Origin of the sequence: Sphingomonas endophytica (assembly GCF_001476895.1) — a bacterium.
Lineage (GTDB): Bacteria > Pseudomonadota > Alphaproteobacteria > Sphingomonadales > Sphingomonadaceae > Sphingomonas > Sphingomonas endophytica_A.
In genome coordinates, this window is the sequence record NZ_LDTB01000010.1 from 1 (window position 1) to 56428 (window position 56428).

Consider the following 56428-nt stretch of genomic DNA (forward strand, 5'->3'; position numbering starts at 1 on the left):
CCCCCGTCACGATCGCGCTCTTGCCCTTCAGGAACATTCCCGATCTCCGTCTCGTCCGTCTCCGCCCCCTTCCATCCGCGAGCGCGCGAACGCTTGCAACCCGCAACCGTTCGCAAGCATTCATGCCGGATCGGCAACGATCTGCGCCAGGGGAGGCGACACGCGATGCGGCTCGACGATTATGACAACGATATCAACGTCGGCGAGGCACGCGGCGGCGGCGGACTCGGGGGCGGCGGTGGCGGGGGGCTGTTGCTGGGACTGTTGCCGATGATCGGCAGCCGCTTCGGCTGCGGCGGAATCGTCGTCGTGCTGATCCTGCTGGCGGTGTTCGGCGGGCTGGGCAATCTGGGCGGGATGCTGGGCGGTGGCAGCGGCAGCGCGCCGCAGGTCGGCGCACCGCGCACCGAATCGGTGCAGCAGGTCTGCGACGCCACGCCCGCGCGCCGCGACACCTGCCGCGCGTTCAGCAACGCGCAGAATACGTGGGAGAAGATCTTCGCGCGCGAGAACCAGCGCTTCAGCCCGCCGATGCTGCAGTTCTTCAGCGGCTCCGGACAATCGGGCTGCGGCGCGGCGATGTCGGCAATGGGCCCGTTCTATTGCCCGACCGACAACGGCATCTATCTCGACACCAGCTTCTTCGATGAACTTGCGAACAAGTACAAGGCGCAGGGAGACTTCGCGCAATATTACGTGATCGCCCACGAATTCGGCCACCACATCCAGAAGCTGCTCGGCACGTCCGATCAGGTTCGGCGCGCACAGCAGCGCGCCAGCGAAACCGAGGGCAACGCCCTGTCGGTGCGGCTGGAATTGCAGGCGGATTGTTATGCCGGCGTCTGGGCGGCGGCGAACCGCGACCGGCTGGATCCGGGCGACGTGCAGGAGGGGATGACTGCCGCGCAGGCGATCGGCGACGATACACTGCAACGCGAGGCGCAGGGCCGCGTCGTCCCCGACAGCTTCACCCACGGCACCTCCGCCCAGCGCAAGGCGTGGTTGCAGCGCGGGATAGACAGCGGCGGCGATCCGGCGGTCTGCGACACCTTCTCCGGCGCGATCTGAACGACGGCACGGGCGCGGCCAGACCACGACGCCTCCGCTTCCTTCACCATCCCTTAACCGCGGCGCGACACATCACGCGGTCGAGGGATGGAGAACCAACGCATGTTCAGCGTGACGGTCGATCTGCCGCGCGGCTATTTCGAGGTCGCGACGCACGGCTTTTGGACGCTGGAGACACTGGCGGAGTTCAGCGAGGTGCTGAAACGGACCGTGCGGCGCATCCGCGCCACCGGTCGGACCCCGGTCAGCCTGTGCGACCATTCCCTCGCCATGGTGCAGAGCCAGGATGTCGTCGACGGCTTCATCAGGATGATGCGGAATCCCGCCGTCCGGTCGGGACGCGTCGCGGTCTATACGACGCGTGCGCTGCCCCGGGCGCAAGCGGCGCGGGCCAATCAGGATCATCCGGAATTTCGCTTCTTCACCGACAAGGACGCCGCGCGCGCGTGGCTTCTGGAAGCTGGTTCATCCGGTTAGGGACGGACGTAGTCGCAGCGAAGCCGGGATCGTCCGGTCACGGCGCACCGCGGAAGACGCGCGAGAACCCTACCGTCGCCGGGACGACGGATCCGGACAGTCGGATCAAACCCCGGCAGCAGTCCCGCTGACGCGCCGCGTGTGACGCGGGCATAAAAAAACCCCGGGCGCCGCCGCCCGGGGCTCCCTGCGATACAGGCTGTCCGGCTCAGTAGGTGCCGGAGAAGCTGCGGTTCAGGTTGGTGTCCTTGTCGGTGCCGCTGGTCGCACCGGTCGTGCCCCCCGTGGCGGTGGACGTGGACGAACCCGTCGTCGTGCCCAGCCCGCTCTGGCCATAGGTGCCGCGGTTCTGCCCGCTCTGGTCACCACGGTCGCCATAGCCGAACATCGCCTGATTCTGCTCTTCGTTCCGCCAGTGCTGCTTGGCCTCGTCGGCGGTCTTCGACAGCGTGACCTTCTTGTCCTCCACCGACTGGATCCAGCGCGACGGAATCGAATGGTGCTGGCCACCGGCGTCGGCGTCGTTCTTGGTCAGCAGGATGCGGTCGCCACGCACCTTGTCGACGGTGCCGACGTGGCTGCCGTCGGAGCCGACCACCTCGTCATGCTCCTTGACCTGACCAAGCGACTGGCGCTGGTTCTGGCGGCTGGTCCGCCAGGAAGAGAATTCGTTCTCGAACCGCGAACGGTTTTCCTGGCGGTATTCGTCATAGTCGCGGTCGAGCGCCGCGATCTGGCCGGAACGCCAGCTATGGTAGTCGCTGTCGCGATCGGTGTGCCCCTGCTGCGCGTAGTAGCGCTCGTCGTAGCGGCTGTCGGCCTCGCGGCGGCGCTCCGCGTCCTCGTCCCCGAACCAGCTCCGCACCTCGTCGCCGGCGCGTGCAAGGAAGCCGCGCTCGTCATAGTCATAGCCTTGCGGCTGGCGGCCGTAGCTGGCGCCGCGATCACGATGCCGACCATGGGCGCGCCGATCGTCGTCGTCATCATGGCGATGTCCGCCGACGTCGTTGAAGCGCCGACCGTCGGAGGCGTAGCTGCCGTGATACTCGCCGCCCCGGCCGTAGCGCGACTGGCCATAGGACTGGCCGCCGTACCCGCCAGCCGACCGGCCGTAGCGTTGCGCTCCGTAATTGTCCTGGCGGCCACCGTCGCGGTCCCTATAAAGATCGTCACGCTGCGCACGATAACCACCGCGATCGTCGTCGCGGTCGCGCCCGTAGAAGTCGCGTTGCCCGTAGCTCTCGCGCTGGCCGTAGCCGTCGCGCTGGCCATAGCCTCGCCGGTCTTCGTCGCGATCGCGATCCAGCGCGCCCGCCGATCGGTAATCGCGCGCGCTCGAATAGCTGCCGTAGCGACCCGATCCGTAATCCCGGCCGTAATCCTGTGTCTCGCTGCGCCCGTAATAATCGCCCTGCGGGTCGGTGCCGCGGGGATAGCGTTCGTAACCCATGATGGTTTCTCCTGCGTCAGACACGATCGCGCGCCGCTTTGCCGCGTCGCGACGGTAAGCAGGATAAGTCACGGGCGGCGCCTTCGTTCCTGTCGTTGCGGCAGGGTAACGGGCACTGGCCGCGACAGAGACACGGCCGGTCCACCACAAAAAATCGACCGATGGCAGCGGATGGAGTGTTGCGTCGCCCCGGCAAGCCGGTTAAGGGCGGCGCTCCCGGCAATGCCGGGCCTGGCGGGCGGGGCTGTAGCTCAGATGGGAGAGCGCTGCAATCGCACTGCAGAGGTCAGGGGTTCGATTCCCCTCAGCTCCACCACCCGCCCCAGGAATTCCAGAAACATCAGCCGGTCTATCGACCTTGCCGCGTGACCGCACAGCGCGCGGGCACGTTGTCGATCCGGCGATCGGGCACCGGGCCGCCTGCGAGCCAGCGGTTTCGCACGATGCGCGGCGCGCGCGTTCTGGTAAGGTCGTGTCCATGACCCGCCCCTCTCCCGCACTCAACGATGCAGATGCGATCCCCGCCGCGACGCTGGTCGTCATGCGCGACCGGTCGCCCGGCCCTCCGGACCTGCTGTTCGTGGAACGCGCCACGGCGATGGCCTTCGCGGCGGGTGCGACGGTGTTCCCCGGCGGCCGCGTCGATGCGCAGGACCGTCTGCTGGCGGAAGCGCTCGGCGGCAGCGATATCGAGGATACCGCGGCGCGGATCGCCGCGATCCGCGAAACGATCGAGGAAACCGGATTGGCGATCGGCCTGACGCCGGGTACGGATGCCGACACCGTGCGGCGGATTCGCGCCGCACTGGCCGGCGGCCTGACGCTCGCCGCGATCCTCGCCGAGGAAGGGCTGGGGATCGACCCGGACGTATTGGTGCCGTTCGCGCGCTGGCGGCCGCCGCATGGTCTGGTCCGTCGCTTCGACACGCGCTTCTTCCTGGTGCGCTGGCCCATCGATTCGCCCGCGCCGGAGGTCGACGGCACCGAGAACACGCGGCTGTTCTGGGGTGGGGCGCAATCGGTGCTGGAGGCCGCCGACGCCGGGCGGGTATCGATCATCTTTCCGACCCGGCGCAACCTCGAGCGACTTGCCCGGTTTGCCAGCTATGACGCGGCAGCGGCACACGCCCGGGCGACGCCGCAGCGGCTGGTGGAGCCATGGTCCGAATGGCGCGACGGGGAGGAGTATCTCTGCATTCCGGACGATCTCGGCTATCCGGTGACGGCGGAACGACGCGCGGACGCGCGGCGCGGATAGTGCGTCGCGCCCGCCGCCTCGTCGCCTGGGGCGTCGCGGCGGCGCTGACGGCCACTGTATTGCTGCTCGCCTGGGGCAGTCTGCGCGGCCGGCCGCAGGATCTGCCCTGGACCTCGCTCGACCTCGGGCAGCCGATCGGGCTGTTCACCGGACGGAAGCTGACCGCGCTGACCGGCGATTCGGCAAAATGTCGCGGGCTCCTGTCGCAGGCCGGCGTGCGCTTCGCCGCGCTGCCGCCGCGGGACGACGGGCAATGCGGCTATGACGATGCGGTGCGACTGGATGCGGGCGGCGCGCGGGCCGTGGCGCTGTCCCCGGCCGGGCCAGGCGTCGCCTGTCCGGTGGCGGCGGCGCTGGCGATCTGGGAATGGGATGTGCTGGCCCCCGCCGCGCGACGCCATTTCGGCGCGCGCGTGACGCGGATCGATCATTTCGGCAGCTATGCGTGCCGACGGCTCTATGGCCGCGATGCGGGGGCGTGGAGCGAACATGCCACCGCCGATGCGATCGATATCGCCGGCTTCCGCCTGTCCGACGGCAGGCGGATCAGCATCGCGCGCGACTGGAAGGCCGGCGGGCGGGACGGCGCGGCGAAGGCGGCCTTCCTGCGCGACGTGCGCGACGGCGCGTGCCAGTTGTTCGCGACCGTCCTGTCGCCCGACTATAACGCCGCACATCGCGACCACTTCCATCTCGACCAGGCGGAGCGGGGCAAGATGGGGTGGCGCGCCTGTCGCTGAGGTTAGTGCGGCAGCGCCGCCGTATCGACCTTTTCGACCCAGTGCGGAAAGAAGGCCGGCTGACGCGAGGACCAGCCGGACGCAGTCGCCGCCGCCTCGCTGATCGACTGGAGCAGCCGCCGCCGCAATTCCGGATGCAGATGCGGCATCGCCGCCGCCGCGCAGAATGCCGAGGGCAGCCACGGTCGCACCTTCGCGCCGACCAGCCGCTCGAACAGGAAACGGAACGCGGAGAAGGACGTTATCCGCCCCTGTCCCAGATCGAACGCCGCCAGCGTGATCAGCGGACCCAGGATCTGCTCCGCGGCGTCCAGCCCGCTGTCGTCCGGGATCTGCGCGCGCATGGCGGGAAGGCGACGATAATGCTGAGCCTGCGCCCGGATGCTCGCCGCCTCGACGACGTCGCGCGACCAGCGCGCCAACGCGTCGTCACGGTCCAGCCCGACGTCGAGGCTGCGGCGGATATACCGCTGCGTCGCCGCCGGGAAGGTCGCGAACTCCTTCATTTCGGCCAATGTCATCGCACCTTCGGCCGCCTTCATCCTGCCCATCGTCACACACCCCGCCGCACGAGATCCAACCAGCGGAAGAATGCGCCAAAGTGGTTAACGGCTCGCTTAACGGCGCTGTCTTCCGGCTGAAATAAATCAGCACGTCTCTCGCTGCGCCGCAACATGGATGCGACGAACGGAAAACCCGCGCAGCGACAGGGCCACGCGGGGTGTAGAACGGGCAACAATTCGGTCGCGATTACGTCATGCGTCGCGCTGTCGCTCCGCCTCCTCCGCCGCATCGAAGCCGGACGACGGTGCCGGTTCGCTGCGGCCAGGTTGCGTGATCGACACCGGATCGGACGCATCCATCGTTTCGTCCAGCCCCTCGTCGAGCCGCGCGTCGTCGCTGTCGGGATGCTTGCTGAGCCGCTTGTCAATCGACCGGTCCTGACCCGCATCCTGTCGCGCATCCCTGCCACCGCCGGCGTCGCCCGCGTCGGGCGCTACCGACAGGCTGTCGAGCGCACGGTCGTCGATCGGGCTCGCTTCGGTCATGTCACTCTCCTGATCCGGCAATGTTCGCTTACACGTCAACGCCGGATCGCGCGCGGCGTTCCTAGGTGAGCCGGTTGACCCGCACCTCCTGCGCCCAGAGGTTCGCGGTACCGAAGATCGTCATGAAGGCGATGTCGGTCGCGTCCCGACCGATCCCGACCCGTGCGATCTCATCGGGACGCGCCATGCCGGTCGCGTCGAGCAGGTGCCAACTGCCGTCGAGCCACACCTCCGCCACGGCGTGGAAATCGGGCGGATCGACGCCCGGTGCGTAGACGGAGGCGCAGCGCGCGGGGATTTCGGCGGCGCGCGCCAATGCGACGAGTAGATGCGCATAGTCGCGGCACACCCCGCGCCGCTCCGCGAAGGTATGCAGCGCGCCGCCGCCCGGCGGTGCGGGCGCGTAATCGAGATTGTCGTGCACCCATTCCGCCAACGCGGTCGCCATCGCGCCACCCGACAGGCCCGCAAAGGTCCGGCGCACGAAATGGTCGAGCCGGTCGGATTCGCAGTACCGGCTGGGCAACAGATACGGGATGGTGGCGGGCGGCAGCAGTGCCGCCGGCGTCCCCGGCAGCAGATCGAGTTGCAGCAGCGGCCGGTCGATCGTGACGGTAGCGGCGTAGCGGACCACCAGTCGCCGCTCCGCGCGCGCCCAGCAGCGTTGCCCCACCCCCTCCTCGCCAATCACGGCGCGGATCGGGTGATCCGACTCGACGATCAACGACTGCGCCTCCAGCCGCTGGTCGGGCTGCGCGGCAACCTCGATCTGCAACAGCACATCGGCGGGGGCGGGAAAGCCGTAGTCGAGAAAGGCTTCGATCGAGAGGCGCATCACCGCGCTCCTTCGCGCAAGAGAAAGGGGCCCGGCGGTCGCCCGCCGAGCCCCGTGTCGTTCGTCCAATGCGCGAGCGTCAGTCGCGGTTGCCGCCGAACAGGCGCAGGATGAACAGGAACATGTTGATGAAGTCGAGGTACAGGCTGAGCGCCGACATCACGACCGCCTTGCCGACCATCTCCGGGCCGTAACCGGCGACCTGGAAATACAGGCTCTTGGTACGCTGCGTGTCATAAGCCGTCAGACCCGCGAACAGCAGCACGCCGACCAGCGAAATCATCAGGCCCAGCGGACCCGAATTCACGAACAGGTTGATGAGGCTGGCGACGATCAGGCCGACGAGGCCGATGATGAGGAACGTGCCGAACGCCGACAGATCCCGCTTCGTCGTATAGCCGTACAGGCTGAGCGCCGCGAAGCCCGCCGCGGTGGCGGCGAACGCCTGCGCGATGGCGAGCGGCGAATAGACGAAGAAGATCGAGGACAGCGACAGACCCATCGCGACCGCGAAGCCCCAGAACATCGCCTTCAGCGTCGAGGTCGAGAACTTGCCCTGCCCGAAGCTCATCGCGAAGACGAACGCCAGCGGGGCGAGCGCCACGACCCAGCGCAGCGGCGTGCCGAACACCGCCTGCGCATAGCCCGACAGGGCGAAGCCGAGCGCGACGATGCCGGTCAACAGCACGCCCGAGGCCATGTAGTTGTAGACGGACAGCATGTACGACCGCAGCCCGGCGTCGCGCGCCTCGGTGCGGGTGCCCGAAGCGGTCCCGCCGAACGGGGCAGCGGTGGGCCGGGGATCGGACCAGTTGGCCATTGTCTCTTTGCTCCTTCATCCGAACGATGGGGTCGGATAGGGCGAATATCGCGCGTCACCGTCCGCTTTTCAAGCGAGCCGCCTGCCGCATCCCGACCAGCAAAGGTTCGTTACAGGACACATGCACCGCTTGTTCGTCGCGCTTCGTCCTCCCCCCGCGATCCGGAGCCTGCTGCTCGCCGCGACCGGCGTCGGCATGCCGGGGATACGCTGGCAGGACGACGAGCAGTTGCACCTCACGTTGCGCTTCGTCGGCGCGGTCGAGCGGCAGCAGGCGGAGGACGTGGCGGCGGCGCTTTCCGGCATCGTCGCGCCGATGCCGGAAGTGCGTGTCGACGGCGTCGGATCGTTCGAAAAGCGCGGGCGGACCGACACGTTATGGGCGCGGATCGTACCCGCCGATACGCTGACGGCACTGCATCGCAAGGTTGACCAAGCGCTCGGCCGGGCCGGGATCGCGCCCGATCCGCGCCGCTACCTGCCCCACGTCACGCTGGCGCGCGTCGCACGCGGCGGCGGGGATCCGGTCGCGATCGGGCGTTGGCTCGCGGATCACGCCGCGCTGTCGACACCGCCCTTCGCGCTGGCCCATGTCGTGCTGTACGAGAGCCACCTCGGTGCGGAAGGCGCGCGCTACGAAGCGGTCGCGCGCTGGCCGCTGGGGTGACAGTCAATCAGCGAAGAGCCAGGCGCGCGCCTCCTCCTCGGTATCGAACAAGGCGCAGCGGTCATCCATAAGCCGCTTGACCTGAAGCCGGTGCAGCGCGCCCGAGGCGAGGATCGCAACGCGCCGTGACGGCGAATCCTTGTGCAGGATACGCGCGAATTCATTGGCGACGACCTGCGGCACGACCCCCTTGCGCCGCATGTCGAGCAGGGTCCGCAACTGCCCGTGCGCCATACCGCCACTCATCATCCCGCGCAGCGTTGCCATGACCTCCGCCGCGAAGCGTGCGGTGATCGCGGCGTCCCAATCGCCGACCAACGTCAATTTCAGGAATTGCGCGCGTGCATCCGCATCGATCGCGAAGGAGGGTTCTGCCATGCGAGGCGATTAGCAACAAAAGTTTACCGAAGTACTTCCGGCATGACGCGCGCCCTCTCCGCATGATTGCGCGATCCGGGTCTCCCACGCGGAAAGCGCAGCGGCCGCCCTTCCCTTACCACCGCACTCTGATACGCTTGGCGCAACAGCGAGAGGATGCATGACCGAGAGCGATGACGCCCGCGCGAGCGGTTATGCCTGGTACGTGCTGGGAATCCTGTTCCTGGTGTATGTCCTCAACTTCGTCGACCGACAGATCCTTTCGATCCTGGCGGAGGATATCAAGCGCGACCTGAACCTGCGCGACGAGGATCTCGGCTTTCTGTACGGCACCGCGTTCGGCGTGTTCTATGCGCTGTTCGGCATCCCGCTGGGGCGGCTGGCGGACAATTGGCACCGGGTGCGACTGATGACTGCCGGGCTGTCGCTTTGGTCGGCGATGACGGCGCTGTCGGGACTGGCGGGCAGCGGCGGGCAGCTGGCGGCGGCGCGGATCGGGGTCGGCGTCGGCGAGGCGACCGCCTCGCCATCGGCTTACTCGCTGATCTCCGACCATTTTCCGAAGAAGCTGCGCGCGACCGCGCTGTCGATCTATTCCGCCGGCCTGTATGTCGGCGGCGGATGTTCGCTGTTCATCGGCGGATTGATCGTCCAGAACTGGAACCGGGCCTGGCCCGGCGGCGGGCCGCTGGGGCTGGTCGGGTGGCAAGCGGCGTTCATGGTGGTCGGCGTCCCGGGCCTGCTGCTCGCGGTCGTGATCGCGACCTTGCGCGAGCCGGTACGCGGCGCGGTCGAGGGGTTGCCCGCTCCCGCCCCGCATCCCGCGCCGTTCCGCGCCTTTCTCGACGAGCTGGTGACGATCCTGCCGCCGCTGACCCTGATCGGCGCGGCGCGCTTCGGACGGCGGGCGTTGGCGATGAATGTCGCGGGGCTGGCGACGGTGGTCGCGGCGGTCGGCGTGTTGCGGGCGCTCGGCGAACCGCTGCCGCAATGGAGCGCGGTGGGCATCGGCGCCTACGCGATCTTTTCCTGGGCATGCGCGCTGCGGCGGCGCGATCCGGCGACTTTCGCGCTGATCGTCGCGACGCCCGCCTTCGTCTGCACGGTCGTCGCATATGGTCTCAACGCCTTCATCGCCTATGCGGTCAGCTTCTGGGCCGCGCCCTATGCGATCCGCGTCGCCGGGATCGCCCCCGCCGAGGCCGGGCTGTTCATCGGCGGCGCCGGCGCGGCGGCGGGGTTCATCGGGGTCACCACCGGCGGGCTGATCGCCGACCGGCTGCGGCGCCGCAACCCGGCCGGGCGGCTGGTGCCGGTGCTGGCCAGCGCGGTGCTGCCCGCGCCATTCCTGATCGTGGGGTTCACGACCACCAACCCGCCGCTGCTCTATGGCTGCATCTTCTGCGCGCAGGTGTTCGCGGCCTGGGGGCTGGGATCGTCGGCGGCGGCGACGCAGGATCTGGTGCTGCCCCGGATGCGCGGGACGGCGACCGCGACCTTCTTCATCGGGACCACGCTGATCGGGCTGGCGCTCGGCCCCTATCTCGCGGGGCGGGTCTCGACGCTGACCGGCAGTCTGTCGACCGGCATCCTGTCGCTGCTGCTGACGGTGCCGGTGACGGTCGCGGCGGCCTGGGCCGCCTATCGCCAGTTCCCCGCCGCCGAGCGCACGCGCGAGGCGCGCGCCCGGGCGGCGGGCGGACCGACCTAGGCGGGCTGGAACACGCCGCAGGCGATCCGGCCGCCCGAATTGCCGCTGGGGTCGGTCATCAGATCGTCGGGGTTGGCATGGACCACCATCGCCGCGCCATCCGCATCCATCAGCGCCGCCCATGTCGCCGCCGGGATGGTCGCGCCGATCGTGCCGCGCCCGTCGGTGCCGATCACCAGATTGGGCAGGTCGCCTTCGTGCGGGCCCTGCGGGTTCATCGTACCGTGCTTCTTCTGGGTCGGGTTCCAATGTCCGCCGGCCGACGCGAAGTCCGGCGCGTCACAGCGGCCGATCATGTGAACGTGTGCGCCGTGCGTGCCCGCCGGCATCCCCGTGGCGTCGATCGTGAAGCGGACGCCGCCGGCCACCTCCGTCGCGGTCGCGCGGCCGACCGGCGCGCCGGTGGCGGTCATCAGCATCGCGGTCGCGCGCTGCCCACCCGCGACGGGCGTGCCGGTTTCCATCTTGTCCTGATCGTTACATGCCGCGAGCGACAGCGCCGCCGCGCCGATTCCCGCCATCATCGCCAAGTGTCGCATCGCTTGCTCCTCTATATATCCCATTTGCTCCGCCAACCCGTCGCCGGACCGGCGGTTCCTCAACGATGGCCGTGCGCGATCTGCGCGGCGATCCGCTTTCCCAGATACGCCGCCTGCATGATCGCGAGCACCAGCGCGACGTTCAGCACCACGATCTCGATCAGGAAGAACCACAAGGGCGTGCCCGCGATCATGCTCAACCCCAGCAGGATCGTGCGCGGGTTGGCCCCCAGCGCGGCGAGCAGCGGCAGCGCGCGCGATCCGGTGCGCCGCGCGATGTCGGCGATCCGCCGCCGCTCGGGCGGATCCGCCTCGGCGCTGGCGACCAGCGCGTTCACGACCTGCGTCGGGCGCGACAGCGCGTGCCAGACACCCAGATACAGGTTCGACAGCGCGATACCGATCCCCCGCCCCTCCGCGCGCGCATTCTGAAGCCATGGCGTGTTATACGCCCACCATTGATAGGTGCGCCGCTGGCTTTCCGCGAACACCGACTGCACCGCACGGCTTATCCCGGCGAACACCGCGATCGGCCACGCGATCCAGCCGATATGATCGTCGAGCGCGCCGGCCAGCAGAAGATACAGCACGCCGTGTCCCGCATAATCGCACAGCCCGTCGACGATCTCGCCTGAGGGCGAGGCCCGGCCCGACATTCGCGCCAGCGCGCCGTCCGCGCCGTCGACGACATGCCAGGCGCAGTGCAGGAAGAAGCCCACCGCGATCGCCCAGGGCGTCGCGACGCGGGCATAGAGCACGGCGGTGATCATCACCATCACCGCGCCCGCGATCGACACCATGTTGGGCGTGACCGGCGTCGGCACCAGCGCCCGCGCCAGCACGTGCGCCAGCGGGTGGTAGATGGTGCGGTTCAGGAAACCCTGCAGCTCCCGCGGCTTTCCTGCCACGGTCGGACCCGATTCGTTCACACGTTCCTCGTGAGATTGCCCCGCCGCGCCTATACAGCGCATCGCTTCGCTTGACAGATGCCACGTATCTGTCACCAAGCGGCAATGTATTGTCTTTCGCCGGCTAACCGTCGGCAAGTGGGGTAGAATGGCGACGATCAAGGTTGCGGTTATCGGTGTCGGCAACTGCGCAAGCAGCCTAATTCAGGGCAAATATCACTATGCCGGCAGCAACACCGCAGCGGGCCTGATCCATGAGGACATCGGCGGCTACAAGGTCGGCGACCTGGAATTCGTCGCCGCGTTCGACGTCGACTCGCGCAAGGTCGGACTTGATCTGGGTGAAGCCATCTTCGCCAAGCCGAACTGCACGAAGGTGTTCCACGCCGATGTGCCGAAGACCGGCACGATCGTGAAGATGGGCGCCAAGCTGGACGGCGTCGCGCCGCACATGCTGACCGCCGCCAACGATCGCGGGTTCGAGATCAACGACACCCGCGATGCGGAGAAGGCGGAGATCATCGCCGAGCTGAAGCGCTCCGGCGCGGAGATCCTGGTCAACTTCCTGCCGGTCGGCAGCCAGGAGGCGACCGAATTCTACATGGAATGCGCGCTGGAGGCGGGCCTCGGCGTCGTCAACTGCATGCCGGTGTTCATCGCGTCGCGCCCGGAATGGGAAAAGAAGTTCGCCGACGCGAATCTGCCGATCGTCGGTGACGACGTGAAGGCGCAGGTCGGCGCGACGATCGTCCACCGCGTGCTGTCGAACCTGTTCGGGCAGCGCGGCGTGACGATCGATCACACCTATCAGCTCAACACCGGCGGCAACACCGATTTCATGAACATGCTCGACCGCAACCGGTTGGCGAGCAAGAAGGAATCGAAGACCGAGGCGGTGCAGGCGGTGATCGCCGAGCGGCTGGCGGACGAGAACATCCACGTCGGTCCGTCCGACTACATTCCGTGGCTGGGCGACAACAAGCTGTGCTTCCTGCGTCTGGAAGGCGACCTGTTCGGCGGCGTGCCGATGAACCTGGAACTGCGCCTGTCGGTGGAAGATTCGCCGAATTCGGCGGCCGTCGTCGTCGATGCGATCCGTTGCGTGAAGCTGGGCCTGGATCGTGGCATCGGCGGCGCGCTGGAAGGCCCGTCGGCGTTCTTCTGCAAGCACCCGCCGCAGCAGGTGACGGACGATGTCGCGGCCGCGATGACCAATGAGTTCATTCACGCCGACGCGCGCCTCGCCGCCGAATAAGGACACCCTGCGTTGCACGCGCTGATCGTCGCGGCCGGCTATGGCAGCCGGCTGCGCGCGGTATCCCCGTCGAAGCCGTTGACGCTGGTCAACGGCGTGCCGCTGATCGAGCGCGTGCTGCGCGCCGCCCGCGAGGGCGGCGTGACCGAGGTGACGGTCGTCACCGGCCATGAGGGCGAGCGGCTCGAACGGCATCTCGCGCTCGCCACGGCGACGCTGGGATTGCCGGTGCAATGCGTGCGTACCGACGACTGGTCGTTGCCCAACGGTCATTCGGTGCTGACCGGCGCGGCGGTGATCGGCGCGCATCGTCACCTGTTGATGATGGCCGACCATCTGATCGAGCCGGCGCTGATCGCCCACGTCGCCGCCGCGCCCGACGCGGCGCTGACGCTGGGCGTCGATCGCCGCCTCGACAATCCGCTGGTCGACCTCGACGACGTGACGCGCGTCCGCACCGATGGCGACCGGATCGTCGCGATCGGCAAGCATCTGCCCGAATACGACTGTTTCGACACGGGCGTCTTTGCCGTCGACGGCCGCTTCCACGATGCACTCCGCGCCTCGATCGCGGCGGGCGGCAACGGCTCGATCTCCGCAGGCGTCGAGGCACTTGCCGCCGGAGGCGACGCACGGGTGATCGATATCGGGGATGCCTGGTGGCTGGACGTCGACGATCCGCGCGCGCTGACGCAGGCGGAGGCCGCGCTCGCCGACCACGACGCTCATCCGCGCGCCGCCTGACAGCAACAATTCCTCACTGCGCAGCCCGGAACACGCCCGCAACATCGGTTATTGGAACCGGCATCGTCGACATGCCGGAGACAAGATCCATGAACCACGACCATCGTACCGTCGCACGTCACAGCATCGCCGGCTGGCCCGCCCTGCTGGCGATCTGCGCGCTGATCGTCGGCGTGCTGTATCTCACGCTGGGTCGCCACGAACGTGCCGCACAGGTAAAACCGGCGACGGGCAGCGCACAGGCGATGGCACTGGCGGCAAACCAGCCTGACGCCACCCGCCGCTGACGCGGGATCGGCGGCGCACCCTCACGCGTTGTGCCGCCATGACCGACCCCGTAGATCCGCACCACCGCCGCAGGACCGCGTTCGACAAGGACGACGGCAAGACCGGCCAGGGCTACACGCTCGACGACGAGCGCCGCATGGCGTCCGACATGCCGGCCGGCTCCGTCGCCCCGAAGCCGTCCGTGCTGCCGCCCGATCACGGCGACAGCGGCCGCCGCGCCTCCTTCGACCCGGTCACGGGCGAGGTGCGCGGCAGCGGATCGGGCGCGGGCGGCGGCCATGACGGTGAAGACCCGGACAGCGACAGCGCCGGGGGCGACGGACCGCCGCGGACCGGCGCTGACGTACCGGGAAATGGATGAGGCGTCATGGCGCGCGACTTCGACATCATCGTCTTCGGCGCCAGCGGCTTCACCGGCAAGCTGGTGGCCGAGTACCTTTCCGGCGGCGCGGCGCGTGACATCCGCTGGGCAATCGCCGGTCGTTCGCAAGCCAAGCTGGAGACGGTTCGCGAGTCGCTGAACGCCGACGTGCCGATCGTGACCGCCGACAGCGACGATGCGCCCGCCTTGCGATCGATGTGCGAGCGAGCGGAGGTCATCATCAGCACGGTGGGACCGTATCAGCTGCACGGCAGCGCGCTGATCGCGGCCTGCGCGGCGACCGGGACGGCTTATGTCGATCTCTGCGGCGAGCCGGGATGGATGCGCGCGATGATCGACGCGCACCATGCCGAGGCGCAGCGTAGCGGCGCGCGGATCGTCTTCTCCTGCGGGTTCGACTCGATCCCGTTCGACTTGGGCGTGCTGACGCTTCAGGAAGCGGCGAAGGCGCGGTTCGGCGCGTCGGTGCCGCGCGTGAAGGCGCGCGTGCGGAGAATGAAGGGCGGCTTCTCCGGCGGTACCGCCGCCAGCCTGAAGGCGACGCTGGCGGCCGCCGCGCGACAGCCGTCGCTGGTGGCGCTGCTCACCGATCCCTTCGCGCTGACGCCCGGTCATGCCGGGCCACACCAGCCCGCCGGGCTGCTCCCCGAATACGACCCGACGCTCCAGGCGTGGGTCGCGCCGTTCATCATGGCGCCGATCAACACCAAGAACGTCCACCGCACCAACTTCCTGTTGGGCCAGCCATGGGGCGATCTGGTCTATGACGAGATGGTCGTCGCGGGACTTGGCGATCTGGGCAAGGTGGCGGCGGAGGCACTGGCGAAGCTCAATCCGTTCGCCGGCGACAAGGGACCGAAGCCGGGCGAAGGCCCGTCCGCCGAAGAGCGTGCCGCCGGGCATTTCGACATTTTGTTCGCCGGCCTGATGCCGGACGGCGAGCGGATCGACGCGGTCGTGACCGGCGACACCGATCCCGGTTACGGCTGTACGTCGAAGATGCTGGCGGAGAGCGCGCTGTGCCTGCTGCACGACGTGCGCGGCGATGGCGGCGTCTGGACGCCGGGCGCGCTGATGGGCGTTCGCTTGCGGGAACGCTTGATCGCGCACGCCGGAATGACCTTCACCGCCGGCTGAAAGCGCAGCTTGCCGTCGCCGGAGAAATTCGCGACCTTTTCCATTCCGCCCGGCCGCCCACATGCGACGGTACGATGCGATCAGGAGTGACACGGATGGCGGACGACCAGGGCGCAAACAATCTGCCGACGGGCTACGTCCCCCCGGCGGTGTGGACGTGGAACCGCGACAACGGCGGCAAGTTCGCCAGCGTCAACCGTCCGGTTTCCGGCGCGACCCACGACCGCGCGCTGCAGTTCGGCGAACATCCGTTGCAGCTTTATTCGATGGGCACGCCGAACGGGCAGAAGGTGACGATCATGCTCGAGGAACTGATCGCCGCCGGTCATGCGGAGGCGGAATATGATGCCTGGGCGATCGACATCGGCAAGGGTGATCAGTTCGGCAGCGGCTTCGTCGCGGTCAACCCGAATTCCAAGATCCCGGCGCTGGTCGACCGATCGACCAACCCGCCCACCTCGCTGTTCGAGAGCGGGTCGATCCTGCTGTATCTGGCCGAGAAGTTCGGCGCGTTTCTGCCCGCCGACGGGCCGGCGCGCGTCGAGACGATCAACTGGCTGATGTGGCAGATGGGATCGGCGCCGTTCGTCGGCGGCGGGTTCGGGCATTTCTACTTCTACGCGCCGATCAAGATTCAATATGCGATCGATCGCTACGCGCTGGAAACCAAGCGCCAGCTTCACGTGCTCGACACGCATCTGGCGAACCGCGACTATCTGGCCGGCGATGCCTATTCGATCGCCGATATCGCGGTATGGCCATGGTATGGCGCGCTGCTGAACGGCGCCTATGACGCGCAGACCTTCCTGTCGGTCACGGAGTATCCCCATCTGGCGCGCTGGGCGGAGCGGATCGGCGCGCGCGAGGCGGTGAAGCGCGGGCGGATCGTCAACCGGCTGTCGGGCGCGCCCGGCACGTTCGTCGCGGAACGGCACAGCGCCGCGGATATCGACCACGCGCTCACCGCAACGGGCTGATCCGGCGGAACGAAAGCCGGGCCATGCTTCTTCTCCCGGCAAAGGAGGCGCATGGCCATGTCGAAGGACGATTACGAACACGATCTGGAACAGGCGCAGCTCGCGCTGGTCGAGGCGCAGCGCGCCGCCGCCGCGTCGGGCGAGCGCGTCGTCATCGTGCTGGAGGGGCGTGACAGCGCGGGCAAGGACGGCGCGATCAAGCGGATCGTCGAGCATCTGTCGGTGCGCTATACGCGCGTCGTCGCGCTGCCCAAGCCATCGGACCGCGAACGCTCGCAATGGTATTTCCAGCGCTATGTCGCGCATCTGCCGGCGGCGGGCGAGATCGTGATCTTCAACCGCTCCTGGTACAATCGCGCCGGGGTCGAGGTGGTGATGGGCTTTTCGACCGAAGCGGAGCAGGCCGAGTTCCTGCGCGACGCCCCCGATTTCGAGCGGATGCTGGTCGAAAGCGGCATCCGGCTCATCAAGCTGTGGCTCGACATCGGCAAGGACGAACAGGCCGAGCGGCTGGAGGCGCGGCGCACCGATCCGCTCAAGCAACTCAAGGTGTCCGACATGGATGCGGTGGCGCAGGATCGCTGGGACGCCTATTCGGCCGCGCGCGACACGATGCTGGTCCGCACGCATACGCCGCTGGCACCATGGCATTGCGTTCGCGCCGATCGCAAGAAACCGGCGCGGATCGCGATCCTGCGCCATCTGGTCCATCGCATCGCGCCGGCGACGATCGCCGCCGAGGTGCCGCCAGCCAATCCGGACATTCTCTTCTCGTTCGAGGCGGATGCGCTCAAGGACGGACGGCTCGCCCCCTGATGCCCGGGGCATGATCGTCGCCCGTGCAAATGCTTGCCTTGGTGCGCAACCTCGGCAAGCATGCGCGCAAAAGGGGATGAGCGATGATCAAGGGGCTTCTGTTCGGGCTGGTGGCGGCCATCGCACCGGCAGCGATCGCGACGGCGCAGACCGCGCCGGGCGCGATCACCTATATCCAGGCGGGCACCCTGCTCGATCAGCCCGGCAGAACGCCGCGCGGCCCCACCACGATCATCGTTCGCGACGGGAAGGTCGCCGAGTTGCGCGATGGCTTCGTCGCGCCCGAGGCGGGCGCAACGCTGGTCGACCTGCGTGACGCGTTCGTGCTGCCGGGAATGGTCGACATGCACGTCCACCTCTGGGGCATCGGCGGCGATCCGATGAAGGCGCGACTGGGTGCGCTGAACCGCGACCGGTTCGACGACGAGATGACGGCGGTGGCGAACGCGCGCACCACGCTGAACGCCGGCTTCACTTCGGTGCGCGATCTGGGCGGCGACCCGCGCGGCATCCGTGCGCTGCGCGACGCGATCGACGCCGGGACGGTCGAGGGGCCGACGATCACCAATGCCGGGGAGATGATCTCGGTCACGGGCGGGCATGGCGATGCCGGCAACGGTCTGGCGGAAACGTTCGCCGATGCGGTCCACGCGCATGACGTGAACGTGTGCGACGGCCCCGACGATTGTCGCCGCGCGGTGCGCGCGCAGGTCGGGCTGGGTGCGAAGGTCATCAAGTTCGCGGCGACCGGCGGCGTGTTGTCGAACGTCAGCGGTGGCCTCGGCCGTGCGATGACGCCCGAGGAGATGCGCGCGATCATCGATACCGCGCACGCGCTGGGCCGGAAGGTCGCCGCACACAGCCATGCGGCGGAGGGGACGAAGGCCGCGCTGGAAGCGGGCGTCGATTCGATCGAGCACGGCACGTTCCTGGATGACGAAACGATCCGGCTGTTCAAGGCGAAGGGCGCGTATCTGGTTCCGACCGAGATCGCCCCGGTCGCCGCGCTGGCGCAGGCGCGCGGCGGCGCGCTGCCGCCCGCGACGATCGTCAAGGCCGAACAGGCCGCCGCCGCGATGGCGGCCAATCATCGCCGCGCCTATGCCGCCGGGGTGAAGGTGGCGTTCGGCACCGACACCGGCGTGTCGAAGCATGGCGACAATGCCAGCGAGTTCGCGCTGCTGGTGCAGAACGGCCTGACCCCGGCGCAGGCGATCGCCGCCGCCACCGTCGGCGCCGCCGACCTGCTGGGGCGTGACGATATCGGGACGCTCGCGCCCGGCAAGACCGCCGACATCATCGCGGTCGCGGGCTCCCCGCTTCAGGACGTCACGCGGCTCCAGCACGTCGATTTCGTCATGCATCGCGGAGTGGTCGCGAAGATGAAGCCCGGCAGCCTCTGATCGCACCTCGCCCCCTGCCCTCCAGCCAAGGAACCACTTCGTGCGTCTTGCCCTGATCGTCGCCCTGCTCGCCTCCACCGCCGCGCCCGCACTTGCGCAACAGCAACCGAACGCCGCTCCCGCCGACGCGCCGACCCGCGCCTTTACCGGCAGCGACCTGTTCGGCCTGTCGATCGCCGCCGATCCGCAGATCAGCCCCGATGGACGGACGATCGTCTATGTCCGCCGCAGCGCCGACATCATGACCGATCGCATGGCATCGTCGCTCTGGCTGATCGATGTGGCGACGGGCCGCCAGTCACCGTTCGCGGCGCAGGGATCCAGCCCGCGCTGGTCCCCGGACGGGACGCGGGTCGCCTATGTCGCCGCGGACGGCAACGGATCGCAGCTCTTCGTCCGCTGGCTGGCGACCGGTGCCAGCGCGCGCGTCACCGGCTTTCCCGGCGATCCGCAGGCGCTGGCCTGGTCGCCGGACGGAACGCGGTTGGCCTATGTCGCGACCGTCGCGGGCGACCCGACGACGCTGGGCAAGGCGCCGCCCAAGCCGGAGGGCGCGAAATGGGCCGAGCCACTGACGGTCATCGACCGGATCACCTATCGCAACGACGGCCCCGGCTACGTCAAGCCGGGGCGCGACCACCTGTTCGTCGTGGCGGCGGACGGCGGGGCGGCGCGGCAGCTGACCTTCGGCGACTTCGACGACGGCGGGCCGCTGTCGTGGACGCCGGACGGGCGCGAGATCGTGTTCGCGGCGATCCGTGGGCCCGGCGCGGACCGGCAGATCCTGAATTCCGACGTGCTGGCGGTCGATGTCGCCAGCGCGACTCTGCGGCAACTCACGACGCGTGACGGGCCGGATGCGCAGCCGGTCTTCTCACCGGACGGCACGAAGATCGCTTGGCTCGGCTTCGACGACAAGCGCCGCAGCTATGAGAATACCCAGCTCTACGTCGGCGACCGCAACGCCGGCACGCCGCGCTCGCTGACCGCGCCGCTCGACCGCGCAATCGAGGAAGCGGTGTGGGCCAGCGACGGGCGAAGCCTGTACGCCAGCTACGACGACCACGGGCAACGCAAGGTCGCGCGGATCGCGCTCGACGGGCGGGTTACGCCGCTGATCGACAATGTCGAGGGCAGTGGGCTGGATCGTCCGTACACGGGCGGCGACTTCTCCGTCTCCCGGGCCGGGACGATCGCCTATACCGGGGGCGATGCCGGCGCACCGGCGGATGTGTGGGTATGGAACGGCGGGAAGGCGCGACGCCTGACGCAGCTCAACGCGGTGATGACCGCCACCAAGTCGCTCGCCCCGGTCCGCAAGATCACCGTCACCGCACCGGACGGTCGTCCGATCGACGCCTGGCTGGCGACGCCGCCGGGGCGTCCGGCCGGCGCGCGCGTGCCGCTGATCCTGGAGATCCATGGCGGGCCGAACAGCGCCTATGGCCCCAGCTTCGCAACCGACGTGCAATTGTATGCCGCTGCCGGCTACGCGGTGCTCTGGACCAACCCGCGCGGATCGACCTCCTATGGCGCGGAGTTCGCGAACCTGATCGACAAGAAATATCCGGCCGATGATTACGGCGACCTGATCGCCGCCGTCGATGCCGCGATCGCAGACGGGACGGCGGACCCCGACAATCTGTTCGTCACCGGCGGATCGGGCGGCGGCGTGCTGACCGCGTGGATCGTCGGCAAGACCGATCGTTTCAAGGCCGCCGCGACGCAGAAGCCGGTCATCAACTGGACCAGCGAGGCGTTGACGATGGACGCCACGCTGTTCACGTCGCGCTACTGGTTCACCAAGCTGCCGTGGGAGGATCCCATGGATTACTGGAAGCGATCGCCGCTCAGCCTGGTCGGCAACGTCAAGACGCCGACATTGGTGGTCGTCGGGAGCGAGGATTATCGCACCCCGGTATCGGAATCGGAGCAATATTATGCGGCGCTCCAGATTCGCGGCGTGCCGACCGCGCTGGTCAAGGTGCCGGGCGCCAGCCACGGCGGCTTCACCGCGCGCCCGTCGCAATCGGCGGCCAAGGCGTCGGCGATCATCGCCTGGTTCGACCGTTACCGGAAGGCGCCGGCAAAATGATCGTTCGGCCCGCTGGCAGGATGCGCCCCTAGAACCTGATCCGCCCGATCGGAACAGGGGGCGTTGCCGTGCTGCCGGCGGGCGGCCATCGCCCGGCATGGGCGCAACGGCCCGCAGATTGCCACCCTTCTATCGTCAGCAAGCATCTGAAATATAATATCATTTAGCGCCGAAGCACAAAACGCGCATAAGCGGGGGCGATAAAGAGGAGAGGGTTGCGATGACGAAGCGGCTGATCTTGCTGGCGACGGCCATGGCGATGACCGCGCTGCCCGCCGCGGCGCGCCCGCGCTGGACCGAGGCGCAGGCCAACGACTGGTATCGCGCGCAACCGTGGCTGGTGGGCGCGAACTACACGCCCGCCTCCGCGATCAACCAACTGGAAATGTGGCAGGCGGCGACCTGGGATCCGCAGCGTATCGACCGCGAACTGGGCTGGGCGCAGGAAATTGGGATGAACACGATGCGCGTGTTCCTGCACGATCAGCTCTGGCTGCAGGATCCCGCCGGCTTTCGCCGCCGTATCGACGAATTCCTGACGATCGCCGCGCGCCATCGCATCAAGCCGCTGTTCGTGCTGTTCGACAGTTGCTGGGATCCGGACCCGAGACCTGGGCCGCAGCATCCGCCGGTGCCCGGGGTCCACAATTCCGGCTGGGTACAGGGACCGGGGATGGCGGGGCTGCGCGACACGCGGCGCTATCCCCGCTACAAGGCGTATGTACAAGGGGTCATCGGCGCGTTCCGGGACGATCGGCGCATCCTCGGCTGGGACGTGTGGAACGAGCCGGACAATGGCGCCGACCAGTATCGGGGCCAGGACGGCAAGGAGCCGCTGGTCCGCGCGCTGCTGGCGCAGGTGTTCGTCTGGGCACGCGATGCCGATCCGACGCAACCGATCACCTCGGGCGTCTGGCAGCACGACGACTGGACGCCCGCCGGCGGCAAGCTGACCGCGATGGAAACGCTGCAATTGCGCCAGTCCGACGTGATCTCGTTCCACGATTACAGCTGGCCGGAAACGTTCGAACGCCGCGTCAGGCAGTTGCTGCCCTACAACCGGCCGATCCTGTGCACAGAGTATATGGCGCGCGGCAACGGATCGACGTTCGATGGCTCGCTGCCGATCGGCAAACGCTACAATGTCGCGATGATGAACTGGGGGCTCGTCAACGGGAAGACGCAGACGCGACTGCCGTGGGACAGCTGGAAGAAGCCCTATGTCCTGGAGGAACCGACGATCTGGTTCCACGAAGTGTTCCGCAGCGACGGCACGCCGTACCGCCGCGCGGAAACCGACCTGATCCGGCGGCTGACCGTCACGCCGACGGGCGCGTCATCGGCGACGCCCCCGACCGGCTGACGGGATCGCGCGGAGAGGCTTACTCCCCGCCTTCGTGCGCCAGCGACCGTTCGCCCGTGCGGTCGTGGAGGATCGCCAGCACGTCGCGCGCGCCATAAGGCTTGGCGAGCAGATGCGCCGAGGGCAGCACCTCGCGCACCATGCCGACATCGCCGCTGGCCACCACGATCCGGATGCCCGGCCGCAGCTCGGCGGCGCGGGCGGCGAGTTCTAGCCCCGACGATCCGGGCAGATGCACGTCCGTCACCAGCACGTCGATCGGCGCGGTCTGCAACGCGGCCATCGCTTCCTCGGCACTTGCGGCATCGACCACGACATGGCCCGCCTCCTGCAACACTTCGGCCGTCGCGCTGCGGATCATGGGATCATCCTCGACCAGCAGCACGTTGCGCCGCATCGGTGCCGGTCCCGCGACCGGCGGGACGGCCCGTGGTGCCTGCAGCTCGCGACGCTGCCCCTGATTGGCGAGCACATGGCGGATCTTCCGCGCCAGCGCCTCGCGCGAGTAGGGCTTGGACAGCAGTTCCAGTCCGGCATCAAGCCGTCCGCCATGGACGATCGAGTTTTCCGTGTAGCCCGACGTGAACAGCACCGCGATGTCGGGCAACCGCTCGCGCGCCTTGCGCGCCAGTTCGGGGCTCTTCAACGTCCCCGGCATCACGACGTCGGTGAACAGCAGGTCGATCGCGATCCCGCTCTCGACCACGTTCAACGCGCTCTGCGCATCGACCGCCTTGAGCACGCGATAGCCCAGGTCGCCGAGCATCTCGACCACGGTCGCGCGCACCTCGTCATCATCCTCGACGACCAGCACCGTCTCGGTCCCGCCGGTGATCGGGCCGTTGTCCACCGCGACCTCGACGTCCTCGCTCTCCATCGCACGGGGCAGGTATAGCTTGATCGTCGTGCCATGGCCCGGCTCGGAATAGATGTTCACATGGCCGCCGGACTGCTTGACGAAGCCATAGACCATCGAAAGCCCCAGCCCCGAACCCTTGCCCTCCGCCTTGGTGGAGAAGAACGGCTCGAACACCTTGCCCACGACATCGTCCGACATGCCGCAGCCGGTATCGGTGACCGCCAGCATCACATACTGGCCCGGCGTGACCTCATCATGGCGGCGCGCATATTCGTCGTCGAGGTGCGCGTTGACCAGCTCGATGGTCAGCTTGCCCTGCCCCTCCATCGCGTCGCGGGCGTTGATGGCCAGGTTCAGCAGCGCATTCTCGATCTGACCGGGATCGATGAAGGTGTTCCAAAGGCCGCCGCCGAAGATCGTCTCCACCTCGATCCCCTCGCCGATCGCGCGGCGCAGCATGTCGTCCATCCCACTGACGAAGCGGGTAACGTTGACGACCTTCGGCTCCAGCGCCTGCCGTCGTCCGAACGCCAGCAATTGCGCCGCGAGCCGCGACCCGCGCGAGACGCCTGCCAGTGCGTTGGCGACACGCGCCTCCGCACGCGCATTGCCCGCGATGTCCTTCTGCAACAACTGGAGGTTGCCGGAGACGACCTGTAGCAGGTTGTTGAAATCGTGCGCGACGCCGCCGGTCAGCTTGCCGACCGTCTCCATTTTCTGCGCCTGCGCCAGCCTGCGCTCCGCCTCGTGCCGCGACGCGATCTCCGCGATCACGCGCGTCTCCAGCGTCTCGTTCAGGTGGCGGAGCTGCTCCTCGGCACGTTCGCGATGGCGTATCTGTCGCTCGAGCTGTTCGGCATGGTCGCGCAGCGCCGCCTCGGCCGCGCGTTGGTGCGTGATGTCGGTGTGGACGCCGACCCATTCCGCCACCTCGCCATGCGCGTCGAGGCGCGGCACCGCGCGCACCGCGAAGGTCCGCCACGCCCCGCAGTGCCGCCGGACGCGATGTTCGAAGATGAAGGTCGATTTGCTCTCCACCGCCTCACGCCATGCGGCCACCGACGCCTCAGCATCGTCGGGATGGACGGCATCGGCCCAGCCATAGCCCTGATATTGTTCGGGGGTCTGCCCGGTGAGCATCGCCCAGCCGATCTGTTCGCCGACCATCCGCCCTTCGGCATCATTGGTCCACAATACCCCGTGCATGGCCTCCATCGCGGCACGGAAGCGGGCGTTGCTGGCGTTCAGCGCCTCCTCGCGCAGCACGCGCTCCTCGACGTCCATGACGATGACCTGGAAGCCGGAAACCGCGCCATCGGCATCGCGACGCGGCAGATAGCGGATATCGGTACGCCGCCACGAACCGTCGCTACGGCGGATGACCGCGTCCTCGACGATCGTCTCGCCCGCCAGCGCACGCTCCATCAGCGGGCGACGACGGGCGAAATTCTCCTCGCCGATCACATCGCGCGTATGACGCCCGACCACATCGGCCAACTCGATCCCGAACCATTCGTAATAATGCTGGTTGGCGTAGCGATAGACGTAATCGCGGTCGATGAACGACACCAGCAGCGGCAGCGCGTCCGTGACGGCGCGCAGTTCCGCCTCGCTGGCCGCCAGCCGCCGCTCCAGCGTCAGGCGGGCGGTATTGTCGAGCACCGTGCAGAGCACGCCCCCCACCGATCCGTCGGCCTCGAACACGGGAGTGTAGAACAGGTCGAAGAACAATTCCGCCGGCCGCCCGTCGCGCATCAGCGTCAGCGGCTGATCGCGGTAGCTCACCACCTCGCCCGCGAAGCCGCGTTCCAGGATCGAGCGATTCCAGTCCCAGATCTCGGGGAAGACCACGGCGGCGCTCTTGCCCAGCGCGAAGGGATGATGCGCGCCCGCGATCTCCCGATAGGCGTCATTGTAGAGCATGATGCCGTCGCGACCCCACATCAGCACCTTGGGCACCGGCGAGTTCACGACGTTCGCGACCGTGACGCGCAACGCCGCCGACCACCCGTCGATCGCACCGAGCGGATGGCGCGCCCAGTCATGGGCGCGGATCAGCGCCCCGGTCTCGCCCCCGGCGGCGGGCCATTCGCGCATCGTCTCGCGCGCCGGGCGATCCCGAAGCATCTTCAGCGCAGTGCGCACCACTTCGCTGGCGTTGCCATAGTCGCCGGTCGAGAGACTGTCGGTGATGAACGACTCGAGTTCGGAGGTCAGCGAGACGTTGCGGGAATGCCGTTGAGCCATCACGATATTGTTGGGCGTCGCTTCGCCTGTGTCAATGAGTGACACAGGTAATTCTGTCTTGAATCAATGCGTTTTCTATCCGCCCAGCCATGCCGTGCGGAAGCTGCGCTGTCGCACCGTCAGCTTGCCGCCGGTCGCCTCGACCCGCTCGACTGTCAGGCGCGGATCGGCAATGGCGCGGATCACGCTCGCCCGTTCGCGGCCGGACGCGATGTAACGCACCTCGACCGTCGCCCCCGGACCGACGCGCGCCAGCGCCGCGTCCCATTGTGCGAGCGTCGTGATCGGCGTGCCGCCCAGCGCCACGATGCGCGCGCCGCTGTCGACGCCGGCGCCGTCGAGCGGCGATCCCGGCGCCGGCGCGGACGCCAGCCACACCCCGTCCGCATCGGCGACCACGCGGCCCGCTCCGATCCAGCCCCGGCCGGGCGCGGCGGGACGCAGCACCAGGCCGGCCTGCGCCAGCAGCGGGGCCATGTCGGGCAGCGTACTGCCCGCGACGGAGGCGGCGAAGAACGCGTCGGCGAACGCCGCGTCGCCCGTTACCGCCGCCAGGGCGCGACGCAGGTCGTCGGGGGCGTAGGGCCGCTCGGTCCGTCCATGGGTCCGCCAGAGGTAGCGCATGTAGTCGTCGAGCGAGAGCGTCGGGAATCGCTGGCGGATCGACAGATCCAGCGCCAGCGCGACCACGGCGCCATACGGATAATAGGACAGGTAGATGTCCGGCCCGACGGGATCGTTCGCGGTCGCCGCATCGGCAAAGGGCGCGCGCAGGCTCATCTCCTGCGGCGATCCGTTGCGGCGGGCGGGCGACAGCAGGACGGTGTTGAGCAACCGCGCCAGGTTCCGCGTCCAGGCATCGTCGTCCGACAGCCCGGCACGCCGGATCAGCAGCGGGCCGTAATAGGAGGTGAAGCCCTCAGCGAACCACAGGGACGGCGTTGGATTGGCGCGGCTGAAGTCGAAAGGCTCCAGTTCGCGCGGGCGCAATCGCTCGACGTTCCAGGCGTGGACGAATTCGTGCGCCACGGTGCCGAGCTGATCCTCGTTCCGTCCGTCGAGCGGCGTCGGGCCGCTGACGACGGTGGAGTTGCGATGCTCCATCCCGTCACCGCTGACCTGCGGCATATAGTCGGCCAGGAAGGTGTAGCTGCCATGGTCGAAGCGCGGCCACTCGCCGAACAGTTTGCGATGTTGCGGCAGCAGGCGGCGAACCTGTGCGGCGAAAAGGTCGACATCCGCCGGCGTGCCGGGGTGATGGACCGCCAACCGGATCGTGTAGCGGGCCTTGCCCTCCGCCACCGGCCACTCGCGCACGTCATGGACGCCGATCTCGATCGGGCTGTCCATCAGATATTGCAGGTCGGGCGCGCTGTACGTGCCCGCCGCGCCGGGCACCGGCGGCAGTTGCGTCGCCACCGTCCATGTCCGGTCGGGCGGCACGATCCGCACCGTCACCGGCGCGGCGTCATAACCCGTCGCCCACATCAGCGCGGCGGGCGGGTTCAGGTGCGCATGGGTCGGATCGATCTGCGCATAGGTGCCGTCGCCGCGATTGCCGAACAGCGTGTAGGTCACGATCACGGTGCCATCGTGCCCAGCGACGCTCCACCCATAGGGATCCGTGCGGCTCAGCGGCAGCGGACGACCCGTGCCGTCGGTCGCGGTCACCGCATAGACGTTCTTCGCGAATTCATGCAGCGCGTAGCGGCCCGGTGACGAGCGCGCCATCTGGACGCGGAGCGGGCCGGTCGGCACCCCGCGCCACGTCGCGACGATCCGCGCCTGATGGTGGGCCGCGTCCGGGAAGGACAGGTCATATCGTACCTGCCGCATCTCCGGCGCCGTCGCCGCCACCGGCGCGGCGATCGCTCCGAGCCCCGTCATCCACATCGCCATCCGCATCGCCGTCTCCCCGCTTGCGCGCACCTGAGCACGGACGTGCCGGACGGGCAATCGCCTGATCCGCATCAGCCCCATGCGATCCCGCCTGAACCGAACCGCGCCGACCGGGTTATCGCAGCGACGGTCGAAGGGCTGGATGTGCGATCACCAACACGGGGGATAATGTGATGACGCCGATGCTCAAGCCTTTGGCCGAGCAGGTGATCCTGATCACCGGGGCCAGTTCCGGGATCGGGCTGGCGACCGCGCGGATGGCGGCGCGGCGCGGCGCGCGCGTGATGCTGGTGGCGCGCGATGGCGAGACGCTGGCGCGGATCGCGCGCGAGATCGAAGCGACCGGCGGCAAGGCCGATTTCGCGACCGCCGACGTCGGCGACCTGCGCGACGTACAGCGCGCCGCGACCAAGACGGTCGAGCGGTTCGGACGGATCGATACCTGGGTGAACAATGCCGGCGTCGCGATCTACGCCAAGCTGGTCGACACGCCGATGGACGAGCATGAGCGGCTGATACGGACCAACTATCTGGGCACGGTCCACGGCTGCCTGACCGCGGTAGAGCATTTGCAACGCGAAGGTGGCGCGCTGATCACGATCGGATCGATCGTGTCCGATATCGCGACGCCGGGCATGGGGGCCTATGCCGCCAGCAAACACGCGGTGAAGGGCTATGTCGACTCGTTGCGGATCGAAATCCAGGGTGATCGGCTGCCGATCTCGGTAACGCTCATCAAGCCATCGGGGATCGACACACCGGTCGGCGAACATGCTGCCAACCATCTGGAGGGCGAGGCGCTGATCCCCCCGCCGGTCTATGCGCCCGATCTGGTCGCCGAGGCGATCCTGGACGCCGCGCAGCATCGCCGCCGCGACGTGACGGTCGGCGGGACCGGACGTGCGCAGGTGCTGGCCGCCCAGCACTTTCCCGGTCTGCTCGATCGTCTCGGGCACCGGCTGTTGCCGTGGTTGCACGATCCGGCGCAGCCGCGCACCGCCCGCGACAATCTCGCCGCGCCGTTCGGCGACGGGCGGGAGCATTCTCGGCTCCAGCACGGCCGATCCGTCAGCCTCTACGAAAGCGCCGGACGGCATCGCTTCGTCACCGCCACCGCGATCGGCAGCGGGCTCGGACTGGCTGCGCTTGCGTTCATGCAACGACGCGGAAAAGAGATTTAAAATTGCCTAAAAACAACAGTCTCGCTGACTGGAACATGCAGCCGCATGAACCGTTCGCCTTGCCTCATCGATGCATGTCGGCAGCATGACTCAGCCCTCAGGAAGCACCGTATTGATCGTCGAAGACGAATTGTTCGTCCGGATGATCGGTGCCGATGCGCTGGCGGAAGCCGGCTATAGCGTGCTGGAAGCGAGTTCCGCTGACGAGGCGCTCAACATCCTCGAAACCGCCGGCGAAGTGCAGGTGCTGTTCACGGACATCCGGATGCCGGGTTCGATGGACGGCCTGCAGCTCGCGGAAGTGGTCCACGAACGCTGGCCGCGCATCAGGATCCTGCTGACCTCCGGCGATATCCGCCCAAGCCGCGACGCCATTCCCGATGACGGGAGATTTCTGGCCAAGCCCTATCGCTTCGACAGCCTGTCGCGCGAGCTGAACTCATTGCTGGCAGGTCAATAGCCCAGAAGTTTGTCCACCACGCGGGTGTAGATCGCCGCGATCCGGCCCTGCCCGCCATCCGCGCCCTCGGTCGGATGCAGCCCGTCCTTGAAGAGCGTCTTGTCGCACGCCGCCGCGTCCGGGCCCATCACCGGATCGGCGGCGAGATCGTATACCGCGTCGATCTTCGTGCCGACGGCCGCGCGGATCGCCGCGTTCACCACCGGCCGCCGCGTCTTGTGACGGTTGTCGTAGTCGGGCATCGACGGCATGCAGATCGGCAGGATCGTGCCCACCGCCACCTTTGCGCCCGTCGCCTTCACCGCCGCGACATAGCTCCACAGCGCATCCAGCCACGCCTGCGTCGACGGATATTGTCCGTCGCCCAGGTCGTTGGCGCCGATCAGCAACGTCACCACGGTCGGCTTCTCCCCGACCAGCGTCGGCAGCCGCTGCACCAGTCCGTTGCCACCGCCGGTGTCGCTGATCCGCGCCCCGCCACGCGCATTGCCATAATAGGTCACCGACGGGTGCGCCGCCGCATAGAGGCCGGTGTGCGCGCCGGCCCACATCAGCGAGATCGAATCGCCCTCCGACACGACCGTCAGCGGTCCCGGACCGGCGGAGATCGGCGCGACGGACGTCGGGCTGGGCGTCGGGGCGGCGGTCTGCTCGGGCGCCGCCGACACGGGCGACGGCGTGGGGCTGGGTGTCGGTGTGGGGACCGGCGTGGACGCCGCCGGAACGACCGTCACCGGCGCCGCGGTCGTGGCCGGGCCGCCGCCCCCTCCGCCGCCGCACGCGCAAAGGGCCAGCAACAACATCGACACGCCGGTCATCTTCGCCCCCTGGCGACCATAAGGGAACCGCACGTGTACCGCATTCGCGGCTTCCTGCCCATGACGCATGTGATCGCCTTCTTCCGGTGGCGCCCGGGTTGTGGGAAACACATCTTCCCGCCGGGATCGGTGAGCCATCGGAATAGCCGCGCCGCATTTACGGATCGGTGAGCTAACGTGGCTAACGATTGTAAAGCTTTGGCGGGACGGAAACGGGGATCTGAAATGGACAGCGCGACGACACGGATGCCGCACCTGCCGGTGCTGGACGGGATGCGCGCCGCCGCGATCCTGATCGTGATGCTGGCCCATGCCGGGCTGGGGAAGATCGTGCCCGGCGGGTTCGGCGTAACGATCTTCTTCTTTCTCAGCGGCTTCCTGATTACCTCGCTGCTCCGGATCGAGGCGGCGGAGACCGGCCGAATCGATCTGCGCGATTTCTACTGGCGGCGGACGATCCGCATCTTCCCGCCGCTTTACATCACGATGGCGCTGACGCTGGCCGCCTGCGCGATCGGGCTGCTGCCGATGCAGGTCAGTGCGCGGTCGGTCGTGCTCGACGCGCTGTTCCTCACCAATTACGCGCATCTGTTCGGCCCGGAACAGGGCGTGCCGGTGCCGCTATGGTCGCTGGATGTCGAGGAGCATTTCTACCTGCTGTTCTCCACCGCCTTCGCGCTGGCGTTCGTGCGGATGCCGGCCGCGCGCGCGGCACGCTGGTGCCTGATCGCGTGCGGCGTCGTGCTGGCGATCCGCATCGCCAATGCGGCGCTGCTCAGCGACTATGCCCGCAATTATTACTGGTCGCACACGCGGCTCGATTCGATCCTGTTCGGCTGCTGCCTCGCGCTGTGGAACAGCCCGGCGCTCGATCGCGACGCGTGGCGGCCGCGGCTGACGCATGTCGCGGGGGCCGTGCTGGTGCTGCTCGCCTGCCTCGCGATCCGCGCCGGGCTGTTCCGCGAAACCTTGCGCTATTCGCTGCAAGGGCTGGCGCTGTTCGTCGTCTTCAGCGCCGCGCTCCAGTCGACGGGGCTCGTCGCACGCCTGTTGTCGAGCGCGCCGCTGCGGCTCGTCGCGTTGGTCTCCTACACGCTCTATCTCGCGCACATGCCGATGGCGGTGGCGGTCGAACACGGCCTGGGCATCCACCAGCCGCTGCTGCGCGAGCTGCTGGGGGCGGTGTTGTCGTTCGGTTATGCCGGGGCGATGTACCTGCTGGTCGAGCGTCCGCTCGCGCGCTGGCGCCGTCGTCGCGATGCCCGGCGGCGCGCGCCGATCGCTCCGGCGCTGGCCGCCGAACCGCGCTGATCTTGCGCCGCGACACGGCGGCGCTTATGTGGATGGCGCTACGGCGCCGGTCAGGCGCCGTTAGGCGCGCGCCTTTCCTTTTTCCGTCATCCCGGCTAAGGCCGCGCGCACTCAACGCGAAAGAGACACCGTTTGGCGAAAGAAGAACTCCTCGAGATGCGCGGGCAGGTGGTGGAACTGCTGCCCAACGCCATGTTCCGCGTCCGGCTCGAGAACGACCACGAAATCCTTGGCCACACCGCCGGCAAGATGCGCAAGAACCGCATTCGCGTGCTGGTGGGCGACGAAGTGCTGGTCGAACTCACCCCTTACGATCTGACCAAGGGGCGGATCACGTATCGCTTCATGCCGGGTCGCGGCGGCCCCGGGCCGTCCTGAGCGACGGGCGCGCCGTCGCGTGACGGCGCTTTCCATGACCCGCCTCGTCCTCGCCTCCTCCTCGCCGCGTCGCCGCGACCTGCTTGCGCGGATCGGTGCGACGCCTGACCGCATCGAGTCGCCCGACATCGACGAGACGCCGCTGCCGCGCGAGTTGCCGCGCGTCTACGCGCTCCGGCTGGCCGAGCAGAAGGCACGCGCGGTCCCGCGCGGCGACGACGAGGTCGTGCTGGCCGGCGACACGACGATCGCGGTTGGACGCCGGATCCTGCCTCCCGCCACGACCGAAGACATTCAGCGCGAGCTGCTCCGCGCGCTGTCCGGGCGGCGGCACCATGCGCTGTCGGCGGTCTGCACGATCGGCACCGACGGGCGGGCGCGCACCCGGCTCGCCGACACGATCGTCGCCTTCAAACCGCTCTCCACCGCCGAGATCGACGACTATGTCGCGTGCGGCGAAGGATTGGGCAAGGCCGGCGGCTATGCGATCCAGGGGCGCGCCGAGGCGTTCGTCCGCTTCCTTCACGGCAGCCACTCCGGTGTGATCGGTTTGCCGCTGTTCGAGACCCGCGCGCTGCTCGCGGCATCGGGCGTGTCGCTTGGCTGAATGGCTGTACGAAGACGGGATCGGCGAGGCGCGTGCCGCGCTGGTCGCCGACGACGCCATCCTTGCCGCGCGCATCGAACTCCCGGACACGCTGCGCGTCGGCACGGTCGCCCGCGCTCGGCTGACCGAGCGGACGGTCGCCACGCTGGACGACGGACGCGAGGTGCTGCTCGACCGCGCACCGGCCGGCGTGACGCTCGGCGCGACGCTGACGGTCGAGGTGGTGCGTGAGGCGATCCCCGAGCCCGGCCGCGCGAAGCGGGCGCGGGGCCGGGCCAGCGACGCCGCGCCGACCACCGGCCTCGACCTGCTGGCGCGCATTACCGCCTCCCCTCACCCGGTCCGCATCCTGCGCGCTCACGAAGCCGATGCGCTGGAGGCGGCGGGCTGGTCCGAGGTGCTGGAAGAAGCGCGTACCGGCGAGATCGCCTTTCCGGGTGGCGCGCTGCGCCTGTCCCCCACCCCTGCAATGACGCTGTTCGACGTCGACGGCGAGGGTGCGATCGAGCAACTCGCGATTCGCGCCGCGACCGCCGTGGCGTTGGCGATCCGCCGCCATGGCATTGGCGGCTCGATCGGTGTCGACTTTCCGAGCGTGACCGGCAAGGCGCTGCGCCAGGAGGTGGCGGCGGCGCTCGACGCCGCGCTGCCCGCCCCGTTCGAGCGGACGGCGGTCAACGGCTTCGGCTTTCTCCAGATCGTCCGCCCCCGCCCCCGTGCCTCGCTGCCCGAGCGTGTTCGCGACGATCCCGTCGGCGCCGCCGCTCGCGCCGCGCTGCGTTTGATCGAGCGCACCCCGCCGACCGCGCCGAATCGCTTTCGCCTGCCCGATGCCGTGCGCGACCACATCGAATCGCGCGGCGACTGGATCGAGGCGCTGGTGCGTCGCGCCGGCCGCGCCCCCATATTCGACCGATGACCGTACCCCGCTGCCCGATCTGCGCCGCCCCCACCGCGCCCGCCCACACGCCGTTTTGCAGCCGTGGCTGCAAGGATCGCGACCTGCTGCGCTGGCTGGGCGAAGGATATCGCATCCCCGGACCATTCGTCGACACAGAATCGCTGGACAGCCGCTCCGACACCGATTAGGGGACGCGCCTCACCGCTGATCGGCGGTGCGCCCAAGTAGCTCAGTTGGTAGAGCATGCGACTGAAAATCGCAGTGTCGGTGGTTCGATCCCGCCCTTGGGCACCATTTCCCTTTCTTCGTTGATCCCGCTTCGACCTTGGGCCACGGCGTCTTTTCGCGACCGGGGAGTGAGGGACGAATGATCGAACGGCTGATCGATATCATGGCGCGGCTGCGCGGGCCGGACGGGTGCGAATGGGACCGGGCGCAGACGTTCGCGTCCATCGCTCCCTATACGATCGAGGAAGCCTATGAGGTCGCCGATGCGATCGAGCGCGGCGACCTGTCGGAACTGAAGGACGAACTGGGCGATCTGCTGCTGCAAGTCGTGTTCCACAGCCGCATCGCCGAGGAGGCGGGCGCGTTCGCCTTCGACGATGTCGTAACGGCGATCAGCGACAAGATGGAACGCCGCCACCCGCATATCTTCGGCGACACGGCCGAGGGTGGCCATCACCTCTGGGAAGAAGTGAAGGCCGCCGAGCGCGCCGCCAAGGGCGAGAGCAGCACGCTGGACGGCGTGGCGCGGGGGTTGCCGGCGTTGCTGCGGGCGGAAAAGCTGCAGAAGCGCGCCGGGCGGGTCGGATTCGACTGGCCGGACGCCGGCGGGTCGCGGGCCAAGATCGATGAGGAACTGGCGGAGGTCGAGGCGGCCGAGACGCCCGAGCATGTGGCCGAGGAGATCGGCGACCTGCTGTTCGCCGTGGTCAACTGGGCGCGGCATCAGGGGGTCGATCCGGAGGCGGCGCTTCGGGCAGCCAATGCCAAGTTCGAGCGCCGGTTCCGTGGGATGGAGGCGGCGGCCGGGGAGGCGTTCGCCGAACTGCCGCTGGAAGAGAAGGAGGCGTTGTGGGTGGCGGTGAAGGCGGGGGAATAGCCGTCGCCCACACCGTCGCCCCTGAGCAGGCAGGAGCCCGTCGATGTCCAGGGTCGATGAAGTCCCGACACACAGTCCGCTCGTGTGTCCGGTTTCTTCTGCGAGACTAGACAGACATGGGCCCCCGCCTGCGCAGGGGCGACGGGCTACGCTCCCCGGGTCAGGAAGCGTTCGTGGTCGGCGGGGGACATGCGGACCTCGTAGACGATACGATCGTCCTCCACCTCGCTGTCCAGCACCTCGCCATGTGCGTGGAGCCACGCCGCCGCCGCACCATCGGCTGCGTCGAGCGTCAGCGTATATCGGACATGGCCCTGCGTCAGCAGGTCGCCGATGTGGCGGACGAGTGTCTCCACCCCCTCCCCGGTCAACGCCGACAGCGCGACGACATCGGCGCGGCGCTGCGCCTCGACCAGCAGGTCGTCGCGCGCTTCTCCGTCGAGCAGGTCGAGCTTGTTCCACGCCTCGATCACCGGCGTGCCCTCGGCGACGCCGACCTCGGCCAGTACCGCCTCGACATCGGCCTTTTGCGCGGCGCTGTCGGGATGGGCGACATCGCGGACGTGGATCAGCACGTCGGCGGAGACGACCTCCTCCAGCGTCGCCTTGAACGCCGCGACCAGCTGCGTCGGCAGTTCGGAAACGAAGCCCACGGTGTCGGACAGGATCGCCTTGTCGACGCCCGGCAACGACACCTGCCGCAACGTCGGGTCGAGGGTCGCGAACAGCAGATCCTCGGCCATCACGTGCGCGCCGGTCAGCCGGTTGAACAGCGTCGACTTGCCCGCATTGGTATAGCCGACCAGCGCGACGACCGGCCACGGCGCGCGTTGCCGCCGCTCGCGGTGGAGGCCGCGCGTGCGCGTGACCTGATCGAGTTCGCGCCGCAGCCGCGCCATGCGGTCGCGGATCAGGCGGCGATCGGCCTCGATCTGCGTCTCGCCGGGGCCGCCGAGGAAGCCGAAGCCGCCGCGCTGGCGTTCGAGGTGGGTCCAGCTGCGCACCAGCCGCCCCGACTGGTAATCGAGGTGCGCCAGTTCGACCTGCAACCGCCCCTCGGCGGTCGCGGCGCGCTCGCCGAAGATTTCGAGGATCAGGCCCGTGCGGTCGATGACCTTGGCCTCCAGAGCGGTTTCGAGATTGCGCTGCTGGATCGGGGTCAGGCTGCCGTCGACGACGATCAGCGCCGCCTCCTCCATCCGCGCGCGGGTGGCGAGTTCCTCGATCTGGCCCGAGCCGATCAGGGTCGCCGCGCGCGGGGTGCGGACGCGGAGCGCCACGCGATCGACGACGACGACGCCGATCGCCTCCGCCAGCCCCGCCGTCTCCTCCAGCCGTGCATCGGCATCGCGGCTCGATCCGCCGAGGTCAGGATAGACGACGATCGCGCGCGCGCCGCGCGTCACGTCGTCGTCGCGGTCACGCTCGAAACCGGTGCTCACCAAAGCGATCTCAATCCTCTCCGTCGTCGTCGTCTTCGTCGTCGCCCGAGCCGTCGGACAGGTTCAGCGGCCGCGACGGCTGGATCGTCGACACCGCGTGCTTATAGACGAGCTGCGCCATGCCGTCGCGCTGGAGCAGCATGCAGAACAGGTCGAAGCCCGCGATCGCGCCCTGCAGCATCACGCCGTTGACGAGGAACATCGTCACCGGATCCTCGGACTTGCGGACGGCGGACAGGAAGATGTCCTGCAACAGCGGCTGCTTGCGGGTGTTCTCGGTCATCTGCCCGACGATCCCGGCGACGTCGATCGGGCCGGCGGGCATGATCGTCGAGATCGCGTGCTTGTAGATCAGCTGCGACTGACCGTCGCGGCGGAGCAGCACCGAGAAATTGTCGAACCAGGTGACGATGCCCTGAAGCTTGACCCCCTTGACGAGGAACATGGTGACGGGCGTCTTCGACTTGCGCAGCGCGTTGAGGAACAGGTCCTGGAGCGAGGTCTGCTTGTCGGCCATGAGGTGTTCATTCCTTTGTTCTTGGCGGGAGGTTCCCCGCTTGGAGCGCCGTTCGCGGCGTCGGTTCGTCGCCGTTGGGGCAACGTTGGCAAAATAGGGGGCGGGCGGGCGATCGTCCAGATGCGCGGGTGTTGCGGCGCGGAAGTTCACAAAGTTCACACTACGTCCGGGGTGGAAGCGGAGCGATGCGGGAATTGTTTGGTCGGGTGTGGCTTTGTGGGATGGATCGGGCGCGGGTGGGCATTGGCGGCGGGATACATCGGCCGGGGGCGTGTAGGACAGCGGATTCCCCGGCTCCCGTCATTCCGGCCCCCTACGTCATTCCTGCCCCCCCTACGTCATTCCCGCGGAGGCGGGAATCCAGACACGCAGGTCTTCGCAGGGGCCGAGACGTCAGAGGTTCTGGATTCCCGCCTTCGCGGGAATGACGTAGGGCGGCATATATACGCCCCCCCAGCCACGCATGGAGTCCGGTGACGGGCGCTTTGCGACGTGCGCCGCGTGTCGTCAGGTCGGCCTTCCCAACCGGGTCCCGGCCTTCGCCGGGGCGACGGGGGAGGGCTATTCGTCGCGGGTTTCGGTGATGCCGAGCAGCTTGAGTTTGCGGTGGAGCGCGGAGCGCTCCATGCCGATGAAGCTGGCGGTGCGCGAGATGTTGCCGGAGAAGCGGCGGATCTGCACGCGGAGATATTCGCGCTCGAACGTCTCGCGCGCCTCGCGGAGCGGCGCGCCCATGATCGCGCTGGCACCGGTTCCGGCGTCCTGCGTGCCCAGTACCTCGGCCGGAAGCAGGTCGAGGTCGATGCGGCCGATCCGGTCGCCCGGCGCGAGGATGATGGTGCGCTCCACGACGTTGCGCAACTCACGGACATTGCCGGGCCATTCGTAGGATTGGAGGGCGACCAGCGCGTCGGTCGCAATTTCGGGCGGTGGCACGCGGCGCTCGGCGGCGTAATGCGCGACGAAATGCTCGACCAGCGCCGGGATATCCTCGCGGCGTTCGGCGAGCGGCGGGATCGTCACGGGAACGACGTTGAGGCGGTAATAGAGATCCTCGCGGAAGCGGCCCTCGGCGATCTCCATCGCGAGGTCGCGCGCGGTGGCGGAGACGACGCGCACGTCGACCTTCACGACGCGGGTGCCGCCGACGCGGGTGAAGCTCTGGTCGGTCAGCACGCGCAGGATCCGCGCCTGCGTCGCCGACGGCATGTCGGCGATTTCGTCGAGGAACAATGTCCCGCCATGCGCCTGTTCGAGCAGGCCGGTGCGGACGAGATCGCCGCCGTCCTCGACCCCGAACAATTCCTCCTCGATCCGCTCCGGATTCATGCCCGCGGTGCTGGCGATCACGAAATTGGCGTGTGCGCGCTGGCTCCAGCCGTGGAGCAGCCGTGCGGCGACCTCCTTGCCCACCCCCGCCGGACCCATGATGAGCACGCGGCTGCCGGTCGCGGCCACCCGCTTCAGGGTCGCGCGGACGGCGTTGATCGCGGTCGAACTGCCGGTCAGGTCGGTGCCGCGCCCGGTGGCGGCGCGCAAGCTGGCGACCTCGGCGCGCAGCCGCTCGGTCTCGGTCGCGCGCTCGACCATCAGGAGCAGGCGTTCGGCCTGGAACGGCTTCTCGATGAAGTCGGCGGCGCCCTTGCGGATCGCGGCGACGGCGGTGTCGAGCGTGCCGTGGCCGGAGATGACCAGTACCGGGATCGACGGATCGCGGCGCTTGATCTCCTCCAGCAGGTCGAGCCCGTCGAGCCGCGAGCCCTGCAGCCACACGTCAAGCAGGACGAGGCTGGGGCGGCGCGTCGCGATCGCCTCCAGCGCCGCGTCGCTGTCGCCGGCCATGCGCGTGTCATAGCCCTCGTCTTCGAGGACGCCGGCCACGAGTTCGCGGATGTCGCGTTCGTCGTCGACGACGAGGATGTCGATCGCCATGGGTCTAGATCCGGTTTCTGGTCAGGGCGGCGATCGTGCGATCGTCGTCCTGGGAGGGCGAATGGTCATCGCTGGCGAGGGCCGCCAGCGGCGCGGTGTCGAACGAGAGCGTGACGATCGTGCCGCCACCGGGCCGGTCGGCAAAGGTCATCGTGCCGAAATGTTCCTCGACGATTTTCTTCACGATGGCGAGGCCGAGGCCCGTGCCGCGCGCGCGGGTGGTCATGTACGGCTCGACGATCCGGTCGCGTTCCAGCGGAAGGCCGATGCCCGTGTCGGCGACCGCGATCGTCACACGGCCGTCGCTTTCGGACAGCGTCATCGTGATGCTGCCCTCGCTCGCGTCGGCTTCCTCGACCGCCTCGACCGCGTTCTTGACGATATTGGTCAGCGCCTGCCCCAGTTGGCGACGGTCACAGACCAGCGACGGCGCGGGATCGTCATGGTCGAGCGCGAAGCGGATTCCAGGGTGCGCGACCTCGTGCAGGAACATCGTCTGGCGTGCGATATCGACCAGCGATTCCTCGCGGAACACCGGCTTGGGCATCCGCGCGAAGGACGAGAATTCGTCGACCATCCGCCGCAGGTCGCCGACCTGCCGCACGATCGTGTCGGTCAGCCGAGCGAACGTGGTGTCGGCGGGGTCGATCTTGCTGCCGTAGCGGCGCTGGAGCCGTTCGGCGGCGAGCTGGATCGGGGTGAGCGGGTTCTTGATCTCGTGCGCGATGCGGCGCGCGACATCGGCCCAGGCGGCGCGGCGCTGATCGGTGAGCTGCTGGGTGATATCGTCGAAGGTGATGATCGGACCGCTGCCGTCGCGCGCGATGCGGACGGCGAAGGTGCGCATCTCGCCCTGTACCGCGATCTGCACCGTCGCCTCGCGCCCCGGCTGGTCGAGGAGCGCGTCGAGTTCGGGGGCGACATCGTGGAGCGCGCGCCCGACCGGCGGCTCGGCCAGTCCCATCAATTGCTGGGCCGAGCTGTTGATGAGGCGGATCGTGCGATCCTCCGCACCGATCGAGATGACCCCCGCCGACACGCCCGACATCACCGCCTCGATCAGCGCGCGACGATTGTCGAGCGCGCTGTTCTGCGCCACCAGCCGCGCGGTCATGCTGTTGAAGGCGTTGGACAGCGTGCCGATCTCGTCGCGCTCCAGCGTCTCGGGCACGCGCGCGGAGAAGTCGCCGCCCTCGACACGGCGCGCGGCATCGACCAGCTCGCCGACCGGGCGGACGAGGCGATCCGCGACGGTCAGCGCGATCCACACCGCGACCCCGACGATCAGCAACGAGACGATCAGCAACGCCGCGTTGAAGCGCAGTTGCAGTGCCCGCGCGCGCGCGATCAGTTGCCGGTAATCGGCCAGCACCGCCCCGCCGCGATTGATCTGCGCCTCCAGTTGCTGGTCGAAGACGCGCGCGGAATAGAGATAGGTATGCGGCTGATAGTCGAGCGTGGTCAGCGCGCCGACGCGGTCGCGGCTGGGGATCACCACCGCGCGCTCGCCCTTGTCGAGCCGCTGGGTCATGTCCGTCGTCACCACCCGGTCGAGCGGGCGGTCATAGGGATTGACCAGCGCCAGCGTGCGCAGCTCGCCGTCCGCGCCGCGCTGTACCACCAGCGCCTCCGACAGGTTGCGCAGATAGAGCTGGTAGAACAGCCCCTCGGTGAAGCGTTTGCTGTCGATCGCATTGTCGCGCAGATAGCTGGCGAGGTCGCCGGCCATCGTGACCGTCTCGTTGGCGATCCGGTCCTGTTCCTTATTATAGCTTTCCTGCGCGATCGAGGCGGCGTTCTCGAACATGCCGCGCGCGCGGTCCGAATACCAGAATTGCACGCCATACTGGAACAGCAGCGAGGCGAAGATCGTCACCAGCAGCGCCGGCACCGCCGCCACCAGCGAGAAGAGCAGCACCAGCCGGACGTGCAGCCGCCCGCCCGCCCCGACCGGCGAGCGCGCGGCGCGGCTGAGCGCGATGCGGCGGCCGAGCAGCATCATCAGCGCGATGCCGGTGACGAGATTGGCGACGAGCAGGAAAGCGACCAGCGGCGGCGCGAGCAGCCGACCCGGATCGCCCTCGCCCCGCAGCGTGAAGTAGCTGGCGATCGCGACACCGACCGCGGTGGCCAGCACCATCAGTTCGACCGCCGGGGTCACGCCGACCCGCCGCGCGGGCGGCGGCGAAGCAGAAGAGGAGGCCGTCACGCCTGCGTACATCGCACTCCCGGTACAACATCGGTGTTGCACAGAGAACACATATTTCGCCGTGACGTGTCATATGCGGGTCACGATGGCGCGAATCCCGCCTTCCTTGCAAAGCGGCGGAGGTCAGTTGTCGGTGTCGCCCCCGCGCGCGCCCACGTCGATACCCAGAACGTCCAGCCGCTTGCGGAGCGTATTGCGGTTCAGGCCGATCGCGCGTGCGGCGCGGAGCTGGTTGCCGCCATGGCGCGCCAGCATCGCCTCGATCAGCGGACGCTCCACCTCGCCGATGATCCGGGCGTAGAGCGATCCGTCGTCGAGCGCGCGCGGCTCCTGCCGTGCCAGCCGCTCGATCATCGCGCGCACCGCCGCCTCGATGCCCGGATCGGGCGCGGCCTCGGCCGCCGGCGCCGCGCCGATCGTCGCGCCGACCTCCGCCGCGCCGATCCGGTCGTCGCGCGACAGGGCCGCGAGGCGGCGCATGACGTTCTCCAGCTCGCGGACGTTGCCGGGCCAGTCGTGCGCCTCCAGCACCGCGACCGCCGCGGCGTCCAGCGTCTTGCGCGGCAACCCCTCCGCCGCCGCGCGGTCGAGAAAGTGGCGCGCCAGCTCCGCGACATCGCCGCGCCGCTCGCGCAACGCCGGCAGCGAGACGGGGACGACGTTGAGGCGGTAGTAGAGATCCTCCCGGAACTGCCCGGCGGCGACCGCCTGTTGCAGGTCGCGGTTGGTGGCCGCGACGATGCGGACATCGGCGCGGATCGTGCGCGCGCCGCCGACGGTGGTGAATTCGCCCGATTGCAGCACGCGCAACAGCCGCGTCTGCGCCTCGATCGGCATGTCGCCGATCTCGTCGAGGAACAGCGTGCCGCCCGCCGCCTGCTCGAACCGTCCCGCGCTGCGCTGCGCCGCGCCGGTGAAGGCGCCGCGTTCATGTCCGAACAACTCCGCCTCGATCAGGTCGCGCGGGATCGCGGCCATGTTGATCGGTACGAAGGGCGCCGCGCGGCGCGCACCCAGGTCGTGGATCGCGCGCGCGACCAGCTCCTTGCCGGTGCCCGATTCGCCCGACACCAGCACGGTCAGGTCATTGGAGACGACCCGCGCGATCACCCGGTACACGTCCTGCATCGCGGGCGAGCGCCCGATCAGCGGCAGCGACGGATCATGGTCCGCCGCTTCCCCCGCCGCTACGCCGCCGCGCCGGGCCAGCGCCGCCGCGACGGTGCGGGTCAGCGTATCGAGGTCGAAGGGCTTGGGCAGATAGTCGTAGGCGCCGGCCTCGGTCGCGCGGACGGCGGTGGTCAGCGTGTTGCGCGCCGACAGCACGATCACCGGCAGGTCGGGCCGCGCGGACAGCACGGCGCCGGCATGGTCGATCCCGTCGCCGTCGGGCAGCACCACATCGGTCAGCAGCACGTCGGGCGGATGGCTGCGCAGCTCGCGCTCCAGCTCCGACAGGCTGGCGGCGGTCCGCACTTCATGCCCGGCACGGCGCAGCGCATGGGCGACGACGGTGCGGATCGCATCGTCGTCATCGACCAGCAGCACGCGCCCGACCGCGCTCCCCGCGCCGGTCATGCTTTCGCCCGTGGCAGGAGGATGCGGAAGACGGTCTGGTGCGGCATGCCCTCGCGCGAATATTGCACGATCCCGCCCATGTCGCGCACCAGCTTGTCGACCAGCGCGAGACCGAGCCCCTTGCCCTCCGGCCGGCTGGACACGAACGGGTCGAATAGATGGTCGGCGATGTCAGCCGGCGCCCCCGGCCCGGTATCGATCACGCAGATCTCGATCGGCAGCGGCGTGCGCCCGCGCCCCCGGCCCGCCGCGACCGTCACGCCGTGGCGATAGGCGGTGGCCAGCGTGATCGTGCGCTCGCCGCGCTCACCCAGCGCGGCGGCGGCGTTCTTCAGCAGGTTGAGGATCACCTGGAGCAGCGAATCGCTGTTGCCCAGCGCCTGCGGCAGCGACGGATCATAGCGTTCCTCGATCGCGATTCCGCGCGCGAAGCCGGCCAGCGCCACGCCGCGCGCATGCGCCAGCAGCGGATAGATGTTCATCGGCGCAACCTCGCGCGGGCGCGTGTCGGTGAAATCCTCCATATGGTCGATCAGCGCGGCGACGCGATCGACCTCGGCGATCATCAGCCGCGTCAGTTCGTCCGCATCCGCGCCGTCCGCGATCAGCTGCGCCGCGCCACGGATGCTGGACAGCGGGTTCTTGATCTCATGCGCCAGCATCGCCGCCGCGCCGACCGCCGAGCGCGCCGCCGCCGCGCGATCCGCCGACACGCCCAGCCGCCGCGACGCCGCCGCGTTGTGGAGCGTGATCGTCCGCCAGCCGGGATGATCGACCACCGCCGCCTCAATCAGATCGACGCGCAGCTTCACGCCGCGCAGCGTCTGAACATCGGCGTCGAAGATCGCGAAGGCATGGCCGTCCCGCCGCGATCCGGCGTCGGGAAAGGACAGGACCGCGCCGAGCGGCTGGCCCACCATCGCGCGTTCGGACAGGTTGAGCAGCGTCTCGCACTCGGCATTGACGCGCGCGATGCGATCCTCGGCATCGACGACCAGCAAGGCGACCGGCAGCGCGGCGAGCAGCTCCGCCGCGTCGGGGCCGCGCTGCGACAGCATCACGCCGCCTGCCCCAGCCGCTCCGGCGCATAGAAGTCGGCGAGCATCGCCTTCACGCGATCGGCGTCGGGCTCCTGGTTGACGCGGTTGCGGAACTCGGCCGATCCGTTCAGCCCCTTGGTATACCAGCCGATATGTTTGCGCGCCATGTTGACGCCGGTGAAGGTGCCGTAATGCGAGAGCATCGCGTCATAATGTTCGGCGATGAGGTCGTATTGCTCCGCCAGCGTCGGATCGGGCATCCGCTCCCCGGTGCGGAACCAGTGCATCACCTGCGCCAGCAACCACGGGCGCCCATAAGCGCCGCGCCCGATCATGATCCCGTCCGCGCCCGATTGCGCCAGCGCCGCCTCGGCATCCTCGATCGAACAGATGTCGCCATTGGCGATCACCGGGATCGACACCGCGTCCTTGACCGAGCGGATGAAGCGCCAGTTGGCGCTCCCCTTGTACATCTGGTTGCGGGTGCGGCCGTGGACCGTCACCATCTTCACGCCCAGATCCTCGGCGATGCGCGCCAGTTCGGGCGCGTTCAGGCTGTCGTGGCACCAGCCCATCCGCATCTTCAGCGTCACCGGCGCGTCGACCGCCTTCACGATCGCCTCGATCAACTGCGTCGCCAGGTTCAGGTCGCGCATCAGTGCCGACCCGGCGTCGCCGTTCGTCACCTTGCGGACCGGGCAGCCCATGTTGATGTCGATGATCGCCGCGCCCTTGTCGCGCGCCAGCTTCGCCGCCTCCGCCATCTCATAGGGGGTGCAGCCGACGAGCTGCATCGACACCGGCTCTTCGGAAAGGTGCCAGGCGGCCTTCTGGATCGACTGGCGCGTCTCGCGGATCGCGGCCTGGCTGGCGATCATCTCGGTGACGTTCAGCCCCGAGCCGAAGCGGCGGACGAGCGTGCGGAACGGCTGATCGGTCACACCGGTCATCGGCGCGAGCACGACGGGTTCGTCGATGCGGACGTCACCGATCTGAATGGGTCGGAGCATAAGGGGTTTCGGAAGCTGCCTGAAAAATGGGCAGGTAGGCGATGGGGACGATTCGGGCAAGGTTGGGCGGCGGAGGGGCCGGCCGTCATCCCTTATTTCTCGTCACCCCGGCGGAGGCCGGGGTCCAGTGGCGAGCGACTCGTGGAATGCGGAAGCGGCCCCCAACTGGACCCCGGGCTCCGCCGGGGCGACGATCTGGGGGAAGCAATGCCGCCTGCTACCCCGCCCTCCGCGCGGGGTGACGGGCGTCGCGCGAGCGGCTAGGGCGCCCCCATGACCACGGTTGCCCTGATCGTCGCCGCCGGCACCGGCACCCGCAGCGGGAGCGCGCTGCCCAAGCAGTTCGCCCCCCTCGGTGGCCGCGCGATGCTGGCGTGGAGCCATGACGCGCTGTCGCGACACCCCGCGATCGACCGCGTACTGGTCGCGATCGGCGCGGGGCAGGAAGCGTTGTTGCAGGACGCGGTGCCCGGCGCGGAGCATGTGATCGGCGGAGCGGAGCGGCGCGACAGCGTGGCGGCGGGGCTTGCCGCGCTGGTCGGGGCGACACGCGTCCTCGTCCATGATGCCGCGCGCCCGTTTCTGCGCGCGGCGGTGATCGACCGGCTGCTGGCCGCGCTCGACGAAGCGGACGGCGCGATCCCGGTATTGCCGATCGCCGACACGCTGGTCGCGACCGACGGTGCGACGGTGGAGCGCGATGCGTTGCGGCGCGTGCAGACGCCGCAGGCGTTCCGGTACGAGACACTCATGAAGGCGCATGCGGCCTGGACCGGCTCGGCGACCGACGATGCGCAGATGGTCCGCGCACTCGGCATCCCGGTGGCGATGGTGGAAGGCGATACGATGCTCGACAAGATCACGTTCCCGGCGGACTTTGCCGCCGCCGAGGCGCGGCTGGGCGTCGAGACGCGTTCGGCGAGCGGGTTCGACGTCCACCGGCTGGAGGATGGCGAGGAATTGTGGCTGGGCGGCGTGCTGATCCCGCATCATCAGGGGCTGTCGGGGCATAGCGACGCCGATGTCGCGCTCCATGCGATCACCGATGCCGTACTCGGCACGATCGCGGCCGGCGATATCGGCACGCATTTCCCGCCCAGCGACCCGCAATGGCGCGGTGCCGAATCGGGGCAGTTCCTGTCGCATGCCCGCGCGCTGGTCGAGGCGCGCGGCGGGCGGATCACCTTCGTCGACCTGACCCTGATGTGCGAGGCGCCAAAGATCGGGCCGCATCGCGCGGCGATGCAGGCGCGGATCGCGGAACTTCTCGGCCTCTCGACCGATCGGGTCAGCGTGAAGGCGACGACGACCGAGCGACTGGGATTCACGGGCCGTGGCGAAGGGATCGCCGCGCAGGCGGTGGCGACCGTGACGTTGCCGGGGGCGGCGCTGGTATGATGCGGACCAAACGTAACCTTCTTTCCGTCATCCCGGCGAAGGCCGGGATCCACCGTGCCGCAAGCGCCGGTGCCGCTGAAGGTGCGGAAGGGTGGACCCCGGCCTATGCCGGGGTGACGGGTGGGTGGGCATGAGGCCGCTGCTCGCCCTCGGCGCCGCCGCGTTGCTGGCCGCCCCGCCCGCGGCCGCACAGACGCCGTGCCTGTCGGGCACCGAGGCGGAGGCGATCGCGCTGGTCACGATGCCGGAGATCATCCGCGACGCCGGGCGCGTCTGCGCCGCGCTGCCCGCCTCCAGCCTGCTGCGGCGGACCAGCGGCGCGTTCCTCGACAAATATGATCGCGAGGCCGAGCGGGCATGGCCCTCCGCCCGCACCGCGATCGCGAAGCTGAGCGATCCGGCGGTGGAACTGCTGCTGCTCAGCGACTATGCGCGTCCGATGCTCACCTCGATCCTCGCACCGCAGATCACCGGGCGTATCCAGCCGTCCGACTGCCCGACGCTCGACCGGCTGGTCACGCTGCTGGAGCCGCTGCCGGCGCGCAACACCGCCGGGATCGTCGTGGCGACACTGCAATATCTGAAGGCCGAGAAGGCGAAGGGGAAACGCAGCACGATCCCCGACCTGCCGGTCTGCGCGGCGGGGGCAGCGCAATGAGCGAGCTGACCCTGCCTGTCGAACTGGTCGACGCCGCGCGCCGGGTGATCGAGGCGAATCGCGCGATCGGACGCCGGATCGCGGTGGCGGAAAGTTGCACCGGCGGGCTGGTGTCCGCTGCGCTGACGGAAATCCCCGGATCGTCCGAGGTGCTGGAGGCGGGGTTCGTCACCTATTCCAACACCGCCAAGCAGCAATTGCTGAGCGTCAGCGGCGACGTGCTCGACACATTCGGCGCGGTGTCGATCGCGGTGGCGTGGAGCATGGCACAGGGCGCGCTGGCCAAGTCCGACGCCGATGTCGCGGTGGCGATCACCGGCGTCGCGGGGCCGGGCGGCGGGACCGATAAGAAGCCGGTCGGCACGGTGGTGTTCGCGCGTGCCGAGCGCGGCGGCGACCCGGCCGACGTGGTCGCCGACAAACGCTTCTTCGGTGATCTGGGACGCGGCGGCGTCCGGCTTCAGGCGGCGCTGTGTGCGCTGGAACTGCTGCTGCCCGAGGCACCGTAGAGAACCGCCGCGCGCTCCTCGAACGCGCCGATCATCCGGCGCAGCGCGACGCCGAACACCTGCCCCGCCAGCATCTCGAACATCCGGTTCTTGAACGCAAAGTCGACCGAGAAATCGACCAGGCAGCCGCCGTCGGGGTCCGCGCGAAACCGCCAGTCGTTGTTGAGATACTTCAGCGGCCCCTCGATATATTCGACGCGGATCGTGTCCGGGCGCTGCTTCGTGACCTTCGAGGTGAAGGTTTCGCGCAGCCCCTTGAACCCGACGATCATGTCGGCCAGCGTTTCGTCGGCGCCGTCCTTCCGGACACGCATCGCACTGACCCACGGCAGAAATTCCGGGTAGCGCCGCACGTCCGCGACCAGGTCGAACATCTGCTCCGGCGTGTAGGGAAGCCGCCGGGTCTCGCTATGCTTAGGCATTCCGGACGCTGGCCAGCTTCGCGTCGCGCGCCGCCTTCATCTTCGCGAAATCGTCGCCCGCGTGATAGCTCGAGCGCGTCAGCGGCGACGAGGCGACCAGCAGAAAGCCCTTCGCCCGCCCGATCGCCGCGAAGGCGTCGAACGCGGCCGGGGTGACGAAGTCGGCGACCTTCGCATGGCGCGGAGTCGGCTGCAGATATTGCCCCATCGTCAGGAAATCGATGTCGGCCGAGCGCATGTCGTCCATCACCTGATGGACCTCCAGTCGTTCCTCGCCCAATCCCAACATGATGCCGGACTTGGTGAAGATCGACGGGTCGAGTTTCTTGACGCTTTCGAGCAATCGCAGCGACGCGTAGTAGCGCGCGCCGGGGCGGATGGTCGGGTACAACCTGGGCACTGTTTCCAGATTGTGATTATATACGTCTGGCCGCGCCGCGACGATTGCCTCGACCGCCGCCTCATGCTTGTTCCGGAAATCCGGTGTCAGGATCTCGATGGTGGTTTGGGGGTTGGTGCGACGTATGGCCTCGATAACCTTCACGAACTGCTTCGCACCGCCATCGGGCAGGTCGTCGCGATCGACCGAGGTGACGACGATATGAGCCAGACCCATCTGCGCCGCCGCGTCGGCGACGTTCTGCGGCTCCATCGGGTCGACGGCGCGCGGCATGCCGGTCTTCACGTTGCAGAAGGCGCAGGCGCGCGTGCACGTGTCGCCCAGGATCATCACGGTCGCGTGCTTCTTGGTCCAGCACTCGCCGATATTCGGGCAGGCCGCCTCCTCGCAGACGGTGGTCAGGCTTTTCGAGCGCATCAGCGCACGGGTCGCGGCGAAGCCTTCGCTGGTCGGAGCCTTCACCCGAATCCAGTCGGGCTTGCGTTGACGCGCGGGAGCCGGGAGCGGGGTCATGTCGTTCATGGGCTCGCAGATAGCGTTTACTTCCATCCGAAACAACGAAGGGCTGTTACAGCATGAGAAAGTTCCACGACCTCATCGAGGGCTATTACCGGTTCCGCGGGACCGACTGGATCGATGAGCGCGAGAGCTGGAGCAAGCTGGCCGAGGGGCAGACCCCGGCGGTGATGGTCATCGCCTGCTCCGACAGCCGCGTCGATCCGGCCACGATCTTCGGCACCGCGCCCGGCGAGGTGTTCGTGGTGCGCAACGTCGCCAACCTGGTCCCGCCCTTCGATCCGTCGGGCGGTCTGCACGGCGTGTCGGCGGCGCTGGAGTTCGCGGTCACGGTGCTGAAGGTCGAGGAAATCCTCGTCCTCGGTCACGGCCAGTGCGGCGGCGTGAAGGCGTCGCTGTCGGGCGCGCTGAAGGAAGCCAAGCCCGGCGAGGGCGGCTTCGTCGCGGAGTGGATCAAGCTGCTCGATGGCGCGCGCGAGAAGGTCGTCCATGAACACGGCCAGGGCGACGAGGGCCAGACCGCGCTGGAACAGGAAGGCGTGAAGGTGTCGATCGAGAACCTGAAGACCTTCCCGTTCGTGCAGGAGCGGTTGAAGGACGGCTCGCTCAAGCTCCACGGCGCGGTCTTCGCGATCAAGGACGGCAAGCTGAACGTGCTGCAGGAAGACGGGCATTTCGAAGCCGCGTAAGCGCCAGGCCCCGTGATGTGACAGGGCCGCCTCGCTCCGTCGGGGAGCGGGGCGGCCTTTTGTGTTCGGTCGACAACGCGACGTCGCCCCTGCGGAGGCAGGGGCCTATTGCTGTTTCGTCGTTCGGAAACGGTGCGGACACACGGGCCATGAATGTGTCCGTGCCGTCTCACGCGACGCAGCAGACATGGGCCCCTGCCTGCGCAGGGGCGACGGCGGTAGGGGACACCCTTCCCCACGCGCCATCATTCCCGCGGAGGCGGGAATCCAGAACCTCTGACGTCGCGACACGAGCGAGAACCTGTGCGTCTGGATTCCCGCCTGCGCGGGAATGACGAGGCGCTTACCCCGCGTGCGGGCTGACCGTGGCGGCGGCGTCCTTCTTCGGGGCCTCCGCCGTCACGCGCACGCTCAGTTCGCGGAGCTGCTTCATCGATGCCGGCGCGGGTGCCCCCATCAGCAGGTCCTCAGCGCGCTGGTTCATCGGGAACAGCGAGATTTCACGCAGGTTCTGCGCGTCGCACAACAGCATGACGATACGGTCGACGCCCGCCGCCATCCCGCCGTGCGGCGGCGCACCGTACTGGAAGGCGCGATAGAGGCCGCCGAAGCGCTCCTCGACATCCGCCTTCGACAGGCCGACCAGCTCGAACGCCTTGACCATCAGGTCCGGGTGCTGGTTGCGGATCGAGCCCGACGCGATCTCGTAGCCGTTGCAGACCAGATCGTATTGATACGCCTTGATCGTCAGCGCGTCCTGGTTGGTCAGCGCGTCCATCCCGCCCTGCGGCATCGAGAAGGGGTTGTGCGCGAACTCGACCTTCTTCTCGTCCTCGTCATATTCGTAGAACGGGAAGTCCACGATCCAGCACAGCCGGAACGCGCCCTGTTCGACCAGCCCGAGCTGATCGGCGACGCGGTTGCGCGCCAGACCGGCGAGCTTGGCGGCCTGTTCCGGCTTGCCCGCCGCGAAGAACAGCCCGTCGTCCGGGCCGAGGCCCAGCGCGGCATAGAGCGCCTCCATGCCCTCGGCGCCATGATTCTTGGCGATCGGCCCGCCGAACTCGCCACCCTTGCGGGTGACATAGCCGAGCCCGGCATGACCCTCGCTGCGCGCCCAGTCGTTCATCTCGTCGAAGAACTTGCGGCTTTTCTCCGCCGTCCCCGGCGCCGGGATGGCGCGGACGACCCCGCCCGAACCGACGATCCGCTCGAACAGGCCGAAGCCCGAGGTCGTGAAATGCGACGACACGTCGGTGATGATGAGCGGGTTGCGCAGGTCGGGCTTGTCGCTGCCGTACTTCAGCATCGCCTCGTCATAGGGGATGCGCGGGAACTGGCCGGTCGGGGTGACGGTGCGGCCGTCGGCGAACTTCTCGAAGATGCCGCCGATCACCGGCTCCATCGTTTCCCACACCTCTTCCTGCGTGACGAAGCTCATCTCCAGGTCGAGCTGGTAGAATTCGCCCGGCAGGCGGTCGGCGCGCGGATCCTCGTCGCGGAAGCACGGCGCGATCTGGAAATAGCGGTCGAAGCCCGCGACCATCAGCAGCTGCTTGTACTGCTGCGGCGCCTGCGGGAGCGCGTAGAACTTGCCCGGATGGATGCGGCTGGGCACCAGGAAGTCGCGGGCGCCCTCCGGCGACGAGGCGGTCAGGATCGGGGTCGAATATTCGGTGAATCCCGCATCCTCCATGCGGCGGCGCATGTCGGAAATCACCTTGGTCCGGCGCACGATGTTCGCGTGCAGCGTCTCGCGGCGCAGGTCGAGGAAGCGATAGCGCAGGCGGATATCCTCCGGATATTCCTGCTCGCCCGCCACCGGCATCGGCAGCTCCTCCGCCGCCGACAGGACGGTCGCCGCGCGCGCATAGACTTCGATCTCGCCGGTCGCGAGGTTGGGGTTCACCGTGCCTTCCGAGCGGCGCTTCACGTTACCGTCGATCGTGACGACCGACTCGACGCGCACGCTGTCCAGCACCGCCAACGCGGGCGAGTCGCTGTCGGCGACGATCTGCGTGATGCCGTAATGGTCGCGCAGGTCGACGAACAGTACGCCGCCATGGTCGCGCTTGCGATGCACCCAGCCGGACAGGCGAACGGTGTCCCCGGCCTGTTCGGCGGAGAGCGCGGCGCAGGTGTGGGTGCGATAGGCGTGCATCGATTATCTCTGATAGCGTCATCCCGGCGAAGGCCGGGATCTCGTGCCGCAAGCGCGCGCCCGCGGAGAAAGACCCCGGCTTTCGCTGGGGTGACGAAGTTGTCGTTGCCCAGCGCCCTCCCCTTTTCATCCCCTCTTTGTCAAGGCGCGTACGCCGGGCTATGGACGGCGGCTTATGCACGTTCATCCGCTCATCACCGACAGCGCCACGCTCGCCAATCTCTGCGCGCGCCTCTCGCAAGCCCCGTTCGTCACCGTCGACACGGAGTTCATGCGCGAGAGCACCTATTACCCCGAGCTCTGCCTGATCCAGATCGCCGACACCGAGGAGGCGGCCGCGATCGATCCGATGGCGCCTGGGATCGACCTGACCCCGCTCCTGACCCTGCTGACCGATAATGACGACGTGCTGAAGGTCGTCCACGCCGGCGGGCAGGATATCGAGATCATCTACAATCTGACCGGTCGCACGCCGCACCCGCTGTTCGATACGCAGGTGGCGGCGATGGCGCTGGGTCAGGGCGAGCAGATCGGTTACTCGAACCTGGTCGACAGCTGGCTGGGCGTGCAGATCGACAAGGGCGCGCGCTTCACCGACTGGGCGCGCCGGCCGCTGGATGCGCGGCAGATCGAATATGCGATCGGCGACGTGACGCACCTGTCGAAGATCTTCCCGAAGATGCTGGAGCGGCTGCGCAAGACCGGGCGCGGCGCGTGGCTGGATCAGGAGATGGAGCGTCTGGCCGACCCCGCCAATTACGCCAACGACCCCGATGTCGCGTGGAAGCGCGTCCGCGTGTCGAGCCGCAAGCCCGAGGTGCTGGGGCGGCTGAAGGCGATCGCGAAGTGGCGCGAGCTGGAGGCGCAGGCCAAGGACCTGCCGCGCGGGCGGATCGTCAAGGACGAGACGATCGCCGATCTCGCGGGCCATGCGCCGCGCAAGCAGGCCGACCTCGCCAAGGTGCGCGGCCTGTCGCAGACATGGGCGGGCAACGATATCGGCGCGCGCCTGATGGCGGCGATCGAGGGTGCACGCCCCCTGCCCGAGGATGAAATGCCGCCGCGCGAGGATCGCAAGCCGGGGCTGGGCAAGGAGGGGGCGCTGGTCGCCGACCTGCTCAAGCTGCTGCTCAAGATCCGCGCGCGCGACATCGACGTGGCGCCGCGCCTGCTGGCGCGCGGTGACGAGCTGGAATTGCTCGCCGCCGGGCAGCGCGACGGGTTGCAGATCCTGCAGGGCTGGCGTTTCGACCAGTTCGGGCGCGACGCGCTCGATCTGGTCGAGGGAAGGATGGCGTTCGCGGTGCTGAACGGCCGGCTGACGATGACGCGGACCGAGGCGGCGGCGTGAGGCGCGCGGCGCTGCTGTCGCTGGCGGCGGTGCTGGCCGGCTGCGCGCCGTCGTCGCGCCCCGCGACGCCGGTTCCCCCGGCCCTGCCCGCCGCCGCGCCGGGCGTGCAGTGTGACGCCAATTCCGCGCAGCCGCTGATCGGGCAGCCGGCCGCGACCGCGATCGCCGAGGCGCAGCGGCGCAGCGGTGCGCGCACCGTCCGCCGCTACGTCACCGGCGCGGCGCTGACGATGGACTTCCGCCCCGATCGGCTGAACGTCGAAACAGACGGCGGTGGGACGATCGTCAGGCTCGCCTGCGGTTAGGCGACGGACGACGGGCGGTCAGAACAGCCCGTCGTCGTCATCGTCGAACGCCGGCGGCGGCGCGGTGACCGGCGCGTCCATTCCCGGCAGCAGGAACCCGGCGTGGATGTCGCGCTCGGACGCCATCGTATAGAGGCGTGCCGCCCATGGCAGCAGCACGTGGAGCGCCTCCTCGTCGTCGGGCGTCAGCGGCTCGTCGCCCGCCTGCCGCAGGAGCACCGTCGAGCCGATCTCCAGCGTGTCGGCGAAGCCGTGCGCGCGCTGAAGCTCGCCGACGTCGTGCTGCAGGACGGAGATGATCCGCCGCGCTTCGTCGCCGCCGCTCGACACCGCCTGATCGGACGTTTCGCAGGCGTTGCGCACCACCTCCAGCGCATCGTCGAGCGCACCCGTCGAGCCCCCCGCGCCACCGCCCGGTCGCAGGTCCACGCTGCCCAGCGACTGCACCACGCGTTCGATGTCCGTGCTCAGCTGCGTCAGCCGCCCCGCGCACGGGTTGACCTCGGTCGCGATCACCGCGACCGCGCGCCCGATGATGCCGTGGCGGCGGCAGAGCAGCCGCGTGTTCGTCGAAATGTCCTGCACGTCGAGGGCGATGCGCTGGATTCGGCCCAGTCCGCGCGTCAGGTCGGAGATGGTATTGGCGACGAAGGCGGTCAGCGCTTCCAGCTGCCGGTCGGCCTCGCTCAACCGCCCGGTGACATGGCCGATGTCGGCGATGCCGCGCTGAAGCTGCGTCAGCGCCTGGCTTTCCTCGCCGCTCGCCTGCGCGGCGATGATCGCCATCAGCTCCTCTGCGAGCGGTCCGAGCCGGGCGAGCGAGTCGACCAGCGCGCGCATCTCGCGGCGAAACTCGTCCGCGATCCCCTGCATCTGCGCGGCCGCCAGCCGGGCGAGATGCGCGGCCGCGCCCGGCGGAGGCGCCTCGCCGCCCAGCGGCGCGGCGGCACGCAGGATCGCGATGCAATGTTCGACGCGCTGGCGCACGCTGTCGCCGACCTGGATCGCGCCCAGGATGCGCGCGACCTCGCCCTGCACCTGCTGCATGATCGCGCGGACATCGCGCGCCATCCGCGCCGTCGCGGTCAGGTGGCGTTCCAGCACGTCGGCATTGCCCGACAGCTCGTCCGTCACGGTCGGCGGCACCTTGCTGCATTCGTCGGCCAGCAGGTCGTCGGCCTGTTTCACGTCGCGCACGACGGTGCCGAAGCTGTCCAGCTCCTGCGCGAACTGCTTCAGTTCGCGGCGCCCGCTGTCGAGCTTGCCCTCCATGCCGGTCGCGAACTGCACGAACGACATTTCGCCCGACGAGGCGATCTTGATGTTCATGCCATAGATGCTGAGCGTGCGCAGCAGCTCGCCGACGTCCGACAGCAACTCGCGCAGCTCGCGCGTGCGCGTGGTCAGCGTGCAGATCTGACCGGCGCGCGCGCGGCGCATCTCCGGCAGCGTCCCCAGCCGTTGCGCGGCCTGGCGCAGCTTGTCCACCGCCGCGCCGGCCACTTCCGGCGACAGCGCGCGCTGCACGTCGTCCAGCCCCGTCGCCATACGGTCGACCGTGTCGATCGTGGAGGCGAGCGTCTCACCGATCGAGCGGAACCTTTCCTCCAGATTGCCGATCAGCGAGTCGAGATCGTCCGCCACGGCCCCCAGCGGCAACGGGGCGGCGTTCGACAGATCGATGGTGGTCAACAGCATCCCCAATCCTTTCCCGTCAGCGCGCCGTCGCCTGCAACAGCTCGCGCGCGATCCGGCCCAGCGGCACCACCTTGTCGGCGGCGCCGCGTGCGATCGCTTCCTTCGGCATCCCGAAGACGATCGACGTTTCCTCATCCTGCGCGAACGTGCGCGCGCCGGCCTGCTTCATCTCCAGCAGCCCGCGCGCGCCGTCGTCGCCCATGCCGGTCATGATGATCCCGACCGCGTTCGACCCGGCGTTGCGCGCGGCGGAGCGGAACAGCACGTCCACCGACGGCCGGTGGCGCGACACCAGCGGCCCTTCCTTGACCGACACGACATAGCGCGCGCCCTGCCGCTCCAGCATCGTGTGGCGCAACCCGCCCGGCGCGATCAGCACCCGGCCGCGCATCACCGTGTCGCCGTCCTCGGCCTCCTTCACGTCGACCTCGCACAGCCCGTCGAGCCGGCGCGCGAAGGCGCGGGTGAAGCTTTCGGGCATATGCTGGACGATCACGATACCGGGCGAGTTGGCCGGCAGCGCCTCCAGCACCTCGCGCAGCGCCTCGGTCCCGCCGGTCGATGCGCCGATCGCCACCACCATCTCGGTGGTCTTGCTCATCGCGCGCCCGTTGGGCGGCGGCAGCACCGCATCGGCGGACAGCTTGGCGGCCGGCGCACGAACCCGCTCCGCCCGGCGCGCGCCGATCCGCGCGCGCGCGGCGCCCTTCACCGTCTCGCGAATCATCAGATGCGCCTCGGCCAGGTGATCGGCGACGCCGACGCGCGGCTTCAGGATCACGTCCACCGCACCGGCCTCCAGCGCCTGGAGCAGCGTGTCGGACCCTTCCTCGACCAGCGAGGAGCACATCACCACCGGCACCGGGCATTGCGCCATCAGCCGGCGCAGGAAGGTGATGCCGTCCATGCGCGGCATCTCGACGTCGAGCGTGATGACGTCGGGCACCTCGGACTGCATGTAGCGCGCGGCGGCGAACGGATCCGCGGCGGCCGCGATGACGTCGATCTCGGGGTCGGCGGAGAGGATCGAGGTCATCGCCTGGCGCACGCTGGCGCTGTCGTCGATCACCAGAACGCGGATCTTCTTCATAGGGGTCACGTCCGCTTGAAGACGGTGTTCGCCACCGCCGTGAGGGGAAGGTCGAATCCGGCGATCGATTCCGAATGTCCCAGGAACATCAGGCCACCGGGGCGCAGACAGTTCGCCAGCCGCCGCACGACCGCCTGCTGCGTCGGCTTGTCGAAATAGATCAGCACGTTACGGCAGAAGATGATGTCCATCGGATCGCCGACCGGATAGCTTTCGTCCATCAGGTTCATCCGCGCGAAGCCGACGGCGCTGCGCAATTCGGGTACGATCCGCACATCGTCGCGCTGGCGGTCGCGCGATCGCAGGACGTAGCGGCTGCGCAGCTTCGCCGGCACCGGCTCCACCATCGCCGACGCATAGACGCCGCGCCGCGCGGTCGCCAGCACCTCGGTATCCAGGTCGGTCGCCAGGATACCGAAATCCGGGCCCCCGCGCTCGCGCGCGAAATTGTCGAGCACCATCGCCAGCGTATAGGGCTCCGCGCCGGTCGAACAGGCGGCGCTCCACACCCGCAGCCGCTTGTACCCTTCATCCCGCAGCATCGGCAGCGCCGTGTCCTCGAGATAGTCGAAGTGCTTCGGCTCCCGGAAGAAGTCGGTCTTGTTGGTCGTGACCGCGTTGAGCAGATGCTCCTTCTCGTCCACCAGGTGGTTCGCGTCGAACAGCCATGCGCAATAATCGTTGAGGCTGGCGCGCCGGGTCGCGCGCACGCGCCGCCGCAGCCGGCCCTCGATCATCGTCATCTTCGCCGGCGGCAGGCGGATGCCCGCCTCGTCGTAGATGTAGCGTGCGATACGATCGAAATCGCGGCGTGCGAGCACATCCTCGCCACCCGGGGCGCGGGCCGGCGCGCTCACGCGGCAGCGGCCGGTGGCATGCGCCCGATCAGCATCGCCTCGCCATCGGCGAAGATACGCCGCAGGTCGAGCAGCGCGATGAAGCCGCTGCCGCGCCGCAGGATCGCGTGGAGATGTTCCGAGCGCCAGCGTCCGCCGATGTCCGGCGACGCCTCGATCGCGTCGGCGCCGAAGCTGCTGACGTCGAGCACACGGTCGACGACCAGCCCCAGCACCAGCGGCTCACCGCCATCGATCGGCACCTCGACGACCAGCACGCGGGTCGACAGCGTGGTATCGGCCCCTTCCAGGCCCAGCCGCGCACGCAGGTCCACCATCGGCACCGACGTGCCGCGCACGTCGGTCAGGCCGAGCAGCCAGCGGGGCGCGTCGGGCATCCGGAACGCCGGCCGATGATCGAGGATTTCGCGTACTTCACCGACCGGGAGCGCGAATTCCTCCTCACCCAGTCCAAAAACGACCACCTGCAGGTCTTGTCCGATCGCGATCATGCTGCACGTCCAAACTCGGCGTCTTCGCC

56 protein-coding genes and 2 tRNA genes (1 of these 58 cut by a window edge) are annotated in these 56428 nt (G+C 68.7%); 32 read left to right on the forward strand and 26 right to left on the reverse strand.

What is annotated here, in order from left to right:
- Window positions 1–165 precede the first annotated feature (165 nt).
- Window positions 166–1068 (forward strand): KPN_02809 family neutral zinc metallopeptidase, encoded by a 903-nt coding sequence (ypfJ, locus tag NS334_RS04145; RefSeq protein WP_058754724.1) that lies wholly within the window; start codon window positions 166–168, stop codon window positions 1066–1068.
- A 102-nt stretch (window positions 1069–1170) separates the two neighbouring features.
- Window positions 1171–1545, forward strand: a complete 375-nt coding sequence (locus NS334_RS04150) for an STAS/SEC14 domain-containing protein (protein WP_153002582.1) — start codon at window positions 1171–1173, stop codon at window positions 1543–1545.
- 208 nt (window positions 1546–1753) lie between these two features.
- Here the strand turns inward: NS334_RS04150 and NS334_RS04155 are convergent, their stop codons facing one another.
- Window positions 1754–2995, reverse strand: a complete 1242-nt coding sequence (locus NS334_RS04155; protein ID WP_058754726.1) for a DUF2171 domain-containing protein — start codon at window positions 2993–2995, stop codon at window positions 1754–1756.
- A 240-nt stretch (window positions 2996–3235) separates the two neighbouring features.
- Here NS334_RS04155 and NS334_RS04160 point away from each other — a divergent pair.
- From NS334_RS04160 to NS334_RS04170, 3 genes are all read left to right on the forward strand, one after another.
- Window positions 3236–3311, forward strand: a tRNA-Ala gene (locus NS334_RS04160).
- Between the two features lie 162 nt (window positions 3312–3473).
- Window positions 3474–4253, forward strand: coding sequence for an NUDIX domain-containing protein (locus tag NS334_RS04165; RefSeq protein ID WP_058754727.1), 780 nt, complete (start codon window positions 3474–3476; stop codon window positions 4251–4253).
- Window positions 4253–4993, forward strand: a complete 741-nt coding sequence (locus tag NS334_RS04170; RefSeq protein ID WP_058754728.1) for an extensin family protein — start codon at window positions 4253–4255, stop codon at window positions 4991–4993. Before NS334_RS04165 ends, NS334_RS04170 begins: the two co-directional genes overlap by 1 nt.
- A 2-nt stretch (window positions 4994–4995) precedes the next feature.
- On the opposite strand, the gene NS334_RS04175 is transcribed toward NS334_RS04170, so the two are convergent.
- The 4 genes from NS334_RS04175 to NS334_RS04190 form a co-directional block, all read right to left on the reverse strand.
- Window positions 4996–5535: a hypothetical protein gene (locus NS334_RS04175; RefSeq protein WP_428835033.1), complete on the reverse strand. Its 540-nt coding sequence runs from the start codon at window positions 5533–5535 to the stop codon at window positions 4996–4998.
- A 213-nt stretch (window positions 5536–5748) separates the two neighbouring features.
- Complete coding sequence (locus NS334_RS04180) at window positions 5749–6042, reverse strand: hypothetical protein (RefSeq protein WP_058754730.1); 294 nt, start codon at window positions 6040–6042, stop codon at window positions 5749–5751.
- A 61-nt stretch (window positions 6043–6103) separates the two neighbouring features.
- Entirely contained in the window at window positions 6104–6877 is a 774-nt protein-coding gene (locus NS334_RS04185) for a transglutaminase-like domain-containing protein (protein ID WP_058754731.1), read from the reverse strand.
- Window positions 6878–6956: 79 nt separating this feature from the next.
- Entirely contained in the window at window positions 6957–7697 is a 741-nt protein-coding gene (locus NS334_RS04190) for a Bax inhibitor-1/YccA family protein (RefSeq protein ID WP_058754732.1), read from the reverse strand.
- A gap of 121 nt (window positions 7698–7818) precedes the next feature.
- Between NS334_RS04190 and thpR the strand changes: the two genes are divergently transcribed.
- The gene (gene thpR / locus NS334_RS04195; RefSeq protein ID WP_058754733.1) at window positions 7819–8364 is read left to right on the forward strand and encodes an RNA 2',3'-cyclic phosphodiesterase; all 546 of its coding nucleotides are present in this window, start codon (window positions 7819–7821) and stop codon (window positions 8362–8364) included.
- Between the two features lie 3 nt (window positions 8365–8367).
- Here thpR and NS334_RS04200 read toward each other — a convergent pair whose 3' ends face one another.
- Window positions 8368–8742: a hypothetical protein gene (locus NS334_RS04200; protein WP_058754734.1), complete on the reverse strand. Its 375-nt coding sequence runs from the start codon at window positions 8740–8742 to the stop codon at window positions 8368–8370.
- Between the two features lie 160 nt (window positions 8743–8902).
- Between NS334_RS04200 and NS334_RS04205 the strand changes: the two genes are divergently transcribed.
- Window positions 8903–10453, forward strand: coding sequence for a spinster family MFS transporter (locus tag NS334_RS04205; RefSeq protein ID WP_058754735.1), 1551 nt, complete (start codon window positions 8903–8905; stop codon window positions 10451–10453).
- Here NS334_RS04205 and NS334_RS04210 read toward each other — a convergent pair.
- Both NS334_RS04210 and NS334_RS04215 read right to left on the reverse strand, forming a co-directional pair.
- Window positions 10450–10992 (reverse strand): superoxide dismutase family protein, encoded by a 543-nt coding sequence (locus NS334_RS04210; RefSeq protein ID WP_083500244.1) that lies wholly within the window; start codon window positions 10990–10992, stop codon window positions 10450–10452. The genes NS334_RS04205 and NS334_RS04210 overlap by 4 nt on opposite strands.
- 59 nt (window positions 10993–11051) lie before the next feature.
- Window positions 11052–11900 carry a CDP-alcohol phosphatidyltransferase family protein gene (locus tag NS334_RS04215; protein ID WP_193752997.1) on the reverse strand — a complete coding sequence of 283 codons (849 nt, stop codon included), beginning with the start codon at window positions 11898–11900 and terminating at the stop codon, window positions 11052–11054.
- Between the two features lie 148 nt (window positions 11901–12048).
- On the opposite strand from NS334_RS04215, the gene NS334_RS04220 reads away from it, so the two are divergent.
- The 10 genes from NS334_RS04220 (at window position 12049) to NS334_RS04265 (ending at window position 22360) form a co-directional block, all read left to right on the forward strand.
- A complete protein-coding gene (locus tag NS334_RS04220) occupies window positions 12049–13155 on the forward strand; it encodes an inositol-3-phosphate synthase (RefSeq protein WP_058754737.1) in 1107 nt (368 codons plus the stop codon).
- A 12-nt stretch (window positions 13156–13167) separates the two neighbouring features.
- Complete coding sequence (locus NS334_RS04225) at window positions 13168–13899, forward strand: NTP transferase domain-containing protein (RefSeq protein WP_058754738.1); 732 nt, start codon at window positions 13168–13170, stop codon at window positions 13897–13899.
- 89 nt (window positions 13900–13988) lie between these two features.
- Complete coding sequence (locus tag NS334_RS04230) at window positions 13989–14186, forward strand: hypothetical protein (RefSeq protein ID WP_058754739.1); 198 nt, start codon at window positions 13989–13991, stop codon at window positions 14184–14186.
- Window positions 14187–14224: 38 nt separating this feature from the next.
- A complete protein-coding gene (locus NS334_RS04235; protein ID WP_058754740.1) occupies window positions 14225–14548 on the forward strand; it encodes a hypothetical protein in 324 nt (107 codons plus the stop codon).
- A 6-nt stretch (window positions 14549–14554) separates the two neighbouring features.
- Window positions 14555–15706 carry a saccharopine dehydrogenase family protein gene (locus NS334_RS04240; RefSeq protein ID WP_058754741.1) on the forward strand — a complete coding sequence of 384 codons (1152 nt, stop codon included), beginning with the start codon at window positions 14555–14557 and terminating at the stop codon, window positions 15704–15706.
- Window positions 15707–15801: 95 nt separating this feature from the next.
- The gene (gene yghU, locus NS334_RS04245; RefSeq protein ID WP_058754742.1) at window positions 15802–16683 is read left to right on the forward strand and encodes a glutathione-dependent disulfide-bond oxidoreductase; all 882 of its coding nucleotides are present in this window, start codon (window positions 15802–15804) and stop codon (window positions 16681–16683) included.
- A 51-nt stretch (window positions 16684–16734) separates the two neighbouring features.
- Window positions 16735–17499 carry a polyphosphate kinase 2 gene (ppk2, locus tag NS334_RS04250; protein WP_241491802.1) on the forward strand — a complete coding sequence of 255 codons (765 nt, stop codon included), beginning with the start codon at window positions 16735–16737 and terminating at the stop codon, window positions 17497–17499.
- Between the two features lie 83 nt (window positions 17500–17582).
- Window positions 17583–18902: a metal-dependent hydrolase family protein gene (locus NS334_RS04255; protein ID WP_058754743.1), complete on the forward strand. Its 1320-nt coding sequence runs from the start codon at window positions 17583–17585 to the stop codon at window positions 18900–18902.
- A 40-nt stretch (window positions 18903–18942) separates the two neighbouring features.
- The gene (locus tag NS334_RS04260; protein ID WP_058754744.1) at window positions 18943–20997 is read left to right on the forward strand and encodes an alpha/beta hydrolase family protein; all 2055 of its coding nucleotides are present in this window, start codon (window positions 18943–18945) and stop codon (window positions 20995–20997) included.
- A gap of 220 nt (window positions 20998–21217) precedes the next feature.
- Complete coding sequence (locus NS334_RS04265) at window positions 21218–22360, forward strand: 1,4-beta-xylanase (RefSeq protein ID WP_058754745.1); 1143 nt, start codon at window positions 21218–21220, stop codon at window positions 22358–22360.
- Window positions 22361–22379: 19 nt separating this feature from the next.
- Here NS334_RS04265 and NS334_RS04270 read toward each other — a convergent pair whose 3' ends face one another.
- Complete coding sequence (locus tag NS334_RS04270; protein WP_083500246.1) at window positions 22380–25466, reverse strand: PAS domain-containing protein; 3087 nt, start codon at window positions 25464–25466, stop codon at window positions 22380–22382.
- Window positions 25467–25541: 75 nt separating this feature from the next.
- Window positions 25542–27353 carry a M61 family metallopeptidase gene (locus tag NS334_RS04275; protein ID WP_241491803.1) on the reverse strand — a complete coding sequence of 604 codons (1812 nt, stop codon included), beginning with the start codon at window positions 27351–27353 and terminating at the stop codon, window positions 25542–25544.
- 185 nt (window positions 27354–27538) lie between these two features.
- Between NS334_RS04275 and NS334_RS04280 the strand changes: the two genes are divergently transcribed.
- Both NS334_RS04280 and NS334_RS04285 read left to right on the forward strand, forming a co-directional pair.
- The gene (locus NS334_RS04280; RefSeq protein ID WP_058754746.1) at window positions 27539–28546 is read left to right on the forward strand and encodes an SDR family oxidoreductase; all 1008 of its coding nucleotides are present in this window, start codon (window positions 27539–27541) and stop codon (window positions 28544–28546) included.
- Window positions 28547–28616: 70 nt separating this feature from the next.
- Window positions 28617–29006, forward strand: a complete 390-nt coding sequence (locus tag NS334_RS04285) for a response regulator (RefSeq protein WP_058754747.1) — start codon at window positions 28617–28619, stop codon at window positions 29004–29006.
- Here the strand turns inward: NS334_RS04285 and NS334_RS04290 are convergent.
- A complete protein-coding gene (locus NS334_RS04290) occupies window positions 29000–29857 on the reverse strand; it encodes an SGNH/GDSL hydrolase family protein (protein ID WP_193752998.1) in 858 nt (285 codons plus the stop codon). The two genes, NS334_RS04285 and NS334_RS04290, sit on opposite strands and share 7 nt — an antisense overlap.
- A 192-nt stretch (window positions 29858–30049) precedes the next feature.
- Here NS334_RS04290 and NS334_RS04295 point away from each other — a divergent pair, with 192 nt between their 5' ends.
- The 7 genes from NS334_RS04295 to mazG all read left to right on the forward strand — a co-directional run bounded on the left by NS334_RS04295 (window position 30050) and on the right by mazG (window position 34126).
- Complete coding sequence (locus NS334_RS04295) at window positions 30050–31135, forward strand: acyltransferase family protein (protein ID WP_058754749.1); 1086 nt, start codon at window positions 30050–30052, stop codon at window positions 31133–31135.
- A 132-nt stretch (window positions 31136–31267) separates the two neighbouring features.
- Window positions 31268–31513 carry a translation initiation factor IF-1 gene (gene infA / locus NS334_RS04300; RefSeq protein WP_022685627.1) on the forward strand — a complete coding sequence of 82 codons (246 nt, stop codon included), beginning with the start codon at window positions 31268–31270 and terminating at the stop codon, window positions 31511–31513.
- A 34-nt stretch (window positions 31514–31547) separates the two neighbouring features.
- Window positions 31548–32120 carry a Maf family protein gene (locus tag NS334_RS04305; RefSeq protein ID WP_058754750.1) on the forward strand — a complete coding sequence of 191 codons (573 nt, stop codon included), beginning with the start codon at window positions 31548–31550 and terminating at the stop codon, window positions 32118–32120.
- A complete protein-coding gene (locus NS334_RS04310; protein ID WP_058754751.1) occupies window positions 32113–33039 on the forward strand; it encodes a ribonuclease E/G in 927 nt (308 codons plus the stop codon). The genes NS334_RS04305 and NS334_RS04310 overlap by 8 nt, the downstream gene beginning before the upstream one ends.
- Window positions 33036–33209, forward strand: coding sequence for a DNA gyrase inhibitor YacG (locus NS334_RS17585; protein WP_083500247.1), 174 nt, complete (start codon window positions 33036–33038; stop codon window positions 33207–33209). Before NS334_RS04310 ends, NS334_RS17585 begins: the two co-directional genes overlap by 4 nt.
- 30 nt (window positions 33210–33239) lie before the next feature.
- A tRNA-Phe gene (locus NS334_RS04315) sits at window positions 33240–33315 on the forward strand.
- Window positions 33316–33388: 73 nt separating this feature from the next.
- Complete coding sequence (gene mazG / locus NS334_RS04320) at window positions 33389–34126, forward strand: nucleoside triphosphate pyrophosphohydrolase (protein WP_058754752.1); 738 nt, start codon at window positions 33389–33391, stop codon at window positions 34124–34126.
- Window positions 34127–34272: 146 nt separating this feature from the next.
- On the opposite strand, the gene hflX is transcribed toward mazG, so the two are convergent.
- From hflX to dusB, 7 genes are all read right to left on the reverse strand, one after another.
- On the reverse strand, window positions 34273–35568 hold the full coding sequence (gene hflX / locus NS334_RS04325) for a GTPase HflX (protein WP_058754753.1): 1296 nt from the start codon (window positions 35566–35568) through the stop codon (window positions 34273–34275).
- A gap of 10 nt (window positions 35569–35578) precedes the next feature.
- Complete coding sequence (hfq, locus tag NS334_RS04330; protein WP_342585532.1) at window positions 35579–36244, reverse strand: RNA chaperone Hfq; 666 nt, start codon at window positions 36242–36244, stop codon at window positions 35579–35581.
- Window positions 36245–36646: 402 nt separating this feature from the next.
- Window positions 36647–38017, reverse strand: a complete 1371-nt coding sequence (locus NS334_RS04335) for a sigma-54-dependent transcriptional regulator (protein WP_058754755.1) — start codon at window positions 38015–38017, stop codon at window positions 36647–36649.
- Between the two features lie 4 nt (window positions 38018–38021).
- Entirely contained in the window at window positions 38022–40238 is a 2217-nt protein-coding gene (locus NS334_RS04340; protein ID WP_058754756.1) for a sensor histidine kinase, read from the reverse strand.
- Between the two features lie 111 nt (window positions 40239–40349).
- Window positions 40350–41804 (reverse strand): nitrogen regulation protein NR(I), encoded by a 1455-nt coding sequence (ntrC, locus tag NS334_RS04345; protein ID WP_058754757.1) that lies wholly within the window; start codon window positions 41802–41804, stop codon window positions 40350–40352.
- A complete protein-coding gene (locus NS334_RS04350; RefSeq protein ID WP_058754758.1) occupies window positions 41801–42862 on the reverse strand; it encodes a two-component system sensor histidine kinase NtrB in 1062 nt (353 codons plus the stop codon). Before NS334_RS04350 ends, ntrC begins: the two co-directional genes overlap by 4 nt.
- The gene (dusB, locus tag NS334_RS04355; RefSeq protein WP_058754759.1) at window positions 42862–43854 is read right to left on the reverse strand and encodes a tRNA dihydrouridine synthase DusB; all 993 of its coding nucleotides are present in this window, start codon (window positions 43852–43854) and stop codon (window positions 42862–42864) included. The genes NS334_RS04350 and dusB overlap by 1 nt, the downstream gene beginning before the upstream one ends.
- Before the next feature lie 273 nt (window positions 43855–44127).
- On the opposite strand from dusB, the gene NS334_RS04360 reads away from it, so the two are divergent.
- From NS334_RS04360 to NS334_RS04370, 3 genes are all read left to right on the forward strand, one after another.
- On the forward strand, window positions 44128–45252 hold the full coding sequence (locus NS334_RS04360) for a bifunctional 2-C-methyl-D-erythritol 4-phosphate cytidylyltransferase/2-C-methyl-D-erythritol 2,4-cyclodiphosphate synthase (RefSeq protein WP_058754760.1): 1125 nt from the start codon (window positions 44128–44130) through the stop codon (window positions 45250–45252).
- 130 nt (window positions 45253–45382) lie between these two features.
- Window positions 45383–45910, forward strand: a complete 528-nt coding sequence (locus tag NS334_RS04365) for a hypothetical protein (RefSeq protein ID WP_058754761.1) — start codon at window positions 45383–45385, stop codon at window positions 45908–45910.
- Window positions 45907–46419, forward strand: a complete 513-nt coding sequence (locus NS334_RS04370) for a CinA family protein (RefSeq protein ID WP_058754762.1) — start codon at window positions 45907–45909, stop codon at window positions 46417–46419. Before NS334_RS04365 ends, NS334_RS04370 begins: the two co-directional genes overlap by 4 nt.
- Here the strand turns inward: NS334_RS04370 and NS334_RS04375 are convergent.
- Both NS334_RS04375 and lipA read right to left on the reverse strand, forming a co-directional pair.
- Complete coding sequence (locus NS334_RS04375) at window positions 46371–46841, reverse strand: type II toxin-antitoxin system RatA family toxin (protein WP_058754763.1); 471 nt, start codon at window positions 46839–46841, stop codon at window positions 46371–46373. The two genes, NS334_RS04370 and NS334_RS04375, sit on opposite strands and share 49 nt — an antisense overlap.
- Window positions 46834–47763, reverse strand: a complete 930-nt coding sequence (gene lipA / locus NS334_RS04380; RefSeq protein WP_058754764.1) for a lipoyl synthase — start codon at window positions 47761–47763, stop codon at window positions 46834–46836. Before lipA ends, NS334_RS04375 begins: the two co-directional genes overlap by 8 nt.
- A 53-nt stretch (window positions 47764–47816) precedes the next feature.
- Between lipA and NS334_RS04385 the strand changes: the two genes are divergently transcribed.
- Window positions 47817–48446, forward strand: a complete 630-nt coding sequence (locus NS334_RS04385) for a carbonic anhydrase (RefSeq protein WP_058754765.1) — start codon at window positions 47817–47819, stop codon at window positions 48444–48446.
- Window positions 48447–48789: 343 nt separating this feature from the next.
- Here the strand turns inward: NS334_RS04385 and aspS are convergent, their stop codons facing one another.
- Entirely contained in the window at window positions 48790–50607 is a 1818-nt protein-coding gene (aspS, locus tag NS334_RS04390; RefSeq protein WP_058754766.1) for an aspartate--tRNA ligase, read from the reverse strand.
- Window positions 50608–50782: 175 nt separating this feature from the next.
- Here aspS and rnd point away from each other — a divergent pair, with 175 nt between their 5' ends.
- Both rnd and NS334_RS04400 read left to right on the forward strand, forming a co-directional pair.
- Window positions 50783–51958, forward strand: a complete 1176-nt coding sequence (rnd, locus tag NS334_RS04395; RefSeq protein WP_058754767.1) for a ribonuclease D — start codon at window positions 50783–50785, stop codon at window positions 51956–51958.
- Entirely contained in the window at window positions 51955–52263 is a 309-nt protein-coding gene (locus tag NS334_RS04400) for an I78 family peptidase inhibitor (protein ID WP_058754768.1), read from the forward strand. The genes rnd and NS334_RS04400 overlap by 4 nt, the downstream gene beginning before the upstream one ends.
- 18 nt (window positions 52264–52281) lie before the next feature.
- On the opposite strand, the gene NS334_RS04405 is transcribed toward NS334_RS04400, so the two are convergent.
- The 5 genes in view from NS334_RS04405 to NS334_RS04425 are tightly spaced (at most 16 nt apart) and all read right to left on the reverse strand, a layout consistent with a single transcriptional unit that may run on beyond the window.
- Window positions 52282–53961 (reverse strand): hypothetical protein, encoded by a 1680-nt coding sequence (locus NS334_RS04405; RefSeq protein WP_058754769.1) that lies wholly within the window; start codon window positions 53959–53961, stop codon window positions 52282–52284.
- Window positions 53962–53977: 16 nt separating this feature from the next.
- Window positions 53978–55051 carry a protein-glutamate methylesterase/protein-glutamine glutaminase gene (locus tag NS334_RS04410; protein WP_058754770.1) on the reverse strand — a complete coding sequence of 358 codons (1074 nt, stop codon included), beginning with the start codon at window positions 55049–55051 and terminating at the stop codon, window positions 53978–53980.
- Window positions 55052–55056: 5 nt separating this feature from the next.
- Entirely contained in the window at window positions 55057–55908 is an 852-nt protein-coding gene (locus NS334_RS04415; RefSeq protein WP_058754771.1) for a CheR family methyltransferase, read from the reverse strand.
- The gene (locus NS334_RS04420) at window positions 55905–56399 is read right to left on the reverse strand and encodes a chemotaxis protein CheW (protein WP_058754772.1); all 495 of its coding nucleotides are present in this window, start codon (window positions 56397–56399) and stop codon (window positions 55905–55907) included. The genes NS334_RS04415 and NS334_RS04420 overlap by 4 nt, the downstream gene beginning before the upstream one ends.
- On the reverse strand, window positions 56396–56428 hold the final stretch of the coding sequence (locus NS334_RS04425; protein ID WP_058754773.1) for a methyl-accepting chemotaxis protein. 1650 nt of this gene lie beyond the right edge of the window; only the last 33 of its 1683 coding nucleotides appear in the window; its start codon lies beyond the right edge, outside the window; its stop codon occupies window positions 56396–56398. Before NS334_RS04425 ends, NS334_RS04420 begins: the two co-directional genes overlap by 4 nt.

Bases quoted from the DNA above. Each gene is read 5' to 3' on its own strand.
- ypfJ (WP_058754724.1), top strand. From the start codon at position 166: ATGCGGCTCGACGATTATGACAACGATATCAACGTCGGCGAGGCACGC.
- NS334_RS04150 (WP_153002582.1), top strand. From the start codon at position 1,171: ATGTTCAGCGTGACGGTCGATCTGCCGCGCGGCTATTTCGAGGTCGCG.
- NS334_RS04155 (WP_058754726.1), bottom strand. From the start codon at position 2,995: ATGGGTTACGAACGCTATCCCCGCGGCACCGACCCGCAGGGCGATTAT.
- NS334_RS04165 (WP_058754727.1), top strand. From the start codon at position 3,474: ATGACCCGCCCCTCTCCCGCACTCAACGATGCAGATGCGATCCCCGCC.
- NS334_RS04175 (WP_428835033.1), bottom strand. From the start codon at position 5,535: ATGAAGGCGGCCGAAGGTGCGATGACATTGGCCGAAATGAAGGAGTTC.
- NS334_RS04180 (WP_058754730.1), bottom strand. From the start codon at position 6,042: ATGACCGAAGCGAGCCCGATCGACGACCGTGCGCTCGACAGCCTGTCG.
- NS334_RS04185 (WP_058754731.1), bottom strand. From the start codon at position 6,877: ATGCGCCTCTCGATCGAAGCCTTTCTCGACTACGGCTTTCCCGCCCCC.
- NS334_RS04190 (WP_058754732.1), bottom strand. From the start codon at position 7,697: ATGGCCAACTGGTCCGATCCCCGGCCCACCGCTGCCCCGTTCGGCGGG.
- thpR (WP_058754733.1), top strand. From the start codon at position 7,819: ATGCACCGCTTGTTCGTCGCGCTTCGTCCTCCCCCCGCGATCCGGAGC.
- NS334_RS04200 (WP_058754734.1), bottom strand. From the start codon at position 8,742: ATGGCAGAACCCTCCTTCGCGATCGATGCGGATGCACGCGCGCAATTC.
- NS334_RS04205 (WP_058754735.1), top strand. From the start codon at position 8,903: ATGACCGAGAGCGATGACGCCCGCGCGAGCGGTTATGCCTGGTACGTG.
- NS334_RS04210 (WP_083500244.1), bottom strand. From the start codon at position 10,992: ATGCGACACTTGGCGATGATGGCGGGAATCGGCGCGGCGGCGCTGTCG.
- NS334_RS04220 (WP_058754737.1), top strand. From the start codon at position 12,049: ATGGCGACGATCAAGGTTGCGGTTATCGGTGTCGGCAACTGCGCAAGC.
- NS334_RS04230 (WP_058754739.1), top strand. From the start codon at position 13,989: ATGAACCACGACCATCGTACCGTCGCACGTCACAGCATCGCCGGCTGG.
- NS334_RS04235 (WP_058754740.1), top strand. From the start codon at position 14,225: ATGACCGACCCCGTAGATCCGCACCACCGCCGCAGGACCGCGTTCGAC.
- NS334_RS04240 (WP_058754741.1), top strand. From the start codon at position 14,555: ATGGCGCGCGACTTCGACATCATCGTCTTCGGCGCCAGCGGCTTCACC.
- yghU (WP_058754742.1), top strand. From the start codon at position 15,802: ATGGCGGACGACCAGGGCGCAAACAATCTGCCGACGGGCTACGTCCCC.
- ppk2 (WP_241491802.1), top strand. From the start codon at position 16,735: ATGGCCATGTCGAAGGACGATTACGAACACGATCTGGAACAGGCGCAG.
- NS334_RS04255 (WP_058754743.1), top strand. From the start codon at position 17,583: ATGATCAAGGGGCTTCTGTTCGGGCTGGTGGCGGCCATCGCACCGGCA.
- NS334_RS04265 (WP_058754745.1), top strand. From the start codon at position 21,218: ATGACGAAGCGGCTGATCTTGCTGGCGACGGCCATGGCGATGACCGCG.
- NS334_RS04270 (WP_083500246.1), bottom strand. From the start codon at position 25,466: ATGGCTCAACGGCATTCCCGCAACGTCTCGCTGACCTCCGAACTCGAG.
- NS334_RS04275 (WP_241491803.1), bottom strand. From the start codon at position 27,353: ATGACGGGGCTCGGAGCGATCGCCGCGCCGGTGGCGGCGACGGCGCCG.
- NS334_RS04280 (WP_058754746.1), top strand. From the start codon at position 27,539: ATGACGCCGATGCTCAAGCCTTTGGCCGAGCAGGTGATCCTGATCACC.
- NS334_RS04285 (WP_058754747.1), top strand. From the start codon at position 28,617: ATGCATGTCGGCAGCATGACTCAGCCCTCAGGAAGCACCGTATTGATC.
- NS334_RS04295 (WP_058754749.1), top strand. From the start codon at position 30,050: ATGGACAGCGCGACGACACGGATGCCGCACCTGCCGGTGCTGGACGGG.
- NS334_RS04305 (WP_058754750.1), top strand. From the start codon at position 31,548: ATGACCCGCCTCGTCCTCGCCTCCTCCTCGCCGCGTCGCCGCGACCTG.
- NS334_RS17585 (WP_083500247.1), top strand. From the start codon at position 33,036: ATGACCGTACCCCGCTGCCCGATCTGCGCCGCCCCCACCGCGCCCGCC.
- mazG (WP_058754752.1), top strand. From the start codon at position 33,389: ATGATCGAACGGCTGATCGATATCATGGCGCGGCTGCGCGGGCCGGAC.
- NS334_RS04335 (WP_058754755.1), bottom strand. From the start codon at position 38,017: ATGGCGATCGACATCCTCGTCGTCGACGACGAACGCGACATCCGCGAA.
- NS334_RS04340 (WP_058754756.1), bottom strand. From the start codon at position 40,238: ATGTACGCAGGCGTGACGGCCTCCTCTTCTGCTTCGCCGCCGCCCGCG.
- ntrC (WP_058754757.1), bottom strand. From the start codon at position 41,804: ATGACCGGCGCGGGGAGCGCGGTCGGGCGCGTGCTGCTGGTCGATGAC.
- NS334_RS04350 (WP_058754758.1), bottom strand. From the start codon at position 42,862: ATGCTGTCGCAGCGCGGCCCCGACGCGGCGGAGCTGCTCGCCGCGCTG.
- dusB (WP_058754759.1), bottom strand. From the start codon at position 43,854: ATGCTCCGACCCATTCAGATCGGTGACGTCCGCATCGACGAACCCGTC.
- NS334_RS04360 (WP_058754760.1), top strand. From the start codon at position 44,128: ATGACCACGGTTGCCCTGATCGTCGCCGCCGGCACCGGCACCCGCAGC.
- NS334_RS04365 (WP_058754761.1), top strand. From the start codon at position 45,383: ATGAGGCCGCTGCTCGCCCTCGGCGCCGCCGCGTTGCTGGCCGCCCCG.
- NS334_RS04370 (WP_058754762.1), top strand. From the start codon at position 45,907: ATGAGCGAGCTGACCCTGCCTGTCGAACTGGTCGACGCCGCGCGCCGG.
- NS334_RS04375 (WP_058754763.1), bottom strand. From the start codon at position 46,841: ATGCCTAAGCATAGCGAGACCCGGCGGCTTCCCTACACGCCGGAGCAG.
- lipA (WP_058754764.1), bottom strand. From the start codon at position 47,763: ATGAACGACATGACCCCGCTCCCGGCTCCCGCGCGTCAACGCAAGCCC.
- NS334_RS04385 (WP_058754765.1), top strand. From the start codon at position 47,817: ATGAGAAAGTTCCACGACCTCATCGAGGGCTATTACCGGTTCCGCGGG.
- aspS (WP_058754766.1), bottom strand. From the start codon at position 50,607: ATGCACGCCTATCGCACCCACACCTGCGCCGCGCTCTCCGCCGAACAG.
- rnd (WP_058754767.1), top strand. From the start codon at position 50,783: ATGCACGTTCATCCGCTCATCACCGACAGCGCCACGCTCGCCAATCTC.
- NS334_RS04405 (WP_058754769.1), bottom strand. From the start codon at position 53,961: ATGCTGTTGACCACCATCGATCTGTCGAACGCCGCCCCGTTGCCGCTG.
- NS334_RS04410 (WP_058754770.1), bottom strand. From the start codon at position 55,051: ATGAAGAAGATCCGCGTTCTGGTGATCGACGACAGCGCCAGCGTGCGC.
- NS334_RS04420 (WP_058754772.1), bottom strand. From the start codon at position 56,399: ATGATCGCGATCGGACAAGACCTGCAGGTGGTCGTTTTTGGACTGGGT.